Source organism: Pseudodesulfovibrio nedwellii (assembly GCF_027923765.1).
Taxonomy (GTDB): domain Bacteria; phylum Desulfobacterota; class Desulfovibrionia; order Desulfovibrionales; family Desulfovibrionaceae; genus Pseudodesulfovibrio; species Pseudodesulfovibrio nedwellii.
In genome coordinates, this window is record NZ_AP026709.1 from 2,612,989 (window position 1) to 2,670,659 (window position 57,671).

Annotated in this window: 55 protein-coding genes (2 of these 55 only partly in view); 46 read left to right on the forward strand and 9 right to left on the reverse strand. The window is 48.7% G+C overall.

Features of this window, described 5'->3' with window-relative positions; all coding sequences use genetic code 11:
• The 6 genes from SYK_RS12240 to SYK_RS12265 all read left to right on the forward strand — a co-directional run.
• On the forward strand, nt 1-1,313 hold the 3' portion of the coding sequence (locus SYK_RS12240; RefSeq protein WP_281760552.1) for an LbetaH domain-containing protein. The gene continues 112 nt to the left of window position 1, outside the view; only the last 1,313 of its 1,425 coding nucleotides appear in the window; its start codon lies beyond the left edge, outside the window; it ends in the stop codon at nt 1,311-1,313.
• 209 nt (nt 1,314-1,522) lie between these two features.
• The gene (locus SYK_RS12245; RefSeq protein ID WP_281760553.1) at nt 1,523-2,323 is read left to right on the forward strand and encodes a hypothetical protein; all 801 of its coding nucleotides are present in this window, start codon (nt 1,523-1,525) and stop codon (nt 2,321-2,323) included.
• A 212-nt stretch (nt 2,324-2,535) separates the two neighbouring features.
• Nucleotides 2,536-2,940: a cytidine deaminase gene (locus SYK_RS12250; protein WP_281760554.1), complete on the forward strand. Its 405-nt coding sequence runs from the start codon at nt 2,536-2,538 to the stop codon at nt 2,938-2,940.
• Nucleotides 2,937-3,761, forward strand: a complete 825-nt coding sequence (deoC, locus tag SYK_RS12255) for a deoxyribose-phosphate aldolase (protein ID WP_281760555.1) — start codon at nt 2,937-2,939, stop codon at nt 3,759-3,761. Before SYK_RS12250 ends, deoC begins: the two co-directional genes overlap by 4 nt.
• A gap of 105 nt (nt 3,762-3,866) precedes the next feature.
• Nucleotides 3,867-5,198: a thymidine phosphorylase gene (gene deoA, locus SYK_RS12260; RefSeq protein WP_281760556.1), complete on the forward strand. Its 1,332-nt coding sequence runs from the start codon at nt 3,867-3,869 to the stop codon at nt 5,196-5,198.
• A complete protein-coding gene (locus SYK_RS12265) occupies nt 5,199-6,419 on the forward strand; it encodes a phosphopentomutase (RefSeq protein WP_281760557.1) in 1,221 nt (406 codons plus the stop codon). It begins immediately after the preceding gene.
• 77 nt (nt 6,420-6,496) lie between these two features.
• Here the strand turns inward: SYK_RS12265 and SYK_RS12270 are convergent, their stop codons facing one another.
• Nucleotides 6,497-7,519: an SPFH domain-containing protein gene (locus tag SYK_RS12270; protein ID WP_281760558.1), complete on the reverse strand. Its 1,023-nt coding sequence runs from the start codon at nt 7,517-7,519 to the stop codon at nt 6,497-6,499.
• 1 nt (nt 7,520) lies between these two features.
• The gene (locus SYK_RS12275; RefSeq protein ID WP_281760559.1) at nt 7,521-7,982 is read right to left on the reverse strand and encodes an NfeD family protein; all 462 of its coding nucleotides are present in this window, start codon (nt 7,980-7,982) and stop codon (nt 7,521-7,523) included.
• 175 nt (nt 7,983-8,157) lie between these two features.
• Between SYK_RS12275 and SYK_RS12280 the strand changes: the two genes are divergently transcribed.
• The 6 genes from SYK_RS12280 (at nt 8,158) to SYK_RS12305 (ending at nt 11,612) form a co-directional block, all read left to right on the forward strand.
• A complete protein-coding gene (locus SYK_RS12280) occupies nt 8,158-8,610 on the forward strand; it encodes a hypothetical protein (RefSeq protein WP_281760560.1) in 453 nt (150 codons plus the stop codon).
• Nucleotides 8,611-8,715: 105 nt separating this feature from the next.
• Nucleotides 8,716-9,018: an ArsR/SmtB family transcription factor gene (locus SYK_RS12285; RefSeq protein WP_281760561.1), complete on the forward strand. Its 303-nt coding sequence runs from the start codon at nt 8,716-8,718 to the stop codon at nt 9,016-9,018.
• 46 nt (nt 9,019-9,064) lie between these two features.
• Nucleotides 9,065-10,144 (forward strand): permease, encoded by a 1,080-nt coding sequence (locus tag SYK_RS12290; protein ID WP_281760562.1) that lies wholly within the window; start codon nt 9,065-9,067, stop codon nt 10,142-10,144.
• A 21-nt stretch (nt 10,145-10,165) separates the two neighbouring features.
• Nucleotides 10,166-10,393, forward strand: a complete 228-nt coding sequence (locus SYK_RS12295; RefSeq protein ID WP_281760563.1) for a thioredoxin family protein — start codon at nt 10,166-10,168, stop codon at nt 10,391-10,393.
• An 83-nt stretch (nt 10,394-10,476) separates the two neighbouring features.
• A complete protein-coding gene (locus SYK_RS12300; protein ID WP_281760564.1) occupies nt 10,477-10,905 on the forward strand; it encodes a thioredoxin family protein in 429 nt (142 codons plus the stop codon).
• A gap of 8 nt (nt 10,906-10,913) precedes the next feature.
• Nucleotides 10,914-11,612, forward strand: a complete 699-nt coding sequence (locus tag SYK_RS12305) for a cytochrome c biogenesis CcdA family protein (protein ID WP_281760565.1) — start codon at nt 10,914-10,916, stop codon at nt 11,610-11,612.
• Nucleotides 11,613-11,754: 142 nt separating this feature from the next.
• Here SYK_RS12305 and SYK_RS12310 read toward each other — a convergent pair whose 3' ends face one another.
• Nucleotides 11,755-12,639, reverse strand: coding sequence for a universal stress protein (locus SYK_RS12310; protein ID WP_281760566.1), 885 nt, complete (start codon nt 12,637-12,639; stop codon nt 11,755-11,757).
• A gap of 29 nt (nt 12,640-12,668) precedes the next feature.
• On the opposite strand from SYK_RS12310, the gene SYK_RS12315 reads away from it, so the two are divergent.
• From SYK_RS12315 to SYK_RS12325, 3 genes are all read left to right on the forward strand, one after another.
• Complete coding sequence (locus tag SYK_RS12315; RefSeq protein WP_281760567.1) at nt 12,669-13,346, forward strand: DUF4390 domain-containing protein; 678 nt, start codon at nt 12,669-12,671, stop codon at nt 13,344-13,346.
• Nucleotides 13,347-13,361: 15 nt separating this feature from the next.
• Nucleotides 13,362-15,554, forward strand: coding sequence for a sensor histidine kinase (locus tag SYK_RS12320; RefSeq protein WP_281760568.1), 2,193 nt, complete (start codon nt 13,362-13,364; stop codon nt 15,552-15,554).
• Nucleotides 15,555-15,715: 161 nt separating this feature from the next.
• Nucleotides 15,716-16,615, forward strand: a complete 900-nt coding sequence (locus SYK_RS12325; RefSeq protein WP_281760569.1) for a TIGR01777 family oxidoreductase — start codon at nt 15,716-15,718, stop codon at nt 16,613-16,615.
• Nucleotides 16,616-16,709: 94 nt separating this feature from the next.
• Here the strand turns inward: SYK_RS12325 and SYK_RS12330 are convergent, their stop codons facing one another.
• Nucleotides 16,710-17,342 (reverse strand): peroxiredoxin, encoded by a 633-nt coding sequence (locus SYK_RS12330; RefSeq protein ID WP_281760570.1) that lies wholly within the window; start codon nt 17,340-17,342, stop codon nt 16,710-16,712.
• Between the two features lie 210 nt (nt 17,343-17,552).
• On the opposite strand from SYK_RS12330, the gene SYK_RS12335 reads away from it, so the two are divergent.
• Nucleotides 17,553-20,459 (forward strand): insulinase family protein, encoded by a 2,907-nt coding sequence (locus SYK_RS12335; protein ID WP_281760571.1) that lies wholly within the window; start codon nt 17,553-17,555, stop codon nt 20,457-20,459.
• Nucleotides 20,460-20,834: 375 nt separating this feature from the next.
• Here the strand turns inward: SYK_RS12335 and SYK_RS12340 are convergent, their stop codons facing one another.
• Nucleotides 20,835-21,551, reverse strand: coding sequence for a class I SAM-dependent methyltransferase (locus tag SYK_RS12340; RefSeq protein WP_281760572.1), 717 nt, complete (start codon nt 21,549-21,551; stop codon nt 20,835-20,837).
• A gap of 403 nt (nt 21,552-21,954) precedes the next feature.
• Between SYK_RS12340 and SYK_RS12345 the strand changes: the two genes are divergently transcribed.
• The 25 genes from SYK_RS12345 to SYK_RS12465 all read left to right on the forward strand — a co-directional run bounded on the left by SYK_RS12345 (nt 21,955) and on the right by SYK_RS12465 (nt 47,837).
• Nucleotides 21,955-23,256 (forward strand): tetratricopeptide repeat protein, encoded by a 1,302-nt coding sequence (locus tag SYK_RS12345; RefSeq protein ID WP_281760573.1) that lies wholly within the window; start codon nt 21,955-21,957, stop codon nt 23,254-23,256.
• A 321-nt stretch (nt 23,257-23,577) separates the two neighbouring features.
• The gene (gene gmd / locus SYK_RS12350) at nt 23,578-24,675 is read left to right on the forward strand and encodes a GDP-mannose 4,6-dehydratase (protein ID WP_281760574.1); all 1,098 of its coding nucleotides are present in this window, start codon (nt 23,578-23,580) and stop codon (nt 24,673-24,675) included.
• Nucleotides 24,672-25,604 (forward strand): NAD-dependent epimerase/dehydratase family protein, encoded by a 933-nt coding sequence (locus tag SYK_RS12355; protein ID WP_281760575.1) that lies wholly within the window; start codon nt 24,672-24,674, stop codon nt 25,602-25,604. The genes gmd and SYK_RS12355 overlap by 4 nt, the downstream gene beginning before the upstream one ends.
• A 14-nt stretch (nt 25,605-25,618) precedes the next feature.
• On the forward strand, nt 25,619-26,443 hold the full coding sequence (locus tag SYK_RS12360; protein WP_281760576.1) for a glycosyltransferase: 825 nt from the start codon (nt 25,619-25,621) through the stop codon (nt 26,441-26,443).
• Between the two features lie 6 nt (nt 26,444-26,449).
• Nucleotides 26,450-27,406, forward strand: a complete 957-nt coding sequence (locus SYK_RS12365) for a class I SAM-dependent methyltransferase (protein ID WP_281760577.1) — start codon at nt 26,450-26,452, stop codon at nt 27,404-27,406.
• 2 nt (nt 27,407-27,408) lie between these two features.
• Nucleotides 27,409-28,488 (forward strand): CgeB family protein, encoded by a 1,080-nt coding sequence (locus tag SYK_RS12370; protein ID WP_281760578.1) that lies wholly within the window; start codon nt 27,409-27,411, stop codon nt 28,486-28,488.
• Nucleotides 28,489-28,702: 214 nt separating this feature from the next.
• Nucleotides 28,703-29,464: a radical SAM protein gene (locus SYK_RS12375; protein WP_281763273.1), complete on the forward strand. Its 762-nt coding sequence runs from the start codon at nt 28,703-28,705 to the stop codon at nt 29,462-29,464.
• A gap of 105 nt (nt 29,465-29,569) precedes the next feature.
• Nucleotides 29,570-30,607, forward strand: coding sequence for an N-acetylneuraminate synthase family protein (locus tag SYK_RS12380; RefSeq protein ID WP_281760579.1), 1,038 nt, complete (start codon nt 29,570-29,572; stop codon nt 30,605-30,607).
• Entirely contained in the window at nt 30,604-31,752 is a 1,149-nt protein-coding gene (neuC, locus tag SYK_RS12385; protein WP_281760580.1) for a UDP-N-acetylglucosamine 2-epimerase, read from the forward strand. The genes SYK_RS12380 and neuC overlap by 4 nt, the downstream gene beginning before the upstream one ends.
• Nucleotides 31,749-32,816 (forward strand): N-acetylneuraminate synthase family protein, encoded by a 1,068-nt coding sequence (locus SYK_RS12390; RefSeq protein ID WP_281760581.1) that lies wholly within the window; start codon nt 31,749-31,751, stop codon nt 32,814-32,816. Before neuC ends, SYK_RS12390 begins: the two co-directional genes overlap by 4 nt.
• Nucleotides 32,800-33,855, forward strand: a complete 1,056-nt coding sequence (locus SYK_RS12395) for a phosphotransferase (protein WP_281760582.1) — start codon at nt 32,800-32,802, stop codon at nt 33,853-33,855. Before SYK_RS12390 ends, SYK_RS12395 begins: the two co-directional genes overlap by 17 nt.
• Before the next feature lie 9 nt (nt 33,856-33,864).
• Entirely contained in the window at nt 33,865-35,043 is a 1,179-nt protein-coding gene (locus SYK_RS12400; protein ID WP_281760583.1) for a hypothetical protein, read from the forward strand.
• A complete protein-coding gene (locus SYK_RS12405; RefSeq protein ID WP_281760584.1) occupies nt 35,040-35,840 on the forward strand; it encodes an SDR family oxidoreductase in 801 nt (266 codons plus the stop codon). Before SYK_RS12400 ends, SYK_RS12405 begins: the two co-directional genes overlap by 4 nt.
• 29 nt (nt 35,841-35,869) lie before the next feature.
• Entirely contained in the window at nt 35,870-36,952 is a 1,083-nt protein-coding gene (locus SYK_RS12410; protein WP_281760585.1) for a radical SAM/SPASM domain-containing protein, read from the forward strand.
• Between the two features lie 23 nt (nt 36,953-36,975).
• Nucleotides 36,976-38,190 (forward strand): N-acetyl sugar amidotransferase, encoded by a 1,215-nt coding sequence (locus SYK_RS12415; protein ID WP_281760586.1) that lies wholly within the window; start codon nt 36,976-36,978, stop codon nt 38,188-38,190.
• Nucleotides 38,151-38,927 carry a class I SAM-dependent methyltransferase gene (locus tag SYK_RS12420; RefSeq protein WP_281760587.1) on the forward strand — a complete coding sequence of 259 codons (777 nt, stop codon included), beginning with the start codon at nt 38,151-38,153 and terminating at the stop codon, nt 38,925-38,927. Before SYK_RS12415 ends, SYK_RS12420 begins: the two co-directional genes overlap by 40 nt.
• On the forward strand, nt 38,924-39,613 hold the full coding sequence (locus tag SYK_RS12425; protein ID WP_281760588.1) for an acylneuraminate cytidylyltransferase family protein: 690 nt from the start codon (nt 38,924-38,926) through the stop codon (nt 39,611-39,613). Before SYK_RS12420 ends, SYK_RS12425 begins: the two co-directional genes overlap by 4 nt.
• A 7-nt stretch (nt 39,614-39,620) precedes the next feature.
• Nucleotides 39,621-40,382, forward strand: coding sequence for an imidazole glycerol phosphate synthase subunit HisF (hisF, locus tag SYK_RS12430; protein WP_281760589.1), 762 nt, complete (start codon nt 39,621-39,623; stop codon nt 40,380-40,382).
• Nucleotides 40,379-41,017 (forward strand): imidazole glycerol phosphate synthase subunit HisH, encoded by a 639-nt coding sequence (hisH, locus tag SYK_RS12435; protein WP_281760590.1) that lies wholly within the window; start codon nt 40,379-40,381, stop codon nt 41,015-41,017. The genes hisF and hisH overlap by 4 nt, the downstream gene beginning before the upstream one ends.
• Nucleotides 41,018-41,041: 24 nt before the next feature.
• Nucleotides 41,042-42,034, forward strand: a complete 993-nt coding sequence (locus tag SYK_RS12440) for a radical SAM/SPASM domain-containing protein (RefSeq protein ID WP_281760591.1) — start codon at nt 41,042-41,044, stop codon at nt 42,032-42,034.
• A gap of 349 nt (nt 42,035-42,383) precedes the next feature.
• A complete protein-coding gene (locus tag SYK_RS12445; RefSeq protein ID WP_281760592.1) occupies nt 42,384-43,847 on the forward strand; it encodes a hypothetical protein in 1,464 nt (487 codons plus the stop codon).
• 3 nt (nt 43,848-43,850) lie between these two features.
• A complete protein-coding gene (locus tag SYK_RS12450; RefSeq protein WP_281760593.1) occupies nt 43,851-44,462 on the forward strand; it encodes a TylF/MycF/NovP-related O-methyltransferase in 612 nt (203 codons plus the stop codon).
• A 15-nt stretch (nt 44,463-44,477) separates the two neighbouring features.
• The gene (locus SYK_RS12455; protein ID WP_281760594.1) at nt 44,478-45,782 is read left to right on the forward strand and encodes a glycosyltransferase; all 1,305 of its coding nucleotides are present in this window, start codon (nt 44,478-44,480) and stop codon (nt 45,780-45,782) included.
• Between the two features lie 3 nt (nt 45,783-45,785).
• On the forward strand, nt 45,786-46,628 hold the full coding sequence (locus tag SYK_RS12460; RefSeq protein WP_281760595.1) for an FkbM family methyltransferase: 843 nt from the start codon (nt 45,786-45,788) through the stop codon (nt 46,626-46,628).
• Between the two features lie 54 nt (nt 46,629-46,682).
• Nucleotides 46,683-47,837: an acylneuraminate cytidylyltransferase family protein gene (locus tag SYK_RS12465; RefSeq protein ID WP_281760596.1), complete on the forward strand. Its 1,155-nt coding sequence runs from the start codon at nt 46,683-46,685 to the stop codon at nt 47,835-47,837.
• 66 nt (nt 47,838-47,903) lie between these two features.
• Here SYK_RS12465 and SYK_RS12470 read toward each other — a convergent pair whose 3' ends face one another.
• The 3 genes from SYK_RS12470 to SYK_RS12480 form a co-directional block, all read right to left on the reverse strand.
• Nucleotides 47,904-49,301, reverse strand: a complete 1,398-nt coding sequence (locus SYK_RS12470) for a sigma-54-dependent transcriptional regulator (RefSeq protein ID WP_281760597.1) — start codon at nt 49,299-49,301, stop codon at nt 47,904-47,906.
• 95 nt (nt 49,302-49,396) lie between these two features.
• Complete coding sequence (locus SYK_RS12475) at nt 49,397-50,545, reverse strand: NAD(P)/FAD-dependent oxidoreductase (protein ID WP_281760598.1); 1,149 nt, start codon at nt 50,543-50,545, stop codon at nt 49,397-49,399.
• A gap of 111 nt (nt 50,546-50,656) precedes the next feature.
• Nucleotides 50,657-51,019, reverse strand: a complete 363-nt coding sequence (locus SYK_RS12480) for a hypothetical protein (protein WP_281760599.1) — start codon at nt 51,017-51,019, stop codon at nt 50,657-50,659.
• Between SYK_RS12480 and SYK_RS12485 the strand changes: the two genes are divergently transcribed.
• Both SYK_RS12485 and SYK_RS12490 read left to right on the forward strand, forming a co-directional pair.
• Nucleotides 51,008-51,295 carry a hypothetical protein gene (locus SYK_RS12485; RefSeq protein WP_281760600.1) on the forward strand — a complete coding sequence of 96 codons (288 nt, stop codon included), beginning with the start codon at nt 51,008-51,010 and terminating at the stop codon, nt 51,293-51,295. The two genes, SYK_RS12480 and SYK_RS12485, sit on opposite strands and share 12 nt — an antisense overlap.
• A 4-nt stretch (nt 51,296-51,299) precedes the next feature.
• Entirely contained in the window at nt 51,300-53,075 is a 1,776-nt protein-coding gene (locus tag SYK_RS12490; protein ID WP_281760601.1) for a 6-hydroxymethylpterin diphosphokinase MptE-like protein, read from the forward strand.
• Here the strand turns inward: SYK_RS12490 and SYK_RS12495 are convergent.
• A complete protein-coding gene (locus SYK_RS12495; RefSeq protein ID WP_281760602.1) occupies nt 53,072-54,730 on the reverse strand; it encodes an NAD+ synthase in 1,659 nt (552 codons plus the stop codon). The genes SYK_RS12490 and SYK_RS12495 overlap by 4 nt on opposite strands.
• A gap of 191 nt (nt 54,731-54,921) precedes the next feature.
• On the opposite strand from SYK_RS12495, the gene SYK_RS12500 reads away from it, so the two are divergent.
• The 3 genes from SYK_RS12500 to SYK_RS12510 form a co-directional block, all read left to right on the forward strand.
• Nucleotides 54,922-55,950: an elongator complex protein 3 gene (locus tag SYK_RS12500; protein ID WP_281760603.1), complete on the forward strand. Its 1,029-nt coding sequence runs from the start codon at nt 54,922-54,924 to the stop codon at nt 55,948-55,950.
• Nucleotides 55,951-56,099: 149 nt separating this feature from the next.
• Nucleotides 56,100-57,230: an amidohydrolase family protein gene (locus SYK_RS12505; protein WP_281760604.1), complete on the forward strand. Its 1,131-nt coding sequence runs from the start codon at nt 56,100-56,102 to the stop codon at nt 57,228-57,230.
• A 281-nt stretch (nt 57,231-57,511) separates the two neighbouring features.
• Nucleotides 57,512-57,671, forward strand: partial view of an aspartate carbamoyltransferase catalytic subunit gene (locus SYK_RS12510; RefSeq protein WP_281760605.1) — the 5' portion only. The gene runs 770 nt beyond the window's last position; only the first 160 of its 930 coding nucleotides appear in the window; the start codon lies at nt 57,512-57,514; the stop codon falls past the right edge of the window.

Here is a 57,671-nt window from a genome sequence, read left to right on the forward strand (position 1 = left end):
AATTGACTAAGTACTACGCCTATTATGCCCTTTCCATTGATCATCCCTGGTACTTTCGTTTTCAGGAAAGTAATCTGGGGGGTACGTATTTTCTTGGAAAATGCGAAGTCGACCGTTCTGTTGTTCTTATGAGCGACATTCGCGGCGACGAACTCAAGCCCAAAGGGGCGGTCGCGTATTTTAACGGTATGGAAACTGAACTCTATCAGGATGAAATTATTCAGGTGGTCAACAGCTTCCTTATCAAGACGTTGGTACACAACCATTCACGAAACTCGGAGATTCCAGAATATTTTCGCATACTCAACACCGTGGCCATGCATTATTCCAACATTCATGGGACAACCACGGAGGGTGCCTATCTCGGGGCTTTTTCCACGGCAGACCTTTCCGTTTTGCATAACTGTGTTCTGGGCGATTTTGCGTATGTTCAGGCCGGAGATCTTTCTCGCAAGACAATCCGGTCTGGACGCGTCTGGATACGGAAACAGGGCGAATTCGAATTTGACTATGCGCATGATCCTTCAATTATTGACCGGTTTGTGACCTATGACGACGAAGGGCAATTGACCGGCCTTTTTTCGGATTTCCTAAAAGGACGCCGGAGCGATTTCCTGCCGATGTACGATTCTTTGGCTTTTGAAAGTCCCGTGCCTGTGCCGGACAATGCCTTTTTGAGTCGGTATGCCGTGGTCAAAGACGCGAGTTCTTTGGGTGATAATTCGTTGGTCGCACAGCGGGCATATCTCGAGAACGCGAAGCTCGGCCATGGGTCCAATGCTCAGGAAAATTGTTTTATCATTGATTCTCAGCTTGAAGGCTTGGATATCATCGCCCATGGCGGTAAACTTACCTATACAAAACTCGGGAATAAGGTCTTTGTTGGTTTTAATTCTTTCCTACACGGCGAGAAGTGGAGCGGGATTACCGTGGGAGCCGGGACCATTGTCATGCCACACACCATTATAGACGCCAAGGAGCCTATTACTATTCCCGAAAACTTTATTGTTTGGGGATATGTTCGGACTCAGGAGGACCTTGAAGTTCATTCAATGAGTTTGGAAGATTTTTCCCAACGGCGGGTTATCAGACTTGGGAATTTGAGTTTTAAGGGAGATGGTGGTGCCTTCATCGAAGGGTTCCGAGACCGCATTGAGCACATACTGCTGGAAAATGGCGCATATTATGATGGGGAAAGGAGCACTCGAGGACATGCGCAGAGAACGCAAAGTGTTTCCTACAATCTGTTTCAGCCGTATTTGGCAGGCGAAGAGGAGGCAATGTTTCCTGCTATCGTTGTAGGGAGCAGATAGGCCCTATTTGTTTGAATAAAAGATACAAGGCTTGCAACAGATCGTTGCAAGCCTTTTTTTGTAATTTTGAAGAGTGGGAACATGGCAGCATACGTTTTTTGCGTTGTGTGTTTGAAATGAGATGGGTTTTATGATTAATGTATAGTTAGCAGACAGTGACTAAATCGAGGTGCAAGCACCAATCGGGGATATACTTGAGGAGGAGTTCCATGCGTAAATTTTTGTTTTGTTTGTGTGTTTTTCTGGTCATGCCTGTGTGTGCGCAGGCTGCGTCGGACATTGTTGCCACGTATACGTATTCTGATGGGTCAATGATCACATTGGTGACTCGTGATGCCCATCATGTGCGGATGGATACGTCGCCAACTTCTTACATGCAGTTGTCGGGCGGGAAAGTGTATTCCGTGACCTGTGATGAGAGCGGAGCATGTAATGTCATGGACATGGGGCAAATGGCGGGCATGGCAAGTGGTTTTTCCTCCATGTTTGGTGGCGGTGATGAGGCTGCCGAAACAGAGTATGATGTTCGGTACGAGAAGACCGGCAGGACAGAAACCGTGGCTGGATACAAGGGTACGGTGTACGAGGCCAAAGTTTATGAGGACGGCAAGATCACCAGCCGGGAAGAGATGGTTTTGAGTAACCATTCGAACATCAAGAAGCTTTCCGAGGGATGGATTGCCATTGCCGAGGCTCTGACGCAGAGCATGGGTGATTCCTTTGATGATTCCATGGAAGAGGCCAAAAAGATGGGGTATGGTGGTCTGTTGCGGTCTGGCAATGACATGCGGTTGACGAGTTTGACCGTCAGGAGTCTTGATTCCGCATATTATAAGCTTCCAGCGAACTCTCAACAGGTGCAAATGCAGCAGCCTCCGGCTCAACAGCAGTCGAACAACGACATGGGGCTGGAAGATGACGCCAAGGATGTCGGTTACGATGCCAAGGAAGCCACCAAGGATGAGATCAAGTCCGGCCTTCGTGATGCCATCAGCGACATGTTCAATTAGATTTGATTTTTAGATACATTCTAAAGTCCTGTGGTGTCATGCCACAGGACTTTTTTGTGTTGTGATCATCCGTTGTCAGTGGACACAATCGGTTGACCTCTTTGATATTCACATTTATTCCAATTGTAGCTTGGATGCCCTGTCTAATTGGGGGCGTGAATATGGTGTCAGCCCGAAAGTAAATGGCATCTTCTACGTCAAGGAGTGGTATATTGCCTGATATCAAGGAACTCATTCGATTGGCAGCGGAGGCCCGCGATATGGCATATGCTCCGTATTCCAATCATCCAGTGGGCGTTGCTTTGGTAACGGACACAGGCGATATATACACCGGCTGTAATATTGAAAACGCGGCTTATCCGTTGGGCAATTGTGCGGAACAGTCTGCCATAAGCGCCATGGTGCTCGGTGGCGGCAGGGTGATTCGTGAGATCGTGGTCGTTGGACCAACTGAGGCCGTTTGTACTCCGTGCGGCGGTTGTCGTCAGCGCATCCGTGAATTTTCCACCCCGGACACCATCGTGTATTCCTGCAACAGCGAACGCGTGCTTTTGACCATGACTTTGGATGAATTGCTGCCCCATTCTTTCGGGCCGGAAAACCTCAACAAATTATGAAAATGAACGATACATTGAAAAACTTGGTGGCCGAGGCGCAACACATCGTGGCTAATGAAGAGTTTGCTTTACGGACCCTTGCCTCTATGGACCTGACGTCTTTGAGCGAAAACGATACTGATGACACGATCAAAGATCTATGCTCTCGCGCTATGTGCTCGGCAGGGCATGTCGCTGCAGTCTGCGTATATGACAGATTTGTCCCGCTTGCGCTCAAGGAATTGGAAGGTTCGTGTGTCCGCGTAGCAACGGTTTGCAACTTTCCTCATGGCGGAGCAGATGCGGCCAAGGCTGTTGCCGAGGCCCGCGAACAGGTCAATATGGGTGTGCATGAAGTGGATGTGGTCATGCCATACAAACGGTTCAAGTCCGGCGACGAAGACACCGCCAGTGCATTGATTGAACAGGTCCGTGTGGTTTGTGGTGAAGATGTCAAACTCAAGGTCATACTTGAAACAAGTCAGCTCCAGTCCTTACGCATTATTGAAGCCGCTAGTCGAGCCGCTATCGAGGCTGGTGCCGATTTCATCAAGACTTCCACCGGCAAGGTGCCGGGTGGGGCAACACTTGAAGTCGCTGCCGTCATGCTCTCTGTCATTAAGGAAATGCAGCCCAACACCAATCGAACCCTCGGTTTCAAGCCCTCAGGCGGCCTTAAAACCGTGTCAGACAGCGCTGGATTTCTTTACCTTGCCGATCAGATCATGGGGCAGGGCTGGGCCACTCCTCAAACCCTTCGTTTCGGAGCCAGTGGCATCCTCAATGATGTCCTTAAGGAACTCAACTTGAACAGTGTCCCTAACGAAAAACACGACTACTAAAAACTCGTCAACACAACGAATAAAAAAACAAACTCCCTCCCTCATCCAATCAGCGCGAATGCGCTCACAAAAAGTTGAGGAAAAGGATGGGATAGGCGCCTCCCCATGAAATTTATACCGCAGGAAATAATTCGCAAAAAACGGGACGGATATCCGCTCGACAAATCCGACATCGAATCCATGGTGCGCGGCATCACGGATGAATCCGTTTCCGAAGGTCAAGTGGCGGCATTTGCCATGGCCGTTTTTTTTCAAGGCATGTCCATGCAGGAACGTATCGATCTGACTGTCGCCATGAAGAATTCGGGCACGATCATCGATTGGCCGACTTTTGGTTTTAAATCCGGGGTGGTGGACAAGCATTCCACGGGCGGCGTGGGTGATAAGGTCAGTCTGATCCTCGGCCCATTGGCTGCGGCATGCGGTGCATTTGTTCCCATGATTTCCGGGCGCGGTCTTGGACACACTGGCGGTACACTCGATAAGTTTGACGCCATTCCGGGCTATGATACCACCCCTGACCTTGAAACTTTTGTCACTGTGACGCGAGAAGCAGGCTGTGCCATCATCGGCCAGACCTCGGACCTCGCCCCGGCAGACAGGCGGCTGTATTCCATTCGAGATGTCACGGCGACCGTGGAATCTATCGACCTCATCACGGCATCCATTCTGTCCAAGAAATTGGCAGCGGGATTGCAGGGATTGGTCATGGATGTGAAATATGGTTCCGGTGCGTTCATGGAAAAATATGAGGATGCCAGAAAACTGGCCGAATCCATCGCTCATGTTGCCACAGGTGCTGGCGTGCCGACAGTAGCCTTGCTCACGGATATGAATGAAGTGCTGGGTCATAGCGTTGGCAATGCACTGGAAATGCAGGAAGCTGTGGATTTTTTGACAGGCAAATATCGAGATTCGAGACTGATGCAGGTTGTGTTTGTCCTGACAGGTGAAATGTTGATTCTTGCCGGACTGGCAAGGGACATCGGCGAAGCCACCATAAAAATGAACGCGGCTCTTGATTCAGGCACGGCAGCCGATTGTTTTGGCACAATGGTAAAGGGGTTGGGTGGTCCTGTGGATTTCGTGCAAAAGGCTGCGGAGTATCTCGATGCGGCTCCTGTGGAAATGGCTGTGTACCCGGAAAGTGCCGGGTTCGTGACGGCTATGGACAATCGCGCTGTGGGCATGACTCTGGTGGCCATGAAGGGTGGGCGTATCCGTGCGGAGCAACCTATTGATTACGGTGTAGGCATGACGAATTTCGCACATATCGGTGATAAGATCGGACCTGATGTTCCGATTTGCAGAGTGTTCGCGCGAGATGAGGAACAGGCGAATATGGCGGCGGAGCGTATCCGTGAAGCCGTGCAGGTTGGCCTGGATCGTCCGGCAGATCGGCCTGTGGTATCAGAACGTATTGCAGGGGTTGCATAGATGGGACGTGCATTTATTCTCGTGCTGGACAGCCTTGGTATCGGCTGGGCACCGGACGCTGACCGCTTTGGTGATGCCGGCGCTGACACGCTTGGGCATATTGCTGAAAAATGCGCACGGGGCGAGGCTGATCAGGACGGCCTACGGTCCGGTCCGTTGAATCTGCCGTGCCTGAGCTCTCTCGGCCTTGGACTGGCTGCCCAACTGGTGACGGGGACAGTGCCTCCCGGTCTGACTTCGCCGGTTTTGCGTGGTCGGTTCGCGGCGGCAAATGAAGTGAGTTTGGGCAAAGACACCCCGAGCGGTCATTGGGAAATGGCTGGAGTGCCGGTTCGTTTTGAATGGGGCTATTTTCCGCCTGAATATCCAAGTTTCCCTGAAACGTTGATTGCTGAGATTGTTGAAAAAGGCAATCTGTCTGGTGTTTTGGGGAATTGTCACGCATCGGGGACGGAAATTGTCGCCCGATTCGGCGAAGAACATATCCAGTCAGGCAAACCCATTTGTTATACTTCGGCTGATTCGGTTTTTCAGATTGCGGCCCATGAAGAATATTTCGGGCTGGATCGATTGTTCGCGCTCTGTGAACTCGTGCGAGAATTATTGGAAGGCTATAATATAGGGCGAGTCATTGCCCGTCCTTTTATAGGGGAACCGGGAGCGTTTACACGAACGGCTAACCGTCGGGATTATTCTTTGCCACCACCGTCTCAGACTTTGCTTGATAAGCTCAAGGCCGCGGGTCGTGAGGTCGTTTCCGTGGGTAAAATTGCCGATATTTTTGCGCACCGAGGCCTGACGAAAAAAGTCAAGGCACCGGATTCTGACGGGCTGTTTGATCTGCTGGAAGATGAAGTCGAGAATGCGCCGGATGGTTCGCTTACCTTTGTGAATTTCGTGGAGTTCGATTCTGAATGGGGACATCGCCGGAATGTAACCGGATATGCCGCCGCATTGGAACGAATCGATAAACGAGTGTTTGGGTTGATCGGGCATCTTCGTTCTGGTGATTTGGCGATTATTACCGCAGACCATGGTTGTGATCCTACTTGGCAGGGAAGTGATCATACCCGTGAGTGCGTGCCTGTGATCTTGTTTGGCCCGGACGTACTGCCGGGAGCCGATGGCATGCGTGAGACCTTTGCGGACGTGGGGCAGACTGTTGCCATGCACCTTGGCATTGATCCGTTGGACGAGGGCACTCCCATTCTCTTGAGTTAGGAGAAGTCCGTTTCTGTCAAAAAAAACGACCCCACCCGAATGGGCGGAGCCGTTTGAATGGATGATGCTATTAATTTTTATTCTACTGCGAATCCGCCGACAGTCTGAGGAGACTCCTGCGATTCTGCAGTCTTCTTGGAGGCCGATTTTTTTGGTTTGCCTGTGGGGTTGACCGATGTTTTCTTGATAATTTCAGTTGCCGCCGCGACCATGCCGCCCATGTTGGCAAGGTCTGTTGGAATAATCATGGTGTTGTTTTCTTTGGCGAGGTTGCCGAATTCATCGATATACTGTTCGGCCACCTTGAGATTCATGGCCTCGGTACCGCCGGGCAAGTTGATGACTTCGGCAACCTTTTGCAGGCCTTGAGCCGTGGCATCGGCAACGAGCAGAATTTCTTGAGCGCGACCTTGGGCTTCGTTGATACGTTTCTGCTTTTCACCTTCGGAAACCTGCACCGCTTCTTGCCTCAAACCTTCACTTCGGTTGATACGAGACTGACGATCACCTTCGGAAATGGCGATTTCAGCACGTTTTTCACGCTCGGCTCTCATCTGCTGTTCCATGGCGGTCATAACTGTGCTGGGAGGCGTGATATCTTTGATTTCATAACGCATGACCTTGATGCCCCATTCCTGCGCGGCTTCGTCTACGGCCAGCACGACTGAGGAGTTGATGGTCTCACGTTCTTCGAAAGTCTTGTCCAGATCGATTTTACCGATGGCGGATCTCAGCGATGTCTGGGCCAGTTGTGAGGCGGCGATGTAATAATTTTCAATGCCATAGCAAGACATCTTGGCATCAATGACTCGGATGTAGAGTACGCCGTCAATGGTCACGGATACGTTGTCACGGGTGATGCAGCTTTGGGCCGGGATGTCCATGACTTCTTCTTTGAGACTGCGTTTGTAGGCGATCTTGTCGATGAACGGGATCAGAATATGCAGGCCCGCGCTGAGGCTTTTTGAGTATTTACCGAGTCGTTCGACAACAAAGTGGCTTTTTTGCGGCACCACCACAGCTGTTTTGATGATCAGGGTGATCAGAATGAGTACAAAAACAACGGCTGTGATCAAGGAAGTCAGAGTTGCGGGATCCATATTATTTCTCCATTTCTACGATAAAGGCATTGGGGTCTTTTTCGTCACGATGACTGATGCGAACCATTACACCGACGTCTACAGGATCGTCGCACCGGGCCGACCAGAAGGAACCCAGATATTTGACGCGTCCTGCCTGTGGTGGATGAATTGCCTCCACAACTTCACACCGTGCACCGATTGCTGTGTCTGCGTCTTCTTCGTCCGAGGAGGAGCCCCCGGCAAAGGTGTCGGCCATGGTTTTGCGAAGCAGGAGGAGCAGAGCCAGGGATGATGCCCCGAACACGATGATCTGCATTTGTAGTGAAAAGCCAAAAAAAGCTGTGACCCCGGCAATGATTGCGCCCACGCCGAAGAAAATGACGATGAAGGCGGGCATCACGAATTCTGCCACGAGGAAGGCCACGCCTACACCGAGCCAGATGAGCCAGAGTATGTTTTCCATTGAGTTGAAATATTCCATTGGGCCTCCTGATTAGAGAAAAGTAATACCGTTCCCATGTGGTTTTGTCGATACCAATGCCATTCTTGTTGTATGGAGGCTGTGCATCCTGTTTCTCTTGCTTGCCTATCGGTTCAGGCTGGTATACCGTGCCTTCGCTTCAGTGATACTGAAGACATAAACACATCAGAATAATATGAAAATCCGAATATCTCTTATAGGTCTCTTTTTCCTTCTTGCTGTACTGCCTTCCAAGGCCAGCGAGCCGGACTACATGGCGCTTATGGCCCATGATTCCGAGATCAAGGCCATTGCCACGGTTTCTAAGGTTCGACAGATGCGTGGCAATCGTGATGGTACGTTTACCCGTGTTTCTTTCAAGCGAGTATATGCAGTCACGCCCTATACCCCCAAAGTATTTATCGGTGCGTGCAAAATCTTGAATTACGCATGGCAGAAAAGGTCCAAGGACATCATTTACATCAAGCCTAAAGTTGGCCAGAAAGTGTATGTGACCGTGTCTTCCAATGGCGGAGCTATCACCAGCTTTACCCGGCTGACACCGGAACTGGATTACGCGGTTCGCAAGGAACCGTTTCGGGTGGAGTATACCCACGGCAAGGCAGTTATCTTGCCCCCCATCGAATAACGGCGTCTGTTTCCATGACGAAACCGGGCGAAATTTTATATCACCCTCTTGACTTTGGATAACGGTTGGCTATATTACCAAATGAGCGACGAGGAGAAAGCATTCATGAAACAGGACATAGTCACACAGCAGCAGTTTGAAGAGCGAGCCAACGTGGTCAAGGCCATGGCGCATCCCTCTCGGCTGATGATGATCGACGAACTCTCCCGGGGCGAGCGGTGCGTGTGCGACCTGCGTGACTTGGTGGGCGCGGATATTTCCACGGTGTCCAAGCATCTCACAGTGCTTAAGAAAGTGGGGATTGTGGAAGATGAAAAACGTGGCAAGAATGTCTATTATCGTCTGAAAGTACCGTGTGTGCTTAATTTCTTTCAGTGCATTGAGTCTGTGCTGGCTGCAAGCAAGTAATATTTTTTTGTTCAAACAGTTGGCGAAAACGCCAAGTGAGGGAAGTATGTCTTCATCCAACGATACACATTGCGAGTGTCAGTCCAGCCCCGGCAAAGGCGGCTCAGGGCACGGGTTTGCGAAATATCTTTTGATCAGTGGTTTGGCCCTGATGGTTTGGTATGGTGTCTATAGTCAACTTCTTCCATTTTCCGATTGGTTTGCTTATTCCCTGCTTGGGTTGGATATGGGCAGTCATTTTGGTGCAGCTATCCAGTTTTTTGTCTACGACACCCCCAAAGTATTGATGCTGCTCATATTGGTGGTTTTTCTTGTGGGCATCTTGCGTTCGTTTGTGACCGTGAACTGGACGCGGAGTTTTTTGGCCGGAAAACGTGAATCCGTAGGTAATGTCATGGCCGCGCTGCTTGGCGTAGTCACACCGTTTTGTTCCTGTTCCGCAGTCCCATTGTTTATAGGTTTCATGACCGCAGGCATTCCGCTTGGAGTGACCTTTTCCTTTCTTATTGCCGCTCCCATGGTCAATGAAATTGCATTGGTCTTGCTTTACGGCCTGCTTGGTTGGAAGATTGCGGCTTTGTATTTTGTCACGGGCATAACCATTGCCGTGGTGGCTGGATGGGTGCTCGGACGCATGAACCTTGAGGGGCATGTGGAGGATTGGGTCAAGGAAATCCGTGCTGGCGAAGCTGCCATGGATGAGAAGATGACGTGGACCGGGCGTTTTGATTACGCCTTGGATTCGGTCAAGGATATCACGGGGCGGGTCTGGAAATTTGTGGTGCTCGGAATCGCTGTTGGTGCAGCCATTCATGGCTACGTCCCCGAAGGTCAGCTTGCCGGTATTATGGGTGATGAGGCGTGGTGGTCCGTACCGCTTTCCGTGATCATGGGCATCCCCATGTACACGAATGCTGCTGGAGTCATTCCCGTGGTCGAAGCTCTGCTCGGCAAGGGGGCTGCCCTTGGTACGGTCCTCGCATTTATGATGTCTGTCATCGCTTTGTCTTTCCCGGAAATGGTCATCCTTCGCAAGGTGCTTAAGCCCCGTCTTATCGCGATATTCATCGCGGTTGTCGGTTGCGGCATTCTTGTAGTGGGCTATCTTTTCAACGCAATTATTTAATCAATTATACAGGAGTTAGTTATGAAAATTCTCGTTATGGGCCCCGGCTGCGCCAAGTGTGAACAGGCCGAAAAAACCGTGCGTGAAGCTGTTGCTGAAGCAGGCATCGACGCTGAAATCGAAAAGGTCAAAGATTTTCAGGAAATAGCTAAATACGGTATTTTTTCCACGCCTGCCGTAGTTATCGACGGCGAAGTGAAAGTGGTCGGAAAAGCCCCGAGTAAAAAAGACGTCCTGAGCTGGCTGTAAACCATGCAAGATGGGGCGCGGGTTTTTTTGAAAATAACGATGAGATCGTGGAAGTGGTTTCCAGAACAACGCAGGGAGAATTGATGATTACAAGGAATATGACCGTGTTTTTGCTTGTTTTGATTCTTGTGGGTATGCCGCTGACGGCACATTCGCAAGGGGAGGTCAAAGCAAAATTCCTTACAGTTTCTCCTGCTGATTTGATCTCTGGAGCTCCACAGAATGTTCCAATCCTCGGCATGATTACCATGGTGGATATAGGTGCTCACTCCTGTATTCCGTGCAAGATGATGACCCCTGTTATTGAAGAATTGTCCAAAGAATACGAAGGCCGTGCAGCCATTGTGTTCATTGATGTGTGGGAGCATAGAGCCGAAGCCAAGAAATATGGTATCAAATCTATCCCAACGCAGATATTTTATGATGCCGAAGGCAAGGAGCAGTTTCGGCATGTTGGATTTTTTGACAAGGAGAGCATTGTCACCAAGTTGGCTGAACTGGGTGCGAAGTAGGCTGGCCTGTGGATCAATTCTTTCTGATTATCAATCAATGGATGGTGAGTGGTACAGCCCTCGCCGCCGTGGGCTGTTTTCTTTGGGGCATGGTGAGCGTTCTTTTTTCTCCCTGTCACTTGGCGTCCATCCCGCTTATTGTGGGATATGTCGGTGGGCAGAGTGAGATTATCGAAGGCAGAAAGGCCGCTGGATATGCGGTTCTGTTTACGTTTGGCCTATTTATCACCATAGCTTTGATCGGTATCGTTTGCGCCATGCTTGGCCGGATGATGGGTGACATCGGTTCGGGGTGGTCAATTCTTGTCGGCCTGATATTGATTTGGGTGGGGTTGGATATGGTGGGTATTGCCAAGTGCTCTATTCCCGGCAGCCTGATGGGGCGATTGAAGCTTAAGGGTTTTGTCGGAGCTTTTACCCTTGGTCTGGCTTATGGAGTTCTTTCCGGGTCTTGCACCTTTGGTTTTATCGCACCTATTCTTGCCATCATTACGGTGCAAGAGCAGGTCGCCACCGGCATACTGCTTATCCTGCTCTTTGGCCTTGGACATTGTATTCCCATTGTTGTTGCCGGAAGTTCGACGTCGCTTGTGCGTAAACTTTTGGAGAGCAACCGTTGGCAACGTGGCGGAACGTTGTTTCGACGTCTTGCTGGAATCCTTATCTGTGTGCTTGGAGGCTATTTCATAGCCCTGCCTTTCGTATAGCCCACAGGATGCAAAACAATAAAGCCCCTCAGTATTCTATTGAATGCAGAGGGGCTTTATTGTTTTGTTTTCTCCCCAACTTTTCGTGAAGCGACCCAAAAAGTTTAGGGAAAAGAGGGAATGGGGGGGGCTGGGGGAATCTCTATTTACTCACCCACAAAGCTGTGTCGGTGAGTTGGCGCAGGAGATTGATGGACACAGAGGTGGGAAACATATTTTCCTTCTTGTTCCGTTTGGTGGTGCCACGTCGTCCAACACCCACCGCGGCGTAGGAGGAGATTGTAGCTTCCTGAATGATCGCTTTGACCACGTTCTTGGCCACGACAGACCGGAATTTTATGCGATCTTCGGTGACGCCATTCCCCTTCATGATCTTGACGGCTTTACTGAAATATTGTTCTGCAATGGTGGTTTCGTAATCCCACTTTGCCGCATGGAACAACGTAAAGGAGTGTCTTTTTTCATCGGCCAGAATGTATGAGGCGTGGTCCGCCATACGCAGGCTGGCATTTGAGCCGTCAAGACACAACAAAATGTTTTGATGCGGGACGCCGGTTGGCCGCTTGCAGACCCAGATGGGAAAATCGATGTCCTGCCAGATAAGCTCGTGACAGACCGAGTTTTCGAATACCTCTTCGAACCATGTGAACCCCTTTCGGCCAAGCAGCATGGCATCATAGAGACCGCTCCTGCACTCGTCGATAAGTTCGCGGACTGTGCCTGTTTTGGATTGAACCACCTTAGTGTTCACATTATCACCGGGACAACCGGTCATGTTTTTGAGCCAACGCAGTGCTTCATCAAGGGCTTTTTCTCCCTTGTCTTTTTTGTGAGCCATGAGTTCGATGAGATCATCTCCCATAGGGGCGAGTGTATCCTCGTGCATGCTCCATGAGGCGAGTTTTGGGGCGACGTAGAAGAGGGTCAACCTGATGTCGCAGATATCGTCGAACAATTCTTTGAGAAAACGCAGGTTGAAAGAGGCGGCGCGATCATCACCGATGGCGAGCAGAAGTTCCTTTTGCATATGACTGGCTCCGTTGTGAGCGGTTGAGCATGAAAATTGGTTTCCGTTGTCAGGATGATACTTCAACCCGCAGGGAAAACACAAGGCCGGGCTACTTGTTCTTTGCAACCGCGACTGGTACATCCTTGCAGATAATGACGTACAATGCCCATAAGCGAATCGGGACATTTTTCGGAATGGTCCTGGCTGCTTTTATATTTACTGGAATTGCTTCTGCCCAGAGTCTGAGCCTTATGGCCCCGTCGCTCGCCAATGTGAATGGCAGGCTGACCGCCCGGTTTGGTGTGACGGTGGAAGAGAAGCCGGTCCTCAAAGGCGAGTTGGAAGATGGCGCTGTTTTGGTGCTCAAATGCTCGGTGAACCTTTTTGAAGAAAATAATTATTGGCTCGATAGTGAACTTGCTTCAGTCCTTTTTAAGAGTGTCATTGAGTTTGATGCCTTGAAACGTGAGTTTGTCATGTCGTTGCCGGATCGAGAAACACCACTACGAAACAAGGATCTCGGTCAATTGCTCGAAGATGGTTGGGGTGTTATTGAAGCAAGCCTTGGATCGTGGGCCTTACTTGATCGTGGGACTAAATACAGTCTGCGGTTGCATACTTCCATGACGGAAGAAGACGCGCCCGAAGGCGTCATGCGATATGTGTATTTCTGGTCCTGGGATGCCGGAGCAGATAATTCTTTTCAGCTTGATTTTACCTACTAGGAAAGGCCAAGCCAAATGACTCCCGACCCTATCCGCATAAGTTCCTCGACACGCCGGGAAAAAAAGCGGCGTAAACGGGAATATATATTGGCCGTGGTTTTTCTGGTGCTCATAGTCAGTTTGACTTGGGCTGAATTGAAGTACCTGAGCGGCGATTATTATCTTATTCTGAATCTGCTTATTTTGAACGTGGTCCTGTTGCTGGCCATGTTGTTTTATGTAGCGAGAAACGCGGTCCGACTCATTTTGGATCGCCGTCGCAAGGTACTTGGGTCCAAGCTCAGGACTCGTCTGGTTCTGGCATTCATTTCCCTCTCTCTTATCCCCACAGTGCTTATCTATCTGGTTTCAGTGAAGTTTGTGCAGACTTCGGTGGACTATTGGTTCAAGGGACAGGTGGAAGAGTCAATGGAGCAGGCCCTTGAACTGGGGCGTGCTTTTTATGGGTCGGCACAGGATCGTCTTGAGCGACGTGGATCGGTCATGATCGGCGAGATCATTACGTCCAAGTATGCGTGGGGCGGCAAGGCCATGGACCGGTATCTTGAAAAGAAATTTGGTGAGTACGATCTTAGTCTTGTCGGCGTTATTAACCCCGAAGGCAATGAACAGAACACGCATGCCGCGTCCCAGTGGCGTGAAGCGTGGCCAGAGATCAAGGCAAAGATTGACTGGCAATCCCTCAAGGCTGACCCGCGTTCATGGACAACCATTATTCCTAAACCCGGCAGTGACCTCGTGCTCGGGGTCACGCCTGTTGACGAGGGGCGGTCAGGATATTTGGTGATCGGTGAGACCGTGGGGCAGGGATTGTTGCATCGACTCGACCAGATTGTGCGTGGTCTTGATGAATACAAAAAGCTCAAGACCCGCAAATATCCGTGGAAGATGAATCTTTACCTGACGCTTGGCGTCATGGCCTTACTCATTATTCTTGGGGCGATCTGGTTCGGTTTCCGTTTAGCCAAAGAACTGTCCGCACCGGTTCAGGCGCTGGCCGCAGGTACGGAACGTATTGGTCGAGGTGATCTGTCCGTGCGTCTTGAGGATCGATCTGATGATGAGCTCGGTTTTTTGGTCCAGTCATTCAACCGTATGGCCGAAGATCTGGAACAGAGTCAGGAATCAGTGCAGCAGGCCAATGTCCGACTGGCCCAGCAGAATCAGGAATTGGAACGACGTGGTCAATATATTGAGGCCGTTCTTAATAATATCACTTCTGGTGTTATTTCAATGGATTCTGAAGGGCGTATCGGTACGGTTAATACGGCAGCCGAGAGTATTCTTGGTATTCCCGGTTCGGTTCTTATCGGGAGAAAACCGCATCACTTATTGTCAGGTGATTTTGCCCAGATGATGTCGGATGCGTTGGAACAACTTTCGTCAAAGTCGGATGGCGTGTGGCAACGTCAACTGGATCTGCCTGTGCGTGGCAAGACTATTAAGGTATTGGTCAACGTGGTCTCGCTGAAGAATATGGGGGGGCGCGATGCCGGTCATGTGGCCGTGTTTGAGGACATTACCGAGCTGGAAAAGATCCAACGGCTGGCTGCGTGGCGAGAAGTGGCCCGACGTATCGCCCACGAGATCAAGAATCCGCTCACACCCATCAAGCTCTCTGCCCAACGGCTACAGCGCAAATACGGCGAGAAGGTTGGGGAGCCGACTTTTGATCAATGCACTGGCCTCATCGTGAATCAGGTGGAGCGGTTGCAGAATATGGTCACTGAGTTTTCCGCCTATGCCAAGTTGCCGGAAGTACAACCTGAATCAGATTTTATGGCTCCGCTCTTGGAAGAAGTCACGGCCATGTTTGAGAACACGCATCGAGAGATTAGCTGGAGTCTTACCTTTGAATCACCGATCAATGAGTTCCCTTTTGATCGTGAAGCCATCCGTAAAGTCCTTATCAATTTGCTGACCAATGCGGCTGAAGCCCTGAAAGGGGTGTATGATGCGCAGGTTTCCATTACAGCGACGCATGATGTGGAGAATGGAAAGGTCGTGGTGTTTGTAGCCGACAATGGTCCTGGTTTGCCCAAAGATTCTTCGCGTTTGTTCGAACCGTATTACACCGAGAAAAAGAGCGGCACGGGTCTTGGCTTGACCATTGTTCGGTCTATTGTTTCAGATCACGGGGGACTGGTTCGCGCTGTGCCCAATGATCCGGCGGGTACTATCTTTGTTTTGGAATTGCCTGACGCATAAAGTTCTTTTTTTCGATTTGTTTCCCACTTTGTCCTGTTCGGGACGTTCTTATATTATTTGTCAATAACATGTATTATTGTTTGGAATTATACTGTGTCCCGTGTTATTTTTAGGGTATGCCTACAGTAGGTGGGTAGAAGGGAAACACGAAGGGTATTCAATTGCGTGCAATAATCGCCGGAGGAACCGGCTTTATAGGTAAGTCTTTGGTAGAGGAACTGAAGGCCCATGATTGGGAAATCGTGGTCCTTTCTCGACGTCCAAAAAAAGTGGCTGAAGCTTTTGAAACGGGTGTCATTGGCATGGACTGGGAAAACGGCGACTGGCCGGACATGATTGGCCCGGATACGGCTATTGTCAATTTGGCCGGAGCAAATATTGCCGCAGGTCGTTGGACTGGTTCACGTAAACAACACATACTTAAGAGTCGCGTCAACGCAGGCAAGCGTCTGGTTGAGGCCGTGAAGAAAAGCGGGTCTCTGCCCGCTGTTATGATACAGGCTTCCGCTGTCGGGTACTATGGCCCGTGTGGAAGTGCGCTGGTCGATGAATACGCACCATTCGGCACCGGCTTTTTGGCTGACGTGACTCGTCAGTGGGAGGCCTCTACCGCAGAGTTGGAAAGCATGGGTGTGCGGCGATGCCTTATCCGTACCGCTATGGTGCTCGGGAACGGTGGGGCGCTTGAGCGGATGATGACTCCATTCCGCTTGTATCTGGGTCCCGTTGGGTCGGGCCTCCAAGGTATGTCCTGGATTCATATGAGAGATGAAGTCGGTGCCATCCGATTCCTTATGGAAAACAGGGCCACAAGCGGGCCGTATAATTTGACTTCGCCCGAGCCGGTTAATTCCCGTGTTTTTGCCAAGACACTAGGAAAAGTTATGGGACGACCTTCTGCTTTTCCTGTTCCAGGCATTGCCTTGCGGCTTCTGTTCGGAGAAATGGCTGATGAAGTGCTTTTGTCGGGACAGATGGCTCAACCCGAACGGCTGCTTAAGGCCGGTTATTCTTTCCGTTTTCCGGCGTTATATGATGCTCTGAGTGATGTACTTGGCTAGATCGTTTGAAAAGTTATTGAAAATGAACGCCCCTGCCGGACCATCCGGCAGGGGCGTTTTTTGCAACAGGAGTTACGAGAGTGTGAGATCGTAACTAGTCGTTGAGAGCTTCGTATACTTTACCAACCAGCTTTTCGCTGGGGGTTAGTGTCTTTTCGCCCGGTGTCCACCTCGCGGGGCAGGCTTCGGTGGGGTGATCCTTGAGATAGGTGTTTGCTTCCATCTTGCGGACCAGTTCATCGGCATTACGGCCAACGTTGTAGTAGTTCACTTCCGCGGAAACTAGCATCCCTTCAGGGTTGATGACAAAGGTCCCGCGCAGAGCCAAGCCGGTATCAAAGTCCCAGACATCGAAGAAGCGGGACACTTCGCCAGTGGGGTCGGCGGCCATTTTGAATTTTACATCAGCCAACAGGCGTTCATCGGTCTTCCAGGCCAGATGGGTGAACTTGGTGTCCGTGGATACGGAGATCACTTCAGCACCGAGTTTTTTCAATTTTTCGTGCTTGGCGGCCAGATCAGCCAGTTCCGTGGGGCAGACAAAAGTGAAGTCAGCCGGGTAGAAAAAGAGGATGGCCCATTTGCCCTCTTTGCGCAATGCCCCGAGGTCCACTTCGCAGAATCCGCCTTCAGTGGGGTCAAAGGACTCCATGACGAATTCCGGGACGGGTTGTCCAACTTTGGCAAAATCGGGCATTGTTTCTTCGTGATTATGTTCAGTACTCATATTATTATCCTTGTTATTGAATGTGTTAAATTAAATATAGGAATGATTCGCGTTCTCAATAAACTAGGATCATGCTGAGTCCGCGTCAAGTCTTTTTTGCGTTTTTCCATACTTTGCCCCTGAGGCGAGGTAGTGTATACCGATGGTTCATGCTGGGGGTCACGTTTTTTGCCTTCGGCATCGTATACGACATCAAAAAAGAGAGCATATATGAGCCACGGTTTTACCAAAGTCAGGGAAATGGAAATTACGGAGATGGCTACCAAGGCCATTGTCTATCGTCATGACAAGACCGGCGCACGCGTCCTGTCCATGATCAATGACGATGAAAACAAGGTGTTCGGCATTTCGTTCCGTACACCTCCCGAAGATTCTACGGGTATCGCCCATATTCTGGAACATTCCGTTTTGTGCGGGTCCGACAAGTTTCCGGTTAAAGAGCCGTTTGTAGAATTGCTTAAGGGGTCGCTTCAGACTTTTCTTAACGCGCTGACATTCCCGGATAAAACCTGCTATCCCGTAGCCTCAGCCAATGTGCAGGATTTTTATAATTTGGTGGATGTTTATTTGGACGCGGTCTTTTATCCCCGTCTCACCGAGAACACCCTCAAGCAGGAAGGGTGGCATTACGAGCTGGATGGCAAAGATAAGGATATGACCTACAAGGGTGTGGTCTTCAACGAGATGAAGGGTGCATATTCTTCACCTGATTCCTTGTTGTATGAACACTCCCAGCAATCCCTGTTCCCGGATATTACCTATGGATTGGATTCCGGCGGTGATCCCGCGATCATCCCGGAGCTGACATTTGAGCAGTTCATGACCTTCCATCGTGATCATTACCATCCGTCCAACGGCTATGCCTTTTTCTATGGCGATGACAACCCGGAAAAGCGTCTTGAAGTTTTGGATGCAGTTTTTTCAAAGTTTGATCCCATTGACGTGACATCAACGCGCATCCCTTTGCAGGATCGATTCTCCGAAGCCAAGACCGTTCGCAAGGGCTACCCTGCCTCTGACCGACTTGCCAAAGGCATGTTCACGGTCAACTGGTTGTTGGCCGAGACTGCGGATGCCAATCTGAATCTGGCCCTGCATGTATTGGAACATATCCTTGTCGGTCTGCCGAGTTCGCCGCTCAAGAAGGCACTCATGGATTCCAATCTTGGTGATGATCTCGCTGGTGTCGGCCTTGAAGCCGATATGCGCCAGATGTTCTTTTCCGTGGGACTCAAGGGCATGCACCCGTCCAACGCTATTAAGGTGGAGTCCATCATCTTCCATACTATCAAGGAGTTGATTGAAAATGGTATTGACGCCCGTGATATCGAGGCGGCCATCAACTCCGTTGAGTTTTCCCTGCGCGAGAATAACACCGGCTCTTATCCACGTGGTTTGTCCCTCATGTTTCAGGCTCTATCGACCTGGATTTATGACGATGAAGAAGAGGGCGATCCTCTTCGGTTACTGCCTTTTGAGGAACCGCTCAATAACATCAAGGGATGGGTTGCCAACGGTGACAAGATATTTGAGGAATTGTTGGCGCGTCTTTTCTTGCATAACTCGCATCGCACGACCGTGTTGCTTGAACCGGACCACAAGATGGCTCGTAAGCAGTCAAAGGTGGAATCCGACCGCTTGGCAGCAGCCAAGGCCGGAATGTCTGCCGAGCAGGTTGCCGCAGTTATGGCGGATGCCGAGGAATTGAATCGATTGCAGGCTGCGCCTGACAGCCCGGAAGCCCTTGCTTCCATTCCACGTCTGGCTGTGGCTGATTTGTCGCGTGAAAACAGGATCATTCCCACGGAAGTTCGTGAGTCTGAAGGTCGGGAATTGCTTTACCATGACCTGCCCACCAACGGCATCGGATATCTCGATTTCGGATTTGATCTTTCCTGCGTGCCGGAGAATCTGTTGCCATACATGGGCGTCTTTGGCCGGGCAATGTTGGAGTCTGGTACGGCCAAGCGTGATTATGTGGATTTGTCCCAGCGTATCGCCTGCACTTCTGGTGGTATCTGGACGCAGCCATTCTCTTCGCCGGTCCGTGATTCTCAGGATGCGGCTTCACGATTGTTCATCCGTACCAAGGCCACAGGCGACAAGCTTGCCCCGACCCTTGAGATTCTCACCGAGATTTTGACTTCGGCTACGCTCGACAACAAAGAGCGTATCTCCCGGATTGTTTCCGAGGCTCGTGCCCGTGCCGAGCAGCGGTTGGTGCCTTCCGGTCACATGGTGGTTGCCACGCGGCTTCGTGCTCGGACGCACATCGGTCATGCCATGGAAGAGGCCATGTCCGGCCTGACCAACCTGAACTTTCTGCGTCATCTCGAACAACGTATCGAAGAAGATTTCCAATCCGTAGTACAGGATCTTGAGCAACTGCGTACACTCGTTATTGCCCGGAACAACTTGATCATCAACGCCACCATGGACGGGGCTACCTTTACTCCCATTGAAGCTGAAATAGGTTCAGTGGTCGCTTCCTTGCCCGAGTCCGAAGCCACCGTCGTGGCCCGAGCCATTCCGAATCTTCCCACCCGTGAGGGTCTCGCCATTCCGGCGCAGGTCAACTACGTGGGCAAAGGATGCAACGTGGCCGAGCACGGTTTCAACTTCACTGGTGCGGCTCAAGTTGTGAACAAGCTTATTCGTACCGGGTATCTCTGGGAGAAGGTTCGTGTGCAGGGCGGTGCCTATGGCGCATTTTGTCTCATGGATCGTATGGCCGGATCGATGTCGTTTGTCTCTTACCGTGATCCCAACGTGGCTGACACTGTGGCCGCGTTCGACGCTGTGGCCGAGTATCTCGACACTTTCGATGTTGCCGGGGATGAGCTTGAAAAAGCCGTTATCGGCGCTATCGGTGAAATCGATACCTACCAGTTGCCTGACGCCAAGGGCTTTACCGCGCTTGTCCGGCATTTGACTGATCAAGACGATGCGTTCTTACAAACCATTCGTGAAGATGCATTGAACGCGACCGAAGCTGATTTCCGAGCTTTTGCCGAAGCCATGCGCATCAACGCCAAGCATGGCTCCATCTGCGTGCTCGGTGACAGTTTGGCCATGGAAAATGCTGGGCTGGATTTGGATATTCGACAGGTTTTGTAAGTAAGCCTACCGGCGGTCGCTTTCAGCGGGACCAGAGAACCCTTTGAAAAGGGTTCTCTGGACTCTCCTAAACTTTTTGTGTCGCTTCGCGAGGGGGGGGTACCAGTTTGGTGGGAGAATCTGAGAATTGTATTAAAACGAGTCGGATGTCCGGCTCTTTTTTTGGGTAAGTGAAGGATTAACATTTTTTAAATGGAGTGCTTTGGGATGCAAAACATCCCAATAACAGTTCTTTTCCCCCGATAGCGTAGGCTTGGGAGATTGGTGCAAATGTGCATTTTTTCGGGCCAAACCGACCGCAGGCGTAGCAGCGCTACGTTGAGGATCGGTTTACACACGAAAAATGTGCAGATGCGCCGCTATCGCGAGCCGCGTCTACCCCATTTCTGGTTCTGTTTTCCAGGCGAAAAGAGGTGTTATGGGCTTCATGTTGGTGAAGTCCACGCGGACGGCGACGAATGCGCCGACTGACGGGGGGAGGATGCTGGAACTGATAAGTTTGGAGACGCCCGTGTTTTTCCAGGTTTTGGTGGGACCGGCGAGCACCGAGCGGGCCAAGGTGGGGCGGAAGCCTGTGGTGCGTTTGATGAGGTCCTGCATCTCGCACCATGTGAACCAGTTGGCCTTGGCCATGGTGGACCCTGAGTTGCGGATGTTCATGGTGTAATAAAGTGAATTCTTGTTCAGGAATCCGATGAGTAAACCTTTCTCGGCAACGCGGGCCGCTTCCGTGAGCATGGCTTCCGGCTCGTCTGTGAACTCCAGCACAGACCAGAGGAACGCATAGTCGAACTCGTTGTCCGAATATCCCATATGTTCGCCGTGACCCAGATGCAGTTCCGCACGGTTCCCAAAGCGTTTTCTGGCAGCCATGATCATTTCCGGGCTGTTGTCGATACCGGTAACATCCAGACCCATTTGATAGAGCATATCCAGAAACAAACCGGTTCCACAGCCGACTTCAAGCAGTTTGTGCTTTCGTCTGGGCCATCCTGCCAGCACGTTTTGCAACAGTCGAGCCTCCTGATCAAGCGCAAAGCGTCCTTCGGGGGTGTCGAACCATGCTTCATATGTGTCAGGATTCCATGTCATGTCATCAGTCCCTCAATAAAATGGATCGTCTTTTTAAAGTATGACCATCTTCGCGGCATCTGTAAATGCTCTACCAAAAAGAAACACATTCTCCACCTGCAACCCGTGCGAATGTATATACGGAAAAGGGTGGGGACGGGTGCAGTGATATGCGGTGAAGTATTCGTTTTTTTGGGGAGAATTGAATGTTTAGCGAGTAAATGATAAATAGAGAAAAGGCACAGGTGCAATATTCAATTGGACGGATTTGAAATCGTTTTCCTTCCTTGGAAGCGAGGTACTCCGTATTGCGGTATGACATGTGCATGGTATTATAAGCGGAAAAAAAGATGTGTCTACGGAGCAGGCTGTTGGTTAACGGACATGCGTCATTTAGGCCGGTGAAGGGATAATTAAGAGTACCATGAGCATACAGGACAGAACCAATAAATTTAGTCAGGCATTTAATTCAATTCCGGATCAGGCTCGGGAACAGGATGGTTTGAAGAAGGCCGCTTTTGCCCTTGGTCAGGGCGAGTATCAGCGTGCCTTGAAGGAACTTGCCTGTTTAGAGAGTGCACCTGCTCGTATCATGCGGGCAGAATTGTTGTGCGATCAAAAGGAATATGACTTGGCTCGGACTGAGTGCCTGCAAGTAATAGAGCAAGAGCAAAATGCATATGGTGCGTATAATTGCCTTGGCCATATTGCTCGTGCAGAAGGAAATATTGACGACTCTCGGCAGGCGTTTCTGGCATCCATTGCGCTTGAGGCCAATGGGCGTGTCGCTCAAACCAATCTTGTTGGAGAGAACCGTGACTCCGTGACCTCTGATCGGAGCGACGCCAGCATTGTGACAAGCATTCCACCACGAGACGTGGAGCGGCATTATGCTTCTACTCGCAATTGGGTTGAGGGTGGGTTTGAAGTCATATCGCTTAATACGCAGGCTGAGATTGATCAATTGCAGGGATTGCTTCCGCATGTGATCTTCGAGAAAGCTCCACGCACGGCTTGTGAAAAGTTTGGTAGGGACTATGTGTACCTTGATGATATTTTGGATGTTTTGGCCGCATGTGGCAAACGCATAGGCGGTATAGTCAATGCGGACATCCTTTTGCATGGGGCGGCAGACTTGTTGACACAACTACCCCAGGCAACCGACCAAGGGCTGGTGTTTGGCTCAAGAGTTGATATCGATACAGGCTTGAAACAGTGGCGCAGCTACGATGTGGGATTTGACTATTTTTTCATGAGCCCGGCACTCGCTGCCGAGTTGCCTCGTCAGACGTCATATTGTCTGGGTTTACCTTGGTGGGATTATTATCTCCCCATGGCAACGGCCAAAAAGGGAGCACATATATTTTTGAATCATACTCCGGTTGCATATCATGGCGTTCATGCAATTAATTGGTCTCCGCGATTGTTTCATGCGTTGGGGGCGGAGTTTGTACAGGATACGACGGGGCTTTGGTTTGAGGACGGGCTTTCGGCTCCTGTGGTTTCGTTTGCGGACATGACGGCTCAAGAACAGTTTTTGGTGGGTGTTGCCAAGTATGTGGTAAGGCGGCTGCGGTTGCTGGCGAAATCAATTTCTATTGAAACGGACAATTTGACACGCCTTGCTTCTCCGTTGGACTTGAAACGGTATGGCATGGCGAACGAGTTGACTTTGCTTGAAGGGTTGGAAGGTGTGGTTGAAGGTCTGGGGTTGAAGGGAGCATAGCAGGTAATTTCATAATTTGAAGTAGATAGATCAATCATCAAGTGAATGAATGGAAAAGTGGCCGACTCCTGTCAAAATATTGTAGGTATGTAATTTGCATAATTATGCCATGCCGACTGGAAGGTAAGATTCTGCCTATTCAAATATGCTTTTGGAGAGATGAGATTTTGGGCTTTTGATGTTTGGGCATGAGGCGGTAGGAATTGTTTCTTGACTAAATAAATCGTTCGGTTAACGGTCGATTGTGATGTTATTAGTATAGGTTGCTGAGTTTGTTGGCGTCCTGTCGATTAATTGATTTTAGTAAATGTGGGTTAGGAAATGGGTAAAAAAGCACTGATTACGGGTATTACTGGTCAGGACGGATCATATCTCGCCGAGTTGCTCCTGGAAAAAGGGTACGAAGTCCACGGTATTAAACGTAGGGCTTCTTTATTCAATACGGGCCGAGTGGAGCATCTGTATCAAGATCCGCATGATGAAGAACAAAGGTTTTTCTTGCATTATGGGGACATGACCGACGCGACCAACTTGATTCGTGTGGTGCAGGAAGTTCAACCTGACGAAGTTTACAATCTGGCGGCCCAGAGTCATGTGGCTGTGTCCTTTGAAACACCGGAATACACGGCAGACACTACTGCAATCGGTCCTTTGCGCTTACTTGAGGCCATTCGTATTCTCGGATTGGAAAAGAAAACTCGTTTTTATCAGGCTTCGACATCCGAACTGTTTGGCAATTCAGGTAAGGACAAGCAGAGTGAATTTACCCCGTTTTGTCCGAGGTCGCCTTATGCCGCAGCCAAGTTGTACGCCTACTGGATAACCATCAATTATCGTGAAGCATACGATATGTATGCCTGTAATGGTATCCTGTTCAATCATGAATCTCCTCGCCGGGGTGAGACGTTTGTGACCCGAAAGATCACTATGGGGTTGGCTCATATTGCAGTCGGCCTCGATCAGACGTTGTGGCTTGGAAATCTTGATGCTCGGCGAGACTGGGGGCATGCTAGAGACTATGTGGAAATGATGTGGCTTATGCTGCAACAGGACGTGCCGGAGGACTATGTCATTGCCACGGGCTCAAGTTATTCCGTTCGAGAGTTCGTGGAGATGGCTGGAAATCTGGTGGGCATGGACATTCAATGGCGTGGTTCAGGGACCGACGAAGTCGGCGTGGACGGCAAAAGTGGGAAGACGGTGATTCGCATCGATCCGCGATATTATCGGCCCACCGAGGTTGATTTTCTGGCTGGTGAGGCGACCAAGGCCAAGGAACGTCTTGGTTGGGAGCCGAAGATATCCTTTAAGGATATGGTTGCAGAAATGGTTGAATCTGATCTGGAGCAAGCCAAACTGGAAGCCTTGTGTAAGGAAAACGGGTTTGAATCTTTTACTGCATGCGGAGTGAAAGAGTGAAAAAAGACGCACGAATTTTTGTTGCCGGACATCGCGGTTTGGTTGGAGGGGCAATTGTCAGATGTTTGAAGGCTGATGGGTATACGAACCTGTTCTGCCGTACACACGCCGAGCTTGATCTGACTCGTCAGGACGAAGTGGACCGTTTTTTTGCGGAAGAGCAGCCCGAATATGTTTTTCTGGCAGCGGCCAAGGTGGGCGGCATTTACGCCAACAGCACTTATCCGGCTGATTTCATTCGTGATAACCTGTTGATTCAGAGTAATATTGTGGATGCAGCTTTTGTTCATGCTACCCGTAAACTGCTTTTTTTGGGTTCGTCTTGTATCTATCCACGCGAGGCTCCGCAGCCTATCCCGGAGGATGCATTACTTTCCGGGCCACTTGAGCCGACAAACGAGTCGTATGCCGTAGCCAAAATCGCTGGCATCAAACTGTGTCAGGCCATGCGGCGTCAACACGGGTTTGATGCCATCAGTGCCATGCCCACCAATTTGTATGGGCCGGGCGATAATTTCCATCCAGAGAATTCCCATGTTGTTCCCGGTTTGATGCGCCGATTCCATGAGGCCAAGCTGGCCGATGCCGCAGAGGTGGCTGTATGGGGAACGGGTGCACCTCTTCGGGAGTTTCTGCATGTGGATGATTTGGCCGAAGCCCTTGTATTTCTAATGGAACATTATTCGGATGAATCCATCGTTAACGTCGGCTCTGGTGTGGAAGTCTCCATCGCCGAACTCGTGAAAACCATTAAGCGTGTGGTTGGATTTCAGGGGGCTATCCGGTTTGAGAGGCCTGAAATGGACGGTACCCCCCGAAAGTTGGTGGACAGTTCCCGCTTGTATTCAATGGGGTGGAAACCCAAACATTCTTTGGAGCAAGGGTTGGCCGACACGTACGCATGGTTCAAAAACAATGCTGTGGGTTAGAAAAATGAGGCGATATGCAAGGTCTGTCTGAACATAAGAAAATTTCGGTAATTGTACCTACCTACAATCAAGCAGAATATCTTGGCGCCTGTTTGGATTCCATTTGGTTTCAGGATTATGCGAACATTGAAATAATCGTCATTGCCGATCCTTCACCGGATGATACCTCTGAAGTGCTTGCCGCCTTCGCAAAAGGCGTTGAAGCCGACAGGGTTTCCTTTGCGTCAAAGCTTGAAAAGGATGGGACGGTTTCCCGCACGGAATGTTCTCGCTACAGGCAGGATGGTCGTCAACTTATCATTGTCGAGAATCAAACGCGACTGGGGCACACTCCGTCCTACAACAAGGGGTTCCAGATGGCATCCGGCGAGTATTGCACATATATCGCTTCGGATGACCTTTGCCATCCTTCGATGTTGACGGAGCTGGCCGGTTTTTTAGACCGCAACGAAGCTGATTTTGTTTATTCTGATATGTTTATTGTTGATGACGATATGCGTGTTCTCAGGGAATTTTCGTTGCCGGATTATAGTTTCAAGGCATCCTTTTGTGATTGGTACCTCTGTGGTGTTTCCAAACTCTATCGGCATTCTCTGCATGAACGATTCGGTTATTATGACGAGACTTTTACTGCCAATGACCACGAGTGCTTTTTACGATTTGCTATGAATGGGGCTAAGTTCAAGCATGTTCCAAAGGTTTTGTATTCAGTACGAAGTCATGCTCAACGAGAACAGGATGTACACAGCAGCGATAGTTGGGAAAAATTGATGGAGGAGTCGAGCCGTTTAGTCGAGAAGGCTCATAAATACGAGCGGCTTGAAAAACAGGACGGATGAATAATTATGAGTGAACAGAACTGTCCTCTTTGCAATTCGACTCATGTGGAGCGCATAGATCGTGTTTTTACTGACGACATCGTTGCGTTGTACGATCAGGTCTTAACTGTCGATGTGAAAGAATATTTTTCTGATACTGAGTTCCTTGAGTATTATCGTTGCAAGGAATGTGGTCTTTTTTCCTTTATTCCGAGTATCGTTGGTGATTCTTTGTTTTATCAACGGCTGAATATGTTTAATTGGTATTACCTCCCTGAAAAGTATGAGTTTAAGTATTGTTCACAGCACATCCCCCTTGGGGCGCGTGTTTTGGATATTGGGTGTGGCGCCGGTGCGTTTAAGGGCTCTCTTCCTGGGAGGGATTACGTCGGCTTGGAGCCTCACGGTGAATCAGATCCCGTATCGAAAGAGTCCGTTTTGCACATGGATATAGATCAATTTCTAGCAACACAGCCGGAATTATTCGACGCCGTTTGCGTTTTTCAGGTGTTGGAGCACCTGAAGTCGCCGGGAGATTTTATTCAGAGGGCGTTATCCTGCCTTAAGCCGGGGGGGGGGTTTGTTGTTTCCACCCCTAGCCAGGATTCCTTTATTGGAAATGTAACGAATAGCCCCCTCGCCATGCCGCCTCATCATATGTCTCATTGGCCGGACAGTGCTTTTCGGCAAATGACACGTTTTAATCTTGAGCTTGAAGAATTGCATCATGAACCATTGCAAGACATTCATGTCCCGTGGTTTAGTTCTAAATTTTGTGAGGAACAACTCAAGGAGCAGCACCCCGAAGGATGCAAGGGGGGGCTGATTGATATGAGTCCCGGGTTCAAAGCGTTGGCGGAAGAAGCGGAAAAGATGGCAAAACAGGTCACTCCGATATTTTCTAATCCTGCGTGGCGACCAGTCGGTCATACGGTTATCGCTGTTTTTACAAAAAAAATTGTTGCCGGGTCAGTGGAGGCATAGTGATGCGTTTGTTTCGACTTTGCACCAATTCTCAGCTTTATCTTGATCGTTTTCACGATCAACAACCGGAATTGGAGGGGCGTCCCTACATCGAACAATACCGGAAACTCATGAAGGATTGTTACGGTTGGGCTGATTTTTGGACACATGGTTTTAGCCCGTTGGGATATGAAGTTTGGGAACCTGTCGGCAACGCTGTTGTGCAACAGAAGCAGTGGGCTTTGGAGCACGATGTCGAATATTCGGAAAAATGGCTTTTTGAGATCAGTTTGAGCCAGATAAAAGATTTTGCCCCGGATGTGCTGTTGGTTAATGACCATCATACTTTTGGCAAATCCTTTCTGGACAGGGTGCGAGAGTCATGCCCTTCCATCAAACTGATTATTGGTTGGTGTGGTGCACCATATACATCATTGGATGTCTTCAAGGCGTATGACCTGACTTTGAGCAACGTGTCTTCGTTGCTGGATGTGTTCCATGCCAAGGGTTTGAATTCCCGGCTTTTTCGTCATGGTTTTTCTGCAACCGTGAATGATCGTCTCGCAACTGTTTCTGACCGTGGTCCTGACGTATCTTTTGTTGGGTCAGCTATTTCGGCAGATCAATACCATACATCACGATTGGAGCTGCTGGAGCACCTTTCCCATAATTCGGCTTTGGAAATATGGTCACCAAATGGGAAGGTTCTGCAGGGGGGCGGCATTGCATCGTCTATCATTCATGGTGCTGTTTTTGGTCTCGATATGTATCGCACCTTGGCGAAAAGTTTTGTGACCTTGAATACGCACATAGATATTTCACTGACATATGCCAGCAATATGCGGCTCTTTGAAGCGACAGGCGTTGGGGCCTGTTTGCTTACGGATTGGACTCCTAATCTTTCTGAATTGTTTGAAGAGGATGTAGAGGTGGTGACTTTTCGTACAGCAGAAGAAGCTGTGGAAAAAATGGATTACCTTATGGCCCATCCCTCAGAGCGGGATTCTATTGCCGAAGCAGGGCAAAAGCGAACTTTAGCAGAACATTCCTTTACGCAACGGGCGAAGGAAATGGATGAATTGATTCGAAATGAACTTGCATAAATCGATTGATATGGCCTTTCCTCGGGAGGGAAAAGTGAAGCTTATATGTAAATTTTTAGAAGAGATAGTCATCTTGTCCGACGGAAGGATAAGCACTTGTTGCATGGATCCCTTGGGGGAGAATGCCTACAGTTCTATTCATGATTCTGATTTCGGCGCATTGAAAGAGAAATATCATAATGTGTTTAAGCAGATTATGGAGAATCCCGACTCCATGCCAAAGTGTGCGAGATGCTTTGCTTCCCTGAAAGAGAATCCGACGGAAGGAGGCAATCGTTATATTTTGTTTCCGGATGAGGATGAAGTGCAAAAAGGGATTGAAGAAAATTCTGAAGGTCCGACTCGGGCGGTGATAGAATTGTCATCAATATGCAATCTGAAATGTCGGGGATGTATGCAATACAGGGCGGATATCCCAGGGACTCGGAAAGAGTCTCTGATGGATATTGACCGGCTCAAGGAGTGGATCAAGGACGGTTCCGAGACCATACGGAGCATTCGGTTGTATAACTATGGCGAAACTTTTGTACATCCTCGTGCCATTGAATTTATTGAGTTCATTAAAGAACTTGGTTTGTTTGTGGAAATAGCGACAAACGGTTTGTTGTTGGATACGGAAGAAAAGCAACGCAGGGTGATGGCTTCCGGCGTCGATAGATTGATGTTTTCCATCCACGGGTCCAGTCAGGAAACAGTTGAGCCCTACATGACCGAAAAATTTGATTTCGAGAAGATGATGGAAATTCTCAAAAGTTTGTCCCGCCTGCGCAAGGAGTTGGGAACCAAGGTCCAGATGTATTGGAAGTACCTGTTGTTCGAGTGGAATGACACCGATGAAGATATGGCTCGGGCTGAGGTCCTTGCCCGTGCTACAGGAATGGACAAATTGCTTTTCACCTTACCTGGTTATCCTTCGCCGTCGAAGCGTTTTGAAGGCCCTCACAATCGAAATGTGAAAGTCGTTGATTTTGATTGAATGACAAGGTGTTATCATACCCGTGACTACAAGTTTGATACGAATATCTTGCAGCCTGTCGAATTCACGGATTTGGGCAAAGCAGGATTTAGGGAGAATTGAGAGATGACACGGACATTGAATTTTGCAGGAAGAATGATAGGGGGCGAGTACCCTCCACTTGTTATCGCTGAGATTGGTATTAATCACGACGGCGTTTTCGAGCGGGCTGTGACCATGATAGAAGATGCACATACCGCAGGGTGTGAATGCGTTAAATTTCAAAGCCACATTATTGAAGACGAAATGATTTATAATGATGTGGTGCCTGGGAATGCCACTGAGTCCATTTGGGATATGATGAACCGCTGTGCGTTTACGCTTGAGCAAGAAATGAATCTCAAGAAAAAGACTGAAGAATTGGGTATGATATACTTGAGTACTCCGTTTTCCAGGGCTTCGGCGGACCGTCTTGAAGCAATGGGGGTGCATGCATACAAAATCGGTTCCGGTGAATGCAATAATATACCGCTTATTGAGCATATCGCATCCTTTGGTAAGCCTGTTATCCTGAGCACTGGTATGAACGGTATGGACTCGGTGGTGCGTTCTGCAAGCATTCTGGAAACGCATGGAGTTGAATACGCCCTGTTGCATTGTACTTCCATGTATCCCACTCCATATGAACAAGTGCGTTTGGGAGCCATGCAAGAACTTATGGAACAATTTTTCGAAGTTCCTATAGGCCTTTCAGATCATTCCATGGGCAATTATACTTGTTTCGGAGCTACCGCTCTTGGGGCCTGTATTTTGGAAAAGCATTTTACATCCGATGCCTCTTGGCCGGGGTCCGACATTCCTATTTCCATAAATCCAAGAGAACTCGCCGATTTGATTAAGGGAAGTAAAGCGATACACCAGGCTCTTGGGGGCACAAAGAACGTGCTTGAAGGAGAGCAGCCTTGCATAGCTTTCGCGTATTCCTGCGTTGTGACGACTCAAGCCGTTGCTCAAGGTGAAGCGTTTACCATGGAGAATATATGGGTAAAACGTCCTGGAACCGGTGAAATATTGGCAGCGGATTTTACGACAGTCCTAGGGTGTACGGCAGTAAAGGATATCCCGTCAGGTGCTCAACTTAAGCGGAGTCACATTAAGTTATGAGAAAAATCTGTTTTTACACAGCGAATCGCTCTGAGTATTCCCGACTGCGTTCCGTAATGGAGTCTGTCCATGCGCATGAGGACTTGAGTTTGATGGTCGTTGCCGGTGGTTCCCATTTATTGGAACGCTATGGAATGACGATCAGCGAGATTGAAAATGATGGATTTCCTATCGTTGATCGATTGCAAACAGTGGTTGAAGGCACGTCTTTGGAGTCGATGGCTAAGTCTGCCGGTTTGGCCATTATCGAGTTAACCACGAGCCTGACTCGTATCACCCCCGATGTTTTAGTGGTGATAGGTGATCGGTATGACATGCTTCCGGCGGTTATCGCGGCGTCATATCTGAATATTCCTATTGCTCATATACAAGGAGGGGAGAAGACCGGCACCATTGACGAGTCCATTCGACATGCAGTCACCAAGCTGTCTCATATTCATTTTCCTGCCACGGAATCGAGCAGGGAGTTCATAATTCAGATGGGCGAAGATCCCGAGCGGGTCTTCTTAAGTGGTTGCCCCTCCATCGACATACTCTTGCGTACTCCTGAAATTGGCAAGAAGGCATTGTTTGATTCTTTTCCCATTCCTTCTATTACGGCAGCTTTTTCTCCAGACGCGGAGCAGGATTATTTGCTTTATATCCAGCATCCGGTCACCACTGAATATGGAAAGAGTTATGAACAGATGGAGCAAAGTCTGGAAGCGTTACGTCGGACAGGGATGCAGGTCTTTCTTATTTATCCCAATCTTGATGCCGGTTCCAATGATATGATCAAGGCTTTGCATCGTTTTACTCTCCGTCACGATACTGAGGACTGGCTCTTTTGTTACAAGCATATTCCGATGAATATTTTTTCCAATCTTATGCGTTATGCGACATGCATGGTGGGTAATTCCAGCGCAGGCATTAGGGAAAGTTGTTATTTTGGTTTGCCAACCGTCAACATAGGTTCTCGTCAGAAAAATCGTACACATGGACAAAATGTTACGAATGTTGAGCATGATACGGAAGAAATACTCCAGGCCATTCAGACTCAGATAGCCCACGGCAAGTATCCTGTTGAACAGATATACGGCACAGGTAACGCGGGGGAGGAGATCGCTAACATTCTCGCACAGGTAACTGTAGAGGTGCAAAAATGAACAACAACAGTAAGCCTGTGTATATCAAAGGTCAGCCGGTAGGCGACGGCTGTCCGGCAGTGTTTCTTGCCGAGATTAATTCGGCGTTTGATACGGATATGGAACAGGGTCAACGCATGATTCGGTCAGCCTCCGAAGCCGGTGCAGATTTTCTCAAAGCTGAAATCCTTTGTTCCACAGATATAGTACTCAATGACGGGTCTCGATTTGAATACGAATATGGTGACAACGGCGAGCGGACCTCGGAGACATGGTACGATATCGTTGCCCGTAAGGTTAATCCTCTTTCTTTTTATGAATCACTTTTCGAATACAGTCGCTCATTGAATTTGGAATTTATAGTTTCAGTTTATGATTTGGCATCCGTAGAATTTTTGGCTGACATGCAGGCTGCGGCACTCAAGATTCCTTCTTCAAATTTGAATCACGAGCCTTTGATTGTGGCAGCGGCCAAGACTTCAATCCCTTTGATTCTTGATACCAACAAGGCGTACACAAGTGACATTGCAAGGGCTTTGCTTTGGTGTGAACAACAAGGGAACTCTAATGTCGTTTTAAATCATCATCCAGGGAGTGGTCCGGCTCCTGCTGAACAGCATAATTTGAATTATATTAGACATCTGAAGCAGACGTTTGGTGTGCCAGTAGGGCTTTCCTGTCACTATGTGGGAGACGAGATATTGTATGCGGCATTGGGAGCCGGTGCGAATCTTTTGGAAAAACCCATCAGTTTCGATCCTTCACACAAGGATCTGGATACCGTATTTGCGGCTAATATCGATGATTTGCCAAGCATTTTAGCGAAAGTTCGTGCCTGTTCCGCGGCTTTGGGTGATGGCAAGCCAAGAGCATATATGCCGGATAGGGAGCTTGATCAGTGGATGGGGGTAATCGCTCAGAAAGACATTACTCCTGGTGACAAGTTAACCACGGATAATTGTCGTTTTTCATGGCCCTGCAAAGGGATATCTGTAGAAGACTGGTCAAAAATTGAAGGGCGTACAGTCGTTCATGATATTTTCGCAGACCATCCTGTGAGGTGGGGTGATGTCAGTTTTGACTAACGCTCCAGCGTTCTCTTCCTTGGATATCCAGCCGATCCAATTTGTTGTTGATGTGCCTTCGTATCGCGGTGAAACCATCATTGAAGCTGCAAAACAGTTTTCGGTTTTGGGTGATGACATACAAATTGAGGGTGCAGCCTGGCCGGATGAGTTGGGCAACAACATGTATCGGATTACGGGAAAGGGTGGGACTTATATTCTGAAAATCAAGGCCGTGCCCGATGTTGAGCGGCTCAAGTTGAGCGAGGGGATTTACAGATTTCTGGATAAAAAAAGTCCTGATGTACTTATCCCTTTATGTACCAATAAAGGGGAAATGTACCCTTTAGCTGGTGATGGAAGAGTGATTGAATGCCTGCCGTATATTGATGGTCATCATTTTCAAGACGAGCCACAATGCTTGATCAAGTTGGGTGAAGCGCTCAAAAGACTTCATCAGGTTTTGGAGCAAATGCCCTTATCCCATGACGTCGCTGCATCAAGCGAAATATGGGAGCAACGTCTGGATAAAGGGAGAGCTGCATTGGCCGAAGGGATAGCCTGTAGCCGAAATGACGATCTGAACAACTGGTTGGATCGGAATAAGGACTACCTCGGCAGGGTGCAAACGGGGTGGCTGTCCTTATTCGATATCCCCGGGGAGAGACAACCTGTTCATGGTGATCTGAATCGGGGTAATGTTTTTTTTGAAAAGACTTCAGAAAAGGTGTGGTTGCTGGATTTCGAAGACGCCCCCTTTGCCATGATGTCCAGACTTATGGAATTGGCATTTGTTATTCAACGTTTCTGCCTGCATGACGAAGCAGAACCCGCTGTGGTTTCAGGTCGTATGGACCAAATTTTTGAAGGATACGGTGAGTTATTGCCGGGTCTTGAAATGTTGCCCGACTTATGGCGGTTGTGGTGCTATCGAAGTACGGTTCGTATTTTTTGCCGGGTTTTTGAAAATCGTTTGATTTTTGATAGCTCGGAACTCGATAAATTTGTTCATTTGGAACAGCAGGCGATGCGATATGCTTCGTCGGTTCGTAATTATTGAGAGAATATTATGGATATGCCCACCATTGTTTTCACCAGCCGCGATCCTGGCACATGTTTGCAGATGATTCCCGTCATTCGGCGAGCCATAGAACAGGCAACGGTCAATGTTCTGGTGGTCGCCCAGGGAATTTCTGCTGATTTGTTGAATGAGAGTGGAATCCCGTTTCAGCTTTTTGACGGATGGCGTGAGGGTACTCTTGAGCAAGTGGATTATCCGGTAGATTCCGCAGATACGGAACTGCAGCAATGGCTGGCTGTGGCAGAGGGTGTATTAGCAAATATAACACGCGGGGTTTTGGTTACCGGTAATTCCTCCTTGGGATTTGGGGTGGATGAAATTTTCCGTTACGTCGTTCGGACCTGCCGCCCAGACTTTTCCTGTCTCACCTATTATGACTTTTGGAGCGGTGGAAATGCTTTGGGAGGCGTTTTTGCGGATGTAGCTCTGGTTTTGGATTCAGAAGCCGCTTTGAATATCTCCTCACGCATAGGGATGGATTGTGTTGTCGTCGGTTCTCCTCGACATGAGGCCGAATCGTTGGTTGCCCCTGAAATAGACCGGTCGGAAGCTCGTAAGATTTTTGAAGTCGCATCAAACGAGATGTTGGTGGCGTTCATGGCTCAGACGCACGACGTTCCAGGGCACGATGAAAATTTTCAGTATCTTGTGGAAGCAATACGGGAATTTCCACAAGAGCGAATAATTCTTGTGGTCAAAGCCCATCCCAAATTTCCAGAAGTCGGGCATCAGCTTGTAGAAATGGCCAAGGAATCAGGGGTTCGGGCGGTCCTTTACAGGGAAGGGGAGCCTTTATCCAATTTGTTTGCAGCGTTGGATATCGTTTTTGTCTGTACGTCTATGGTTAGCATGGATTACGCTCAGTTCATTGCACGTTCTTTTGTCCCCCTCGGATTTCTTGCACATATTCTCATTGGTCAGGCGATGCAGAGTCATATGCAGGATGTGTTCGGTTTTTTGGAGACTCCCTTGGTGCGGGCAGGCGTTGGCTGGAATGTGACACAGACAGGTATGCTGAGAGCATTGTTGAGCGATGGAGTGTCAGAGAAAAAATACGCCACAATATATCACCATTCGGCCGGTGCCTTGGACCCGACTGGAGCGACTCAAAGAGTTTTGGACCAGGTTTATAGTCACATTGATCGCGCATCAAAGGAGTCCCAATGAGTGTATTTGATCAGTTTTTATTGAAAGATAAAGCAGTGCTGCTGACAGGTGGGTACGGTTTGCTGGGACGCCATTTTGCAAGCGTTTTAAGTCAGATGGGCGCTTCGGTAGCTGTAAGCGGTCGGAATCTTGATAAGTGCCGTGAAGTCGCCAGGGAAGTGGACGGGTTGGCAATAGAGATGGATGTTTCCAATCGTGACAGTGTTGAAAATGGAGTGCATGCGGCCGAACGGGAATTCGGAGGCCTTGATGGTCTGGTGAACATGGCTTCATTCAGCGCTCCGGCCCAGGCGGGAAAATCTTCGAATCGCGATGGATTTGACGTTGTAGCTTGGGAGCGGGCTTTACAAGTTGATCTGACGGGGACTTTCCACTGTTGTGTGGCAGCTGGGCGGGGTATGCGTGAAAAAGGAAAGGGCAGCATCATAAATATGTCTTCAATCTATGGAGTAACTGCGCCGGATCAAGGAATTTACGCTGATATTGTGAATGAAGATGGTTCTCCGTTTATCAAACCGCCAGGCTATGGAGTAGCCAAAGCCGGCATAGCCAACATGACACGGTATCTTGCGACACGGTGGTCTGCGGAAGGAGTGCGGGTCAACACCTTGGTCCTTGGCGGAGTTTTTGACGGTCAAGATAAAGGGTTTGTGAGACGATATGAAGCCAGAACGCCTATGGGACGAATGGCCAGCCCTGAAGATTGTCATGGGCCATTGGTGTTTTTGCTTTCAGATGCAGCCTCTTACATGACCGGAGCTGATCTGGTTATAGATGGCGGTTGGACGATTTGGTAAAATTTATTGGTCAGATATGAGGAATAGCAATGTTTGATGTTAATTTTTTCCGTAAAACGCTGCCCGTAAAGCAGGATATAATCAGTGGGGCGAGTGCATTAACCCCAAGTGAAATTGAAGAACATTTTGAGGCGCAGCGCAACCGGGCCCCGTATATATTTAATATTGAAACCACAAATGCGTGCAACATGTCATGCCTTATGTGTCCCCGCCCAAAACTTATGACGCGGCCGGTTCAGCACATGAAGCAGGACCTTTTTGAGTCTTTGGTGAAGCAGATGACTCCACATGATTCTGGCGAATTGGAGCTTTTTCGTGATCTGATAGCCAAGGAATATGGAATTACCGCAGACGAAGCATCAGAGAACGCTTTTTATTTTTATACAATCGCGCAAAGTGTTGTCTTACATGGCTATGGAGAGCCTCCTCTGGATCCCAAGATAGTGAGTCGAGTACAGGCCTGTACGGATCGAAAAATCCCTACATATTTTTCCTGTGTGCCCGCTAATATTAGAATGGATCGTTTTGAACAGCTGTTCAAAGCCGGGTTGGGTACGGTCAAGTTTGCGATGGAATCCTTGGACCCTGAGGAGCAACGGCGGGTTCGTGGAGAGAACTATGACCTGGAGAAAGCCATGCAGCGTATCGGGCAGGTCATTGATTTCAAGAAGGATCATCCTGAAGTTGATACTCGTTTGGTTGTCACGCTTGTTGCCATGTCCGACTCCGATGAGGCCGTAGAGGAGCATCTTCGCTTTATTCGATTCTGGGCTGATTATCCGGTGCTTGCCTATGTCAAATCACAAGACAATCGATGGTTTTATGCGGAGGAGGATGCAAAGAACAAGTCTCACTATCTTACACAATATTGTGAGTTTGCATGGACTTCTATGTCAGTAATGGCTGGCGGAGAAGTCCTTCCTTGTACGCAGGATTTCAATGCGGAGATGGTCATGGGCAATGCCAACGAGCAGTCTCTTGAAGAAATTTGGAATAGCGAGCGGTATCGGGCTTTCCGCCATGCCCATATTACCGGCGAAGGAATTGAGAAATATAAGTGTCATGGACGTTGCGATCTACCAAAAGTCCATGACCGTCTGGGGTTGTTGTAAAAATTGCTTCTATGAGGTGTGTAGTGAAGAAAGCATTGTATGGACTTCCCGAAGAAGTACGATTTTGCACTCGTTGTGTTATTTCAAACCAGCGTCCTGGGTCGGTGGTGGAATTTAAGAATACAGGGAAGGAACCCAAACCGACTATTAAATTTGATGACGAGGGTGTGTGCAGTGCCTGTCGTTTTGCAGAGATAAAGGAAAATAAAATTGACTGGGATTTGCGAAAAAAGGAACTCCTTGAATTGTGTGACTGGCATCGCAGCAAGGATGGAAGTTATGATTGCGTAGTTCCCGGCAGCGGAGGTAAGGATTCGGTTTTTACTGCCCATGTTTTGAGGGAGCAGTATGGAATGAATCCGCTTACTGTCACTTGGGCTCCTCATATTTATACTGAGGTGGGCTGGCGTAACATGCAGAATTGGATGCGGTGCGGCTTTGATAACATGCTCTTCACACCGGACGCCAAAGTACACCGTTTGCTCACTCGGCTTGCTTTTGAAAATCTTTGCCATCCTTTTCAGCCCTTCATTATCGGGCAAAGGCTTATTGGGCCGCGAATCGCAGCCCTCTACGGTATTCCCCTTATTTTTTATGGAGAAAATCAGGCCGAATACGGTAACGACATTGAGGCGAATGACAAGCCAACCATGGACCCTCAGTTTTTTATGGAAGAACCCGATTTGGACAGTCTTGTTCTTGGTGGTGTTTTAGCCCGTGAACTTGTGGACCGGTATGGAATTTCCATAAATGATCTGAACCCGTACCTTCCGGTTCAGCCGGATCGTCTTAAGAAGATCAATGCCGAGATGCACTACCTGAGTTACTATATTAAATGGGATCCGCAGGAAAATTACTACTACGCCTCGGAACATTGTGACTTCGAAGCTAACACGATGCGTACCGAAGGGTCTTACTCCAAGTATTCATCTATCGATGATCGCATAGATCCGTTGCATTACTTCACGACATTGGCCAAGTTTGGCATTGGCCGTGCGACTTACGATGCGGCTCAGGAAATACGTAACGGTAAGATTACTCGAGAGGAAGGTGTTTCTCTGGTTCATCGTTATGATACTGAATTTCCTTCTAAAGATTTCCGGGAAATCACCGAATATATGGGTATTACTGAAGATCGTTTTTGGGAAGTGATTGATGCTGCCCGCTCTCCGCATCTGTGGGAGAAAGTCGACGGTGATTGGAAATTGCGTCACCAGGTGCAAAATTTGAGCATATAAGCCCCTGTCAATTTTTAACCAGCGAGAAACCCTTCATGAAATATATTAGAACAAAGGTGTATGACACAAAATCAGAGCCCAAAGAAATCTTTAAGGTTATCGGGAAGATGATTGGTGAGCATTTACAAGAAAAAACAGTTGAAGGTCCGTTTCGCCTTTTGGATATTGGATGTGCCGCTGGAGCATTCATTGAGTATCTGAATGATACATTCAGTAATTTTCAATTTGATGGTGTGGATGTTGATGAGGATTTGCTTAAAATAGCCAGGGAGTCGCTCCCCAAGGCTTGTTTCAATTATTCCGATGCCTGCGACCTGAAGGCCTTTGAGGAAGACACCTTTGATGTCGCCACGTATCTGGGAACAATGACCATTTTTGATGATTTTAAGCCTTCATTAAGTGAAGCGATTAGAGTGCTTAAGCCCGGCGGCCAGCTTATAGTATTTAATTTCTTCAATGAGCATCCCGTGGATTTGACTGTGCGCTGGCAATATAGTGGTGACACTGACAATTGGAATTCGGGATATAACCTTTTTTCCATTAAATCCGTATCTACTTTCCTTGATGCGCATGAAAAGGTGACTTCTTTTGATTTTACGCGATTTGAACTTCCATTTGATCTTGAACCACAGGAAGACCCTATTCGCTCCTGGACTGAAAAGAATGGCGAAGGTCGGCGTATTTTTGTAAACGGCGTTGGTTATCTGGATATGCAGATTCTGAGTATAAAAGCATGAGTTCGGCGAGTTTCTTCAGCATAATTCCCGCACGGGGGGGATCAAAAAGTCTACCTCGCAAAAATGTGCTTCAACTCGGGGGGAAACCCTTACTGGCATATACCATTGAGGCCAGTCTCGGCTGTCCTTTGATACAGCGAACAATCGTCAGTACTGAAGACCCGGAGATCAAGAGTATTGCCTTATCATATGGGGCCGAAGTTATTGATCGTCCGTATTTTTTGGCTACAGATGAGGCGCAGACACATGATGCCGTCGATCACGTCCTCGGTGTGTTGCGGGAGCAGGGAACGGTGCCGGATCATATTGTTCTCTTGCAACCGACGTCCCCCCTGCGCAATAGTGCTCATCTTCATGAAAGCGTTCTTGCTTATTCTGACTCTGACGCAAAAAGTTTGGTCAGCGTGACGGAATGTGAGCATCACCCATACAAAAGTGTCACCAAGGACAATGGTCACCTGAGACCTCTGTTTGACGCCAAGAGCATGGAGATGCGACGGCAGGATTTACCCGAAGCCTATCGGATTAGTGGTGCCATATATATTCTTCCCACAGAGACCTTCCTGAAGGAAAAAAACTTTATCGTTGATCCGGCTATGGCATTCCCAATGTCGGCTGAAGTAAGCATTGATGTTGATACGGCTTTAGACTTGGCGCTTGTGGAACTTGTTCTGCAACAAAGGTAGTTTTGAAATGGCATCAGTTCGACTTATTCCTCGGCTCGATATCAAAGGGCAAAATCTTATCAAGGGTATCCATCTTGAAGGACTTCGTGTCATTGGTGAGCCCAACAAATATGCACAGGCATACTATCGGGCCGGAGCAGATGAACTCCTGTATATTGACGCCGTTGCCAGCTTGTACGGTCGTGAGAACCTCTTAGATATCGTGCATCATACCACGCGTGATGTGTTTATACCCATTACTGCTGGCGGCGGAGTGCGTACATTGACTGATGTTCAAAATTTATTGAATGCCGGAGCAGACAAGGTGGCTATCAACACGGGGGCTGTTCAAAATCCTGAAATAATACGAGATATTGCACAACAATTTGGGTCGCAATGCGTTGTCCTTTCGGTGGAGGCGATCAGACAGCCTTCTGGGAATTGGGAAGCTTTCACAGATTGCGGCAGAGAAAGTACCGGGCTGGATGTGGTCGACTGGGTACAACATGCCGAATCTCTTGGCGCGGGAGAAATCCTCGTCACTTCTGTAGATAAAGAGGGAACACGCAAAGGTTTTGACATTAATCTTGTCCAATCAATATCCAGTGCCGTGAGTATTCCGGTCATTGCCAGTGGCGGGATGGGGAGTGTGGATCATTTAATGCACGTTGTGGAAGATGGAGGGGCCAATGCCGTGTCCATGGCTGACATCCTTCATTATAATCGAATGGCATTGGAAGATCTTCGTTATGAGTGCGTTCAGCGTGGGTTGGAAACGAGAAAGATATGAGCAGAGTTACGATAATTGACTATGGCGTGGGCAATCTGAGAAGTGTTGCTATGGCCCTGTCTCATTGTGGAGCCAATGTTTCTCTCGCTTCGTCGCCGGAGGAGATTGTTGCCGCTGACCGCGTTGTTTTTCCTGGAGTCGGCGCCTTTGCAAACGCGATGAACAAGCTCGACGAAATGGGCTTGACGCAGGCTATTAAGGCTTACGCAGAGTTGGAGCGTCCTTTTTTGGGGATATGTCTGGGAATGCAGATGATGTTTGATTCAAGCGATGAGTTCGGATTGACAGCTGGATTGGGGCTTATTCCTGGCACTGTTGAAAAGATTCCCTCTCATGACGGGGCGGGGAAGCTCCATAAAGTTCCGCACATAGCTTGGGCCGGTTTGTTGAAACCGCAAGAAACTCCTACTTGGAAGGATACTTTGTTCGAGCGAACGCCTGAAGGGACCCCGATGTATTTTGTTCATTCATATGCTGGTAATCCAACCGATTCTGAATACAGGTTGGCCGACTGTGAGTATAACGGGCGGATATTTTGTGCAGCTGTGGGTTCTGGGAATTTGTATGGCACCCAGTTTCATCCAGAGAAGAGTGGTGAAGCCGGACTCGTCCTTTTGCGACAATTTCTTGCATAGCAATTACAATCAAAGGAGATGTGTATGTCTACTTTTTTTAAGGCGGATAAAGGTTATCATAAATATCGGCAAGCCAAGAGTATTACCCGAGAAGATCACGGAGACCTTTTTCCTGAAGCATATTGGGAATACCGCGATAAATGGGTTGATAATCCAGCCCGTCAGATTGTCGAGGAATACCCTCTGCATCTTGGCGTTGAAGTTACGACTTTGTGCAATCTGAAGTGTACATTTTGCGTGCGAACACTTGAAATTGAAAAGGGTACCTTTCGGGACATCAAACATATGTCCATGGATGTCTTTGATTCCATTGTCGAGCAGACTTCTGGCGGGAAGGTTGCCGGGATTTGTCTGAATGCCATAGGTGAGCCTCTTATGCATCCTCAGATTGTTGAAATGGTTCGCCATGTGAAGGATGCTGGTGGTTACCTGGACACGATGTTTCATACGAATGCGATGTTGCTGACCCCGGAACTTTCGGAAGGGCTTATTTTGGCTGGTTTGGATCAGTTGATTTTTTCGGTGGATGGCTCAAGCAAGGAAGAATATGAGCGCGATCGAGTGGGCGCAAATTATGACACTGTGGTCGAGAATGTTCGCACCTTTCACAAAATTCGTACCCGCCTTGGAAGCCGTTTGCCAATCATAAGGATGACAATGATTGTCAGGCCTACAACAACACAGGAAAGCCTCGATAAATTCTATAAACAATGGGAATCAATCGCAGATATTATTACATTCCAGGAGTTGGCCGAGTATGCCGAGAAAAAGGCTCCATGTGAAAATCGTGAAATATGCTCACAGCCTTGGCAACGGCTTGCAGTGGATGTGAACGGCAACATCCTTCCTTGTTGCGAGGCCTTGGTTTACTCGGGAAAGATGATTCTTGGTAACATTAAGACCGATAATATTAAGGATATTTGGAAGGGTTCTAAGATGGAGAAAATGCGAAGTGCTTTGAAAAAGCATGACTACAGCAAGTATCCCATCTGCAAGAATTGCAGCATCCATACCTAAGATAAATCATTTCAATTCTTTGTCTTGTCGTGATTTTTGTCTATGGCCCAAGAGTCGGTTTTGGGCCGTAGTCCAAAGGATAACGGGGAGTTACATGTCGAAGATTGATCAAATGTACGCAAATTGAGTCCAGTTCCTTGAGAGAGAATTTTCTGAGTTCAAAGCCCTTGAAGTCTCCGAATAATGTATGGATATATGGTTGAAACGGGCATGTGTGTGGACGGTTTTTTGCAATGGAATTCATTAAGAAAATAATTGGAACATTCTTGCCATGTGCCTCAGGCCGGAATGATGTCATGGCGAAGCTGCCATAAATACGCTGTCCTGTTTTGGAGAAGATTGAAAACGTATGACTGACAATGAAGCTGTCGATATCCTAGCTGAAATTGAACGGGAAATGGATGTGACAAACCTCCTTTTTCGGGGGATGCGTGTATGGCCTTTGATTCGTCAGCGCCTTTGGGCCAACTTTCTCAATCCATATTTACACAGTCTTTCGTTGCCAAAAGAGTCTAGGCGTGAAGTTCGTTTTGATTTGTCTGAAGAGACGCTGCATTTGTTACAGCAGGCGGGCCCGAAGGACGTGGTCTTTATTTCGCGGCCACAGGACAACAATGAATTGCTTCGTGGTAAGCGGTATAATCGATTTGTTGATCCTCTCATGGAAATCCTTCCAGAGGAACTGTCAGGCATAAAACTGGAGATGGATGAGGAACAGGACGATACCGACAGCGATATCCCGTCATTGTCCATTATGGGGGAGATGAAGGTCTCCGGGCCGTTCCCTGAAGAAAATATAACCGGTTTTAAAAGACTGAATCGGATTCTTTCTCGAATATGCTCCCTTCAACTCGATCAGGATATCATCATCAAGGATGCTCTCGTTGCTCGAGCTTATGCCGACATGTACGGTATCTTTCTGGATAAGTTGCAACCCAAGGCTGTGATGTTGGTTTGTTACTACCATGTCCCCATGAACGGGTTGGCTCTTGCTTGTCGTGAGAGAGGGATCGTTTGTGTGGATTTGCAGCATGGCAGACAGGGCAGGTTTCATGGCGCATATACGCATTGGACAGTTTTTCCGAAGTATGGTTGGGAATTTTGTGCTTCACACTTCTGGTGTTGGGGTGAGCCTACCGAAGCGGACATGAAACGACATCTTCCAAAAGGAAAGGAAGGGCTCCCGCAATTTGTGGTCGGAGGGTATCCTTGGTTGGGGATGTGTGCCAATGGAGACGCCTTGGACCAGAAGGCTGAAACCCGACAAGTTGAAGAGTTGGTTCAGGGGAGGACTGCTATTTTGGTGACTCTTCAACTGCTGTGGGAGGACATGATTGAGGAGATCGGGCGGGCAATACAGATTTCGCCACCAGATTGGATTTGGCTGATTCGTATGCACCCAAAGCAAATAGAGAAAATTGACGAAGTCAAAAAGCAGCTTTCCTCAGTATCGGGTTGTTACGAAATCGAAGCTGCGTCCTCCCTGCCATTATATCTGTTGTTGAAAAAAAGTTGTTGTCATGTGACCAGTTTTTCTACGTGTTGTTTTGAAGCATTGCATTTTGATGTTCCCACTGTTCTTTCGGGCGAAAGTGGGGCCATTTTGTATAAAGAATATGTTGATGATGGAACTTTTTTACACGCTATGACCGGCGAGCAGATACAGAAAAATGTGGCCAGAATGGAGACAGTTAAAGAGTGCTCCGGGATGGATTGTATTGAAACTTCTTCGCATATTGCCATTAAAGCAATTGAAACGATTCTGAGTCAGAAAATAGTTAAATTTGTTCCTTTCAAGGTTACCGGAGAATAAGGTATGTCAAAAGAAGATATCAATATCCACGGGGGAATACGTACTATGGCCCCGGCGGTACGAATCAGCAATCTTGCCCAGCGGTGTGTGACCGTGCCGGATGGCTGTTTTGTAGAATGTGGTGTGTGGCGCGGGGGGTGCCTCGCCGTTATGGCATCCATCGCCAACACGGATGGGCTTAACCGTGCTGTTTATGGATTCGATTCTTTTGAGGGTTTGCCCCCTCAGACCCCGGAAGACAGCGAGGATGGTCAGGAATTTGTCGGCATGTGCAGAGCGACTGAAGCGGAAGTGCATGAGACTTTTACGACGTGGGGTGTCTCTTTGGAGAACACTGTTTTGAAAAAAGGGTGGTTCAATGAGACCATTCCTGAGGCAAGTAAAGACATGCCTTCTATCGCAGTCCTTCGCTTGGATGGTGATTGGTATGAATCTACGCTTACCTGTTTGGAATATTTGTATCCCAAGATAGTGCCGGGCGGCGTTATTATCGTGGATGATTATCTTACCTGGACAGGTTGCAAGAAGGCGGTCGATGAATATCGGGCACTCCACAAAATTGACAATATTTTAATTGAAACTGATCCCTTGGGTGAAGTTTGGTGGACGAAGTAGAGTGAGCGAGAGGTCATGGTGAAAGTCGTCCACATTAGCCACGAGGATCACGGTGGAGCGGGGTCCGCAGCGTACCGTCTGCACGGTGGTTTGCGTTCTCTTGGTGTGGATAGTTCCTTTTTGTCCATGGCTGCGGCGCATGAAGAACAACATGTTCAACTTATCATGCCAGTCGATGGTGGCGTAGAGACGGATGGGGACATCCGGCGCAATCAGGAGTTCCAACAGGCTGTGGCCGCTTGGCAGGGGCTTGTGGACGGTTATCCCAATCGAGTCCGTGGAATGGAGATGTTTTCTTCACCTCTGGGTGTAGCCCCGTTGCTCAGGCAGTCTATCCCAGAAGCTACGGATATTTTGCATTTTCATTGGGTGTCCGGTGTGGTCCCATTTCAAGCTCCGCAAGCTTGGCTTGAACAGTATCCCATTGTTTGGACCCTTCACGATATGAATCCGTTTACCGGTGGCTGTCATTTTTCATTCGGATGCGACAAATACATGCAGGGTTGTGGTGATTGTCCCCAATTAGGCGGCGTTGGTGAGGATGATCATAGTCGTTCGATCCACGTTCAAAAAATGAACAGCTATGAATCTTTGGATATTACTTGTGTTTCTCCAAGCCGTTGGATGTGCGACCGGGTAGCAAGAAGTTCTTTGCTTGGAAGCCGAAGACAGGAAGTCATTCATAACGGTGTGGATTTGGATGTTTTTCACCGTAGCGAGGATGCCAGGGCAAGAGAAGGCGTCTTTTCCAATGATGATTTTGTGCTTCTTTTTGGTACGGATTCAGGAGGGGGGCGCAAGGGTTTTGAATATTTGCTCAATGCCTTGCGTGAGCTTGTGAACCAAGAGGGTGGAGAAAGGGTGAAGCTTGCCGTTTTCGGTAAGGACCCCGGTATCACACTGTGTGATATTACCCTCCCTGTAACGTATTTGGGGTACGCGAATGATGCCGCGCGGTTGGTAGATATATATTCTATGGCGGACGCATTGATTCTCTCTTCCGTGGAGGATAACTTACCGAATGTCGTCACGGAAGCACAGGCCTGCGGGTTGCCGGTAATTGCTTTTGGTGTGGGTGGAGTGCCGGAGCAGATAGAGCATAGGGAGACAGGGTACCTTGCCCGTCCCAAGGATTTTCATGATCTCCATCAAGGTATTCATTGGGCGATGGAGAGGCCTGACAGGGTTGAGGTGGCTGAAACGTGTAGGGCAAACGCCGAGGCCCGTTTTAACCATTTGAGTCGGGCGCGAGAAATGATGGTTTTATATGAATCCATACTGGCTCGTTCCAGTGGGAAAACCCTTAAGAGGGATGCGTGAATAATGCTAAGTAATTTGACCGTAGCTGATCTTGATGGCGGAATTAATTTTGTCGATATTGGCTGTAGTGGTGATTTGGACAAAAAATGGGAGCCGGTGTCAGGGCTTATCAATTATGTGGGATTTGATCCCAATGAGGAAGAATGTCGTCGGCTAAACGCGGAACCGTCATCGTTTAATTCGAGGCTGTTTGTGCCCTTTGCGGTGCATGACGGAAAAGAGCATTCCCTTTATAAGACGCATTCAATTTATTGTTACTCACTTTTGGAACCCAACATGCCTTGGCTTGATCGATTCGCTTACAATAATTTGTTCCAAGTGGAAGGTACCGAACAAGTTCAGACGCACCGACTCGACGATGTTGACGCCATCAAACCTATAAATGTTGATGTTATCAAAGTGGATTCGCAGGGGTTGGACAAGCGGATATTGGAAAATGGGCAACGTTTGGTCGATCAGGCCTTGTACATTGAGGCTGAACCCGGTTTTACGGAGAATTATGTTGGGGAAGATACGTTTACTGATGTGGATGTTTTTTTGCGAAACCGAGGCTTGCGCCTGTTTGACTTGGAATTATTTCGTTCCGCTCGAAACAACCCTTTGGGAAAAGTAAGCCCCAAACAGCAACTCATGTGGTGTCAAGGAGTGTGGTTACATGATCTTGTAGCTCCCTCCGTCGTCTTCCAGCCGTTAACGCGGGCCAAAGCTTTGAAAGCGTTACTGATATGCGCGATTGGGGACTTTCTTGATTATGGGTATGAATTGGCGGCTTTTTTCCATGGCAAAGGGCTGATCGACGATAACGAATTTAAGAGTCTTTCTGAAAAAAAGACATGGGAATTGTAAGTGTTTAAATTATTGTTGTCGGATAACAGCCATCCAAATGGGGAAAGGTAGTACATGAAAATAGGAGCCCTTGTTCCCGCTCGCATTGGGTCTTGCCGGGTGCCCAAAAAGAACATTCGAAAGTTAATGGGCAAGCCCCTGCTGTTTTGGACGTTGGATGCAATTCTTGAGGCGGATTGTTTTGATGATGTCTGCGTTTCCACAGAAAGTGAAATTATAGCCAGTCTTGTGCGGGAATACTACGGTCCTCATCGAGTCCGGATACAAAATCGACCTGAAGAGTTGGCGACGAACACCGCTCCGATGAAAAATGTTGTCGCGCATTATCTGGAGTCTGTTCCTGATGTGGAATTTTATGGAGTGTTTTTGCCGACATATCCTTTCCGTCGGTCAGAGAAAATTCAAAACGCCTGTCGTCAATTGCATTCCGGTCATTTGGTGCGTGCTTTGGCGGTGACGGAGACCTCGCGTGCTTCGCGGGATTTGTATTACCCCGTGAAAGAAGGTGTGAAGCCGTTTTTCAGGCCTCCGGTCGTGTGTCTGCCCTATATGTCGGCATGCTACACCTTTGATCATAGGGATTTAGCCAATTCCATATGGCGACGCATGGGCTATACGACATTTGAGCGTGTCTTGAAGATTCCGGTCAGCAGAGAAGAGAATATAGATATTGACACGGAAGACGATTTTCGCGTTGCGCAGGCGGTGGCTTCCGGGGCGCGTTTTAAAGTGCGCAAAAGTATTATGCACAGGACTTCTATAGGAGACATTTTGCTTCCGGAAGGAGTTGATGTCACAGCCTTCAGTAACTATCTTGGTGACCGGTTGCCTTCGCCGTCTTCACCTGTTCTTTGCTTAAAAACTTCGGAGAAACCTTCATTCATGTATACGATCAGTGATGCCGATTCGCTGGCGTACTTTTGTTCGGATGAAGCCTCTAAAAATTATAGCGCGACCACTGTGATTCGTAAAACCGCAAATAATAGTGACCAACCACAACATTATGTGCAAAGTTCATATTATCGGGTTCTTCCGAAGAATGGCGTGTTTAATATTGATACTATGGAACCCCCTCGTTATCATCCTGGTAACGATGGTCCTTGGCCGACAGACGAGTGTGTGCCCTGGGATAGGGTAATCCATATGGAAGATATGAGAAAACAACCCTTTTATGTGTCACCCGTCGAACTTGTGACACCTGAAAAATAGCGGAGTTTTTGATTATCGCAACCGAGAGTTCGAGGCGAATCCTAGACAATACATGAGGCAGTCTTTTTAATCCGTTTGAATTTGATAAGCCTTGAGCTTGCGGTAAAGAGAACTTCGTTCAATGCCTATGGCTTTGGCGAGTTGTGAGATGTTGCCATCAAACTCCTTGAGTTTTGTTTCAAGGAAGCGTGCTTCGAAGTCTGCCCGTGCCTGCTTGAGGTCCGTGGAACCACCTGCAATCATGTCATCTATTGGTGCGGCTTCACTCGGTTTGGTCTCAGTGGCTATTGGGTTGTCCTTGGTGTACTCGGGTGGCAACCGGTCTGTTGTGACAGTGTCTCCTGCATGCATGATGAACATGCGTTCCACAAAGTTTTTGAGTTCGCGAACATTACCTGGCCAACGATAACGTTTCAAGGTGTCGATGGCGGCAGGGGCGAAGGTTATGGGCTTGAAGCCATGCTGTTTGACGAGAATGTCGATGAAATCGTTGATGAGTAACGGAATATCCTCGACCCGGTCCCGTAAGGGCGGCAACTCTAACGGGAAGACTTTGAGTCGATAGTAGAGATCTTCACGGAAATTTCCCGCTTTAATCTCCTTGGCAAGGTCTTTGTTTGTGGCTGCAATCACTCGTACATCAACGGTTATTGTCTTTCGTCCACCGACGTGTTCGAATTGTTGTTCCTGAAGAATGCGTAAGATTTTGGCCTGTGTTTTAAGACTCATATCGCCGATTTCATCGAGAAAAAGAATGGAACCATTAGCGAGTTCGAATTTGCCTTCCTGAGCTTTGTCCGCACCAGTGAATGCTCCTTTTTCGTGTCCGAATAATTCGGATTCAATGAGTTCTTCAGGGATTGCGGCGCAGTTGACTGCGACCAGCGGTCGGTCAGCTCGGCCGGACTGATTGTGGATAGAGCGTGCCACAATCTCTTTGCCTGTTCCATTTTCTCCTGTGATAAGCACCCATGAGTCGGTGGGAGCGACCCTTCCAATGACCTGGTTGAGCGTGTCAATGGCTTCTGATTTTCCGGTGAGGCTGACGGGTTGCTCAGAGGATATGCGGGTCTTGAGTGCGATGTTTTCCTGACGCAGGCGTGAAAATTCTAGGCCGTTGCGAGAAGAAACAACGACTTTTTCGAGGGAAAGAGGTTTTTCGATGAAATCGAAGGCGCCTTTTTTCAAGGCTTGGACTGCGGTTTCAATAGTGCCATGTCCAGAAATCATTATAACAGGCAAGCCTTCATAATCTCTGGAAATGGTATCGAGAACTTCGAGTCCGTCCATACCGGGCAACCAAATATCAAGAAAAATGAGATCCGGGATGTCTGTACCAAGAATTTCAAGACCTTGTTCGCCGGTTTCGGCTTCGGAAACTTTAAGTCCTTCATCCTCAAGAATTCCGCGTAGGGAGAGGCGGATACCCTCTTCGTCATCGATAATCAGTATTTTTTCACCCATTGGTATTTCCTTGCGTAGTGTCGTGACAAAATAGAGTACGAACCTCGTCATCTTATAGATGACAGTGGCCTATGATTCAAGTCGGTGTGTGTTTTTTAGAAATCCCAGTGTTTTTTACGCAATAGGGAGTATGACCGCATTCCGTGAACCATTTCTGCCAGTGGGGAGTTTGCGGCATTGACGAACCAGCGCAGAGTGCGAGGCCCGAAGAGTTTGACGGATCGAAATAAGAGCCAACGTAACCGGTCAGCTCCTTTGAGTTCCGGTATGATTTGTTGATGAAGCCGTTGTGTATAGAGCGGTATAGGATCTGTATTCGTGGCAAGACCGTGGGCGACGGATTCGCCTGCGTACATGCCGGAACAGAGCGCAAAGAAAATGCCTTCGCCGAATAACGGTTCAACCAAACCTCCGGCATCCCCAGCCAGAAGCGTCACTCCGTGAGTTGGCGTTTCAAGGTAGTTTCCATATGGCAAAGGGTGTCCTTGAAAGTCTGAACTATTCTGGCTTTTTATATCAAGAAAATTTAGAAAATTTTTAAACAGACTGGAAAAGTTGGCGTTCTTATGTTTGAGGCCGCAAATGCCCACAATAATTTTGTCGCGATTGGGAAAGACCCAACCATACCCGGCTTCCATGAATCCGATGTACAGTTCCGGGTCATCAATTGGTCGTGGGAACTGGTTTTTGTCGAGGTGGATTTCAATGGTGGGCGCCATGAATTTTCGCATTCGTTCACGATCAATATGAGGAAAAGAACGACGAACCACCGAGTTGGCGCCATCTGCTCCGATGATGAAACGTCCAGAGAAGGTGTCACCGGATGTGCAGGTAACGACTCCATGCATTGGGTCGGAAGATGTGATCTGCATGTTTTGAAAAATGTCAGCTCCGGCATTTTGGGCTTTATAGAGCAGGTGTTGGTCGAAAATCTTTCGGTCCACGAAGTGAAACGAGTAGGGCATGAGCCCCTTGGTCAGCAAGCCGGAAAAAGAATGGATGGCGTATCGGTCTGAGGTATGGTTGATGGCATCAATGTCGGCAAGGGAGTCCGGGGTTTCCCCAAATAGATGCTTGAGGAGTTTGACGGATTTCCATGTGAGTAAACCGCCACACAATTTTTTGCGTGGAAATTCGGCGCGGTCGAGGATGGCCACGCGGAATCCCTGTCGGGCGAGTGAAAAACCGGCGGCACTACCCGCAAGAGAGCCGCCGCAAATTATGGCATCGTATTTTTTTGTCATGAGAAACTACCGTGTTGGGGTGTCTTTACACTGTCTCATCAGTTTGGCTCAAATTCAAGTCGCTTTTCATGATGAACAGTGTTCTCCAAAGGTGACGAAGGCCCTCAATTCCTACATGGTGTTAATGAGTGATTTGACCTCTTTCCCCTGTTTTTTAAGGTCTAGATAGGCGCGTATATCTTTGTCTAGCTTGACAAGAACGCCATTTGTCAATTCTTTCCGCTGTACGCGGCGAACCGGTGTGGTGAAGGTGAATCCGTCGTGCATGGTTATTTGAACTTCAAAAAGGATCTGTGTCTTTGGTGTTATTTTTCTGTAGGAGTCCTGCGGGGAAGCTTTAAGTAATATTTTTTTTAAGATTTTTGTGTGTTTGTTGATATAGTTGACCAGGCGGGAGATTTCTTTGTCCGTTAAATCGTCTTTGCCAATGCTGCCGTTGAATTCGAGTCTTTTGCTGCCAGAATGAGTAAACATGGATTTGCCTTTATGGATAATATCCAAATTGAAGAAGATGAGCATAGACCCGACGGCAATGAGTATGAGCACGATATTTCTGACAATTTCTATGTTTTGGTTTTTTTTCTTCACGCTGATCCTATTCTCAATGGGTTGTGGAGTCATTCCTATACTATGAAATCAGAGGATGGCAAAGTTCAAGCTTCAGTCTTGATTTGCGCTGCCCTGCTTGACAAAAAAGAAGGGGAAAGCCTAATTGCACAGTTGAAATCAACCTTTCATTTCCCGACGTGACACTATGGAAAACAGTAAGATAGCGGCTCTTGTCGAATTGGGCATACTTTGTCGAGGTGAGGCTGTGTCCGTCCATGGAGATGGGACACTTGATTCGGGGCCGCATGAGTATAGTGCGCATAATCAGTTTTGCCGTTATGAGGTTCCGGTTTATCAGCGGCCTTTTGAAGATAACTCTCAAGCCGCTTATTCGCTCTATGAAGATGGATTGACCGTTGAAGCGGCTATGGCGCAGACTCGTCTGGTTATCATGCTCGGAGTCGGAGATTCCGTAGAAATGCGTTCTTGTTTGGCAAGTCCGAATACCATTTTGGTTTTGTTCGAACCTGATGATCGGGCTTTGATCAAATTTCTTGAATCAATTGGTTTGCCTCTGCTCAACAGGAAAAATCTATTTTGTTTTACCGGTGATCCCTATTCGTTTAATCCTGCGCTACAGGATCTGCTTCCTCCTGACATGTTTCGACAAGGGACCCCTGCATTTTTCATGACGGACAGGATTAGGACGGACTATGGGGCTTGGGCAGCACGGATTATTGAATATTTTGAGATTCTTCATTATCGACATGTGATTTATCCTCTGTCAGGCCAGTCGTTCATGTGGTCTCGGCCCATTCGGCCCATATACCGAGGACTCATGTATGACCAGCAACTCCACGCCTATGAAAACGTAGGTGATTGTTTGGAGTCTCCCCCCATTGGTCATTTGCACAATATAGCTTCCGGCTTGGAAGCCATTCTTGTGGCAGCAGGGCCGGACCTTTCTGAAAAATTTGATTTTATACGCCGCAATAAGAATCGGGCAGTCATCATTTGTGTGAACAACGCTATCAAGCCGTTGGTTGAAGCTGGTATTCATCCGCATTTCGTCATCATAAATGATACATCCGTGGAGTCAGGGCGGGTTTTTAAGCACATTCCTCCACTGCCGGAGACTGTTTTGGTGGGGCATTGCCTGTCTGATCTCGGTGGTGAGAAATTTAAGAAGAAGTTTCTCTTCGGGAGTTTTGTACCGGAAGTATTTGGTCAAAGAAAGATGTTGAAATTGCACGGGTCGGTTCTTTCGACGGCCTTTAGCTTTGCCCGGCATCTCGGCTGTCGTCGATGTGCATTGGTTGGGGCGCAACTTGCGTCGACCAATCCATGGGGGCTGGGGTATGCGAAAGGAACAGTCAAAGAGGGCCTGACGCAGGAGAGCAAGCCGCTTATTAATCGTCATCCGCAACTTTATCCCGTGACAACGGTTTTTGGTGAAGATTTGTATACCACGATGAATTTCAGAGATGCTGCATTGTGGCTTGCTGAGGCCATCCGATTGTCTGGCGTGGAGTGTGTTAATACTTCCAAAGCCAGTATTTTATATGGTCAGGGGATAGAATATGACCCTGATCCGGATATGGGCGGTGGTGACATTCAGCGTGTCATGGCAAGTTTATTCAAAGTCGAATCCCCATGCGTAGACCGGGATAACCTTCGTCGTTACCTACGTCATGAAATTGCCATGTGGACTTCCATTAAGGACGCAGCTTCGGCTGTTTTGGAAGATGATAGCCCTGCTTTTTTGGCCAAGGGTATGGCTATTCTTGTCCAATTGGACAAAAATAATGTTACCAACTTAGTGCATCGCTATGCCAATTTCAGGAATATTCTTTTTCATAAGAAAGTATTTTTGGGTGATGAAACCACCCGGCAGGAAGGCCTGAGATATTATTTCAAGAATGTGTGCGGAATGTCTAACGATTTTGTTCAGGCACTTAAGAGTGCGGTGCGGTTGGTTTAAAGTTTTCGTTTACATGCGAGTGGCATTCGCCAGCCTGTACCAAAGGAACGCGGTGTAAGCTTGATGCCGGGCGCGGCTTGCCTTCGTTTGAATTCAGCGAATCGCACTAGTTTGAGAATCTGGTCTACGGTTTCAGCTTCGTACCCAGCCCTTATTATTTCGTCCCGAGACTTGTGCTTTTCAACATGCAGGCCAAGGATCCCATCAAGGATGTCATAGTCTGGCAAGGAGTCCTGATCTTTTTGATCCGGGCGTAACTCTGCGGACGGTGGTTTGGTAATGATCGCTTCCGGGATATTGGGCGCAACGTTCTGGTTGTACCATTTGGCCAGTGCGAAGACTCCGGTCTTGTCCACGTCCGAGATGACAGCGTAGCCACCTGACATGTCGCCGTAGATGGTGCAGTACCCCACGGCCAGTTCAGATTTGTTCCCCGTGGTCAAGAGCATGGCGCCGAATTTGTTGGACAGGGCCATGAGCAGGTTGCCACGGATTCGGGATTGAATATTTTCCTCGGTGGTGTCTGGTTTGCACCCGGCAAATGGCTGAGAGAGCGTGGCCTCGAATTGGTCCATAATCGGCTGAATAGGGAGGGTTATGGTCTTGATGCCTGCGTTTTGTGCAAGTTTTAAGGAGTCGTCAATGCTGCCTTGACTTGAATAAGGAGAGGGCATGAGTACGCAGGTGACATTTTCTTTTCCCAGGGCTTCGGCCGCGACGACTGCCGTTACGGCGGAATCAATGCCACCGGATAGTCCTACTAATCCTTTGGAGAATTCACTTTTTTGTACATAGTCACGGGTGCCGATGACCAGTGCTCGCCATGTTTCGGATTCGCGTGAAAAATCGTCTTTAGCCACGACGTTGGCGGTTAAATCGTTGGTCTCCACTATCAAGACATTTTCCTTGAAGCCGGGAGCGCGGGCTATAAGTGATCCGTTTGCATCAAATGCACAGGATCGTCCGTCAAAGATTAGATCATCATTGCCGCCAGTCTGGTTGGCGTAGATGAGAGGCGTTGAATATTTTTGAGCCACTACGCCGAGCATGTCTTCGCGCAACTGTTGTTTTCCCAAAATCAGAGGGGAGGCGGACAGGTTGAGAATGATGTCGGGCGAGTGGTTTGCTGCATTTTCCAACGGATCGCGGGTGTAGGAACGTTGATCCCAGTAATCCTTGTCATTCCATGCGTCTTCGCAAATGGTTACGGCCAGAGTTTTATTATTAAATCGTAAAATATTGGCTTCGGGGTTCCCTGTGGGGGCTGGTTCGAAATAGCGCGCTTCGTCAAACACATCATAGGTGGGGAGCAGGGTTTTTCTGAAAATCTGCCGCACCTTGCCTTCTTTGCAGAACAGGGCGCAGTTATAAACAGGTTTGCCCATCCCTGAATCATTTCGCTCTACTGAGCCAAGTAACAGGGCTGGTCCATCTTTTAACGCCATGGCCACAGCTTTGGCCTCGGGGAGCACCCTGGATATGAAACCGTCATACAACAACAGGTCTCGCGGTGGGTATCCGGTCAACGCCATTTCTGAAGTCAGGCACAATTCGGCACCCTGACTGGCAGCGTGTTTGGCTGCTTCAATGATTTTGGCACTGTTGCCTGAAAGGTCTCCGACAATGGGATTGAGTTGCAGTACGCCGATTTTCATAGGGAGTTAGTTACGCGAAAGGATGCAGAGGAGCAACTTTGAAAGCGGTCCCCGTGTGGCTTATTTACCCTTTGAAAGCAGGAGAGTCGAGGCTGACGAGTTTTGTTTCGGTGTTAACTCAAAAGTGATTTTAGTGTTTATGGAGGTAAGAACGGGGATGACAGGCATGCTGGCATATGTCATTTTGCCCCATGACGTGGCCATTTATATTCCCCCACCCCGAACCTGAACCAGTAAGAACCCGCGTTTGGCCGGTATTCCTGCCTTTTGCTGGATGTCCGTATAGGTGTGTTTTTTGCGCCCAGGATAAACAGACCGGCCAGGATGAGGCTGATCTTGAGTCTATACTCCATACATTGGAAATGGATCTTGATGAGGCTTTGGCCTTGGGACGTGGGCCATATGAATTGGCCTATTTCGGAGGCACGTTCACGGCCTTGCCGTCGCCATGGCCCGAAGCTTTTCTCGGATTGGCCATGCGTTATCGTGAGCGGGGACTGATCACCCATGTGCGTTGCTCCACTCGGCCCGACTGTGTGGACGAACCTTCTTTGGCTTTGCTCCGCGCTCAAGGGCTTGACATGGTGGAACTCGGCATCCAGTCCTTTGATGATGAGGCCCTCAAGACCTCTGGTCGAGGTTACACAGGCGATGTTGCTCGTGCAGCCTGTGAAGCGGTCAAGGCGTCTGGTTTGGCCCTCGGAGTTCAGTTTCTTCCCGGGCTTCCCGGTGATCGACCCGGTATGTTCGCTTCAGACATGCGTATAGCTGCCGACTTGGAGCCGGAAACAGCACGTCTGTATCCCTGTTTGGTCATTAATGGCACGCCCATGGCTCGTATGTGGGAGCGCGGCGAGTATGAACCGTGGTCGTTGAAACGCGCCAAGGTAGAGCTTTCTGAGGTTTTGCCGGTGCTGTGGGAAAAGAATGTCCGTATAATACGACTTGGTCTTGCCCCGGAAGGCACACTGGAAGGAAATATATTGGCCGGGCCGTGGCATCCCGCCTTTGGGCAATCCGTGCGCGGAATGGCCTTGCTTAAAATACTTCGCGCCGAGATTGTTCGTTTTGGAAAGAAGCCGGTGTGCTTGGATGTTCCTCGTCGATATTCAGGCGAAATTTATGGACACGGCAGGGAACTTGCCCCGCGTTATTTTGAGTTGGGAGTGCCGGAGTCGTCTATCACTTTTGTGGATGGGGAGTGCTTTCAGCTTTCATAGTTTCTGCATTGGACGTTAGGAACGCCTGTGCCAGCGACGTATATTCTTTCCTTTACCCCGAGAGCAAAAGCGACTATTCCTTACTCTCAGTCCGTGCGCGGACATTTTACCGAACCATAGACCTCATGTAGGGGAGTAGGTGATACCGAATGGTTGAACTCGTTCGTGCGGCCAAAGCCGCGACTATGACCCCCGGTTCCGAGCCCATCAATGATGCGGGTCTTCTCGTGGACCAGGGAATCATCAAGGAAGTTGGCAGGTATAAAGACCTGTCCAAGTCTCATTCTGGTCCAGTCATGGACCTTGGCGATACCTTTCTCGTTCCGGGCCTGATCAATGCCCATTCCCATCTTGAACTGGCTCATTTGCGAGGCACATGCCCATCCGGTCAGGGATTTGTGACCTGGGTAGAGGATTTGCTCAAGCAGCCCATTTTTGATCTTGATCCCGTAGCACTTGAATCAGCCGGACAGGAACTTAAACGATCTGGCACTATTATGGTTGGAGATATCGCCACCCGTTTCGCCAAGGAAATGGCCGGAATGCTTGAAGCATCCGGTCTTTTTTTTGTGGTCTTTTGTGAAGCCATCGGCGAAACCGTCCCCCGGAAAACCTTTATTCCCTCCGGTGACTTTGAAGCCGGTTTGATTTCCGTGGCAGGGCATTCTCTTTACACCACCCATGTGGATGTACTTCGAGCCGCCAAGGCCGAGACGCTTGAGAAGGACATTCCTTTTTCTTTGCATTTGGCCGAGCACGACGAAGAAATTGCCATTATGGCCGGAACTGGAAGTATCTTTCTCGAAATGCTTCAGGCTCGAGGACGTTTGCTTGATTTTGAGCCACCCAAAAAGCGTCCTGTACAACAGGCTGCCGCACTCGGTTTGCTCGACGAAACAACGCTTGCCGTTCATTGTGTTAAAGTCTCGGACGAGGATATCGAAACCGTACGCCAGTCCGGTGCCACAGTCTGTCTTTGTCCTCGATCTAATGAGTTTATCGGTGTGGGGCGTGCGCCATGGGAAAAGTGGCTCGCTTCTGGGACGCCGCTCTGTCTTGGTACAGATTCACTCGCGTCTAACCATGACCTCGACCTGTGGAACGAGGCCGTGTATCTTAAGCAGAATTTTGACGGCGAGCTGTCACTGAATGACGTGCTTACCATGATGACCCGCAACCCGGCCCGAATCATGGGCGCAGAGCATATTCTCGGCACGCTGGAGCCCGGCAAGGTCGCCGCGTTCGCCAAGGTGCCGGAGAAAGTGGCGGAGTTGTTTTAGAGGTAGGATAGAAGCCGCCTGTGGCGGCGATGTCGGGTGATTTTGTCTCCGACGGGCAAGGGGCTATACCCCTTGCATCCCCATTGTCGCTTTGCGAGGTGGGTGAAAACGATTGAAAACGGTGTTCTGAAACGCTGTTAAAATATGATGATCTCAAGCCACGAATGTGGCTTGCTATAAAAAGTTTTGGAGATTCCCAAGACCCTTTTACAAAAAGGTTCTTGGGCCCCCGGAGGGCTCCCCGAGAGGGCTGCCTGAGGCATATTGGAGGCACACACGATATGAAATGGTTACACAAGGATTTGTTGGACGTATCCCAGTTGTCGAAATCGGAGGTCATGGCGATCTTTGAGACGGCTGGACGATTCCAGGAATTGCAGGAACGACCGGTAAAGAAAGTGCCGACCCTGAAAGGGCGGTCCGTGATTTTGTTTTTTGCCG

What these genes read in the sequence shown, in the direction of transcription:
- SYK_RS12400 (WP_281760583.1), top strand. Translation starts at nt 33,865, where the DNA reads ATGGATATGCCCACCATTGTTTTCACCAGCCGCGATCCTGGCACATGT.
- SYK_RS12275 (WP_281760559.1), bottom strand. Translation starts at nt 7,982, where the DNA reads ATGGAATATTTCAACTCAATGGAAAACATACTCTGGCTCATCTGGCTC.
- SYK_RS12445 (WP_281760592.1), top strand. Translation starts at nt 42,384, where the DNA reads ATGACTGACAATGAAGCTGTCGATATCCTAGCTGAAATTGAACGGGAA.
- hisH (WP_281760590.1), top strand. Translation starts at nt 40,379, where the DNA reads ATGAGCAGAGTTACGATAATTGACTATGGCGTGGGCAATCTGAGAAGT.
- SYK_RS12460 (WP_281760595.1), top strand. Translation starts at nt 45,786, where the DNA reads ATGCTAAGTAATTTGACCGTAGCTGATCTTGATGGCGGAATTAATTTT.
- hisF (WP_281760589.1), top strand. Translation starts at nt 39,621, where the DNA reads ATGGCATCAGTTCGACTTATTCCTCGGCTCGATATCAAAGGGCAAAAT.
- SYK_RS12245 (WP_281760553.1), top strand. Translation starts at nt 1,523, where the DNA reads ATGCGTAAATTTTTGTTTTGTTTGTGTGTTTTTCTGGTCATGCCTGTG.
- SYK_RS12395 (WP_281760582.1), top strand. Translation starts at nt 32,800, where the DNA reads ATGTCAGTTTTGACTAACGCTCCAGCGTTCTCTTCCTTGGATATCCAG.
- neuC (WP_281760580.1), top strand. Translation starts at nt 30,604, where the DNA reads ATGAGAAAAATCTGTTTTTACACAGCGAATCGCTCTGAGTATTCCCGA.
- gmd (WP_281760574.1), top strand. Translation starts at nt 23,578, where the DNA reads ATGGGTAAAAAAGCACTGATTACGGGTATTACTGGTCAGGACGGATCA.
- deoC (WP_281760555.1), top strand. Translation starts at nt 2,937, where the DNA reads ATGAAAATGAACGATACATTGAAAAACTTGGTGGCCGAGGCGCAACAC.
- SYK_RS12265 (WP_281760557.1), top strand. Translation starts at nt 5,199, where the DNA reads ATGGGACGTGCATTTATTCTCGTGCTGGACAGCCTTGGTATCGGCTGG.
- SYK_RS12390 (WP_281760581.1), top strand. Translation starts at nt 31,749, where the DNA reads ATGAACAACAACAGTAAGCCTGTGTATATCAAAGGTCAGCCGGTAGGC.
- SYK_RS12495 (WP_281760602.1), bottom strand. Translation starts at nt 54,730, where the DNA reads ATGAAAATCGGCGTACTGCAACTCAATCCCATTGTCGGAGACCTTTCA.
- SYK_RS12455 (WP_281760594.1), top strand. Translation starts at nt 44,478, where the DNA reads ATGGTGAAAGTCGTCCACATTAGCCACGAGGATCACGGTGGAGCGGGG.
- SYK_RS12295 (WP_281760563.1), top strand. Translation starts at nt 10,166, where the DNA reads ATGAAAATTCTCGTTATGGGCCCCGGCTGCGCCAAGTGTGAACAGGCC.
- SYK_RS12470 (WP_281760597.1), bottom strand. Translation starts at nt 49,301, where the DNA reads ATGGGTGAAAAAATACTGATTATCGATGACGAAGAGGGTATCCGCCTC.
- SYK_RS12375 (WP_281763273.1), top strand. Translation starts at nt 28,703, where the DNA reads ATGCCAAAGTGTGCGAGATGCTTTGCTTCCCTGAAAGAGAATCCGACG.
- SYK_RS12290 (WP_281760562.1), top strand. Translation starts at nt 9,065, where the DNA reads ATGTCTTCATCCAACGATACACATTGCGAGTGTCAGTCCAGCCCCGGC.
- SYK_RS12335 (WP_281760571.1), top strand. Translation starts at nt 17,553, where the DNA reads ATGAGCCACGGTTTTACCAAAGTCAGGGAAATGGAAATTACGGAGATG.
- SYK_RS12280 (WP_281760560.1), top strand. Translation starts at nt 8,158, where the DNA reads ATGAAAATCCGAATATCTCTTATAGGTCTCTTTTTCCTTCTTGCTGTA.
- SYK_RS12490 (WP_281760601.1), top strand. Translation starts at nt 51,300, where the DNA reads ATGGAAAACAGTAAGATAGCGGCTCTTGTCGAATTGGGCATACTTTGT.
- SYK_RS12480 (WP_281760599.1), bottom strand. Translation starts at nt 51,019, where the DNA reads ATGTTTACTCATTCTGGCAGCAAAAGACTCGAATTCAACGGCAGCATT.
- SYK_RS12500 (WP_281760603.1), top strand. Translation starts at nt 54,922, where the DNA reads ATGACGTGGCCATTTATATTCCCCCACCCCGAACCTGAACCAGTAAGA.
- SYK_RS12370 (WP_281760578.1), top strand. Translation starts at nt 27,409, where the DNA reads ATGCGTTTGTTTCGACTTTGCACCAATTCTCAGCTTTATCTTGATCGT.
- SYK_RS12270 (WP_281760558.1), bottom strand. Translation starts at nt 7,519, where the DNA reads ATGGATCCCGCAACTCTGACTTCCTTGATCACAGCCGTTGTTTTTGTA.
- SYK_RS12475 (WP_281760598.1), bottom strand. Translation starts at nt 50,545, where the DNA reads ATGACAAAAAAATACGATGCCATAATTTGCGGCGGCTCTCTTGCGGGT.
- SYK_RS12310 (WP_281760566.1), bottom strand. Translation starts at nt 12,639, where the DNA reads ATGCAAAAGGAACTTCTGCTCGCCATCGGTGATGATCGCGCCGCCTCT.
- deoA (WP_281760556.1), top strand. Translation starts at nt 3,867, where the DNA reads ATGAAATTTATACCGCAGGAAATAATTCGCAAAAAACGGGACGGATAT.
- SYK_RS12345 (WP_281760573.1), top strand. Translation starts at nt 21,955, where the DNA reads ATGAGCATACAGGACAGAACCAATAAATTTAGTCAGGCATTTAATTCA.
- SYK_RS12360 (WP_281760576.1), top strand. Translation starts at nt 25,619, where the DNA reads ATGCAAGGTCTGTCTGAACATAAGAAAATTTCGGTAATTGTACCTACC.
- SYK_RS12330 (WP_281760570.1), bottom strand. Translation starts at nt 17,342, where the DNA reads ATGAGTACTGAACATAATCACGAAGAAACAATGCCCGATTTTGCCAAA.
- SYK_RS12300 (WP_281760564.1), top strand. Translation starts at nt 10,477, where the DNA reads ATGATTACAAGGAATATGACCGTGTTTTTGCTTGTTTTGATTCTTGTG.
- SYK_RS12285 (WP_281760561.1), top strand. Translation starts at nt 8,716, where the DNA reads ATGAAACAGGACATAGTCACACAGCAGCAGTTTGAAGAGCGAGCCAAC.
- SYK_RS12365 (WP_281760577.1), top strand. Translation starts at nt 26,450, where the DNA reads ATGAGTGAACAGAACTGTCCTCTTTGCAATTCGACTCATGTGGAGCGC.
- SYK_RS12450 (WP_281760593.1), top strand. Translation starts at nt 43,851, where the DNA reads ATGTCAAAAGAAGATATCAATATCCACGGGGGAATACGTACTATGGCC.
- SYK_RS12380 (WP_281760579.1), top strand. Translation starts at nt 29,570, where the DNA reads ATGACACGGACATTGAATTTTGCAGGAAGAATGATAGGGGGCGAGTAC.
- SYK_RS12465 (WP_281760596.1), top strand. Translation starts at nt 46,683, where the DNA reads ATGAAAATAGGAGCCCTTGTTCCCGCTCGCATTGGGTCTTGCCGGGTG.
- SYK_RS12440 (WP_281760591.1), top strand. Translation starts at nt 41,042, where the DNA reads ATGTCTACTTTTTTTAAGGCGGATAAAGGTTATCATAAATATCGGCAA.
- SYK_RS12315 (WP_281760567.1), top strand. Translation starts at nt 12,669, where the DNA reads ATGAAAATTGGTTTCCGTTGTCAGGATGATACTTCAACCCGCAGGGAA.
- SYK_RS12410 (WP_281760585.1), top strand. Translation starts at nt 35,870, where the DNA reads ATGTTTGATGTTAATTTTTTCCGTAAAACGCTGCCCGTAAAGCAGGAT.
- SYK_RS12505 (WP_281760604.1), top strand. Translation starts at nt 56,100, where the DNA reads ATGGTTGAACTCGTTCGTGCGGCCAAAGCCGCGACTATGACCCCCGGT.
- SYK_RS12485 (WP_281760600.1), top strand. Translation starts at nt 51,008, where the DNA reads ATGAGTAAACATGGATTTGCCTTTATGGATAATATCCAAATTGAAGAA.
- SYK_RS12340 (WP_281760572.1), bottom strand. Translation starts at nt 21,551, where the DNA reads ATGACATGGAATCCTGACACATATGAAGCATGGTTCGACACCCCCGAA.
- SYK_RS12425 (WP_281760588.1), top strand. Translation starts at nt 38,924, where the DNA reads ATGAGTTCGGCGAGTTTCTTCAGCATAATTCCCGCACGGGGGGGATCA.
- SYK_RS12320 (WP_281760568.1), top strand. Translation starts at nt 13,362, where the DNA reads ATGACTCCCGACCCTATCCGCATAAGTTCCTCGACACGCCGGGAAAAA.
- SYK_RS12405 (WP_281760584.1), top strand. Translation starts at nt 35,040, where the DNA reads ATGAGTGTATTTGATCAGTTTTTATTGAAAGATAAAGCAGTGCTGCTG.